The following is a 57671-nucleotide window of genomic DNA, read 5'->3' as shown; positions in this document are numbered from 1 at the left end:
TCGGGCGCAGGCGAGGCGGCGGGTGGGGGCGCGGCCGAGGTCTCGTCCGCGCCCGAACCGCAGGCCGTCGCCAGCAGAGCCGCCACGACAGCAGCGCCGGCGACGGTCCGGAGTCGGGCTCGTATCCGTGGCTTCGTGTCGAGCTGTTGCATGATCTTCCCTCCTTGCTCTGCGCGCGCTCTGCGCGTTCGATTGCTACTCAGACGTCGCGGTGAGGAAGAAAGTTCCCGACCCGCCATCGGAGAGAGATAGCCGCAGAGAACCGAGGGAGGGGACGCCGGGGGGACGGCCGGCGGAGCGATTTCGCCAGACGCTCCCGCCGACGCCCACCGGCTGCTCCCACCGGACAGACCGACAACCGGGGAGGGGAGGCCGGGGCAAGGCCGCGCCGGCCATCGTTAGGATTGGGGCATGGAACCCAAGGTGTCCCCGTTCAAGGTGCCCGAGCGCCACCGCAAGTGGGTGGACATCGCCGAGGAGCTGAGCCGCGACGCCTTCGGCCCCCGGGCCGCCATGGTCGACGGGGAGAACCGGTTCCCGTTCGAGAACTACGACGATCTACGCGCCAGCGGCCTGCTGGCGCTGATGGTGCCCGAGAGTTTCGGCGGCATCGGGGCGGACTCGTTCACCTACGCCACGGTCCTGTCGAAGATCGCCCAGGGCTGCGCCAGCACGGGTCTGACGTTCAACATGCACTCGGCGATCCTGTTCTTCCTCCGCCAGATCGCCACGCCGGCCCAGCAGGAGCGCTACTTCGGCGAGGTGGTGACCGACGGCGCCGTGTTCTCCTCCATCACCAGCGAGCCCGGCATCTCGTTCCGCCACAAGGGCCGGGTCCGCACCCACATCGAGCGCGACGGCGACGGCTACCGCCTGACCGGGCGGAAGATCTTCTGCTCGCTCTCCACCGGCGCCACCTACTACTTCACGTGGAGTTTCCTGGAGGGCGCCGAGAGCCTCGCCGACGGCCTGCTGACGGTGCTCATCCCCGCCGGGCGCGAGGGCATCACGATCCTCGATGACTGGGACACCCTGGGGATGCGCGGCACAGCCTCCAACTCGATCGATTTCCGGAACGTCCGCATCGAACCCGAGGACGTGGTCGGCGAGGTCGGGGGGATCCTGGGCCAGAACATGAGCATCTGGTCGGTGGGGTACACCGCCGTGTACATCGGCATCGCGGAGGCGGCGTTCGAGTACTGCGTCAACACCATGCGGGCGCCCCGCTCGGACGGCAGCCCGCCCCGGAGCGAGGATCCCTTCACGTGGCAGGAGATCGGCAAGCTGTCCATGCAGCTGGAGGCCGCTCGCCGTGCCCGCGACACTTTGGGGTACCTCAGCGGCGAGCTCGACACGGAGGCCCTGACCTACGTGCTGAACCAGGCCAAGTACCTCGCCACCGAGGCCGCGCACTCCATCACGACTTCGGGGATGCGCCTGCTGGGCGGCCGCGGCCTCGCCCGCTCCATCCCGATGGAGCGCTACCTCCGCGACGCCATGGCCGGCCTCGTCATGCCGCCGTCCAACGAGCGTTGCCTGGAGACGGTCGGCAAGCTCGCCCTCGGTCTCCCGGCGAAGACGATCGAGTTCGAGTAGACCGGCGGCCGCCGAGCGCCACGAGCCGGCAACGCCCGGCGGGACAATCACCACCGAGCAAACGCACAGCACGAACGGCACGATCCGAACAAGCACGATCCGAACAAGGAGGTCATCATGGCGAAGCTGACGAAGTTGGATCACGGCAGCCTCTGCGTGGGCGACATCGAAAAGGCAGTGTGGTTCTACGGTGACCTGCTGGGATTGGAGCCATTGCCCCGACCCGACTTCGGGTTCCCGGGCGCCTGGTTCGACGCCGGTGGCACACCGGTCCATCTCACGACCGGCGGCTTCACGCGGAACGACGCTGCCGAGTTGCGACCCAACGATGGGCACTTGGCGTTCCTCGTCGACGACCTCGAGGAGATGACCGACGAACTCACCGAGGCGGACGTGGAGTGGTGGGAGTTGCCCAACTCGCCGGCCGCCGACCGGCAGATCTTCTTCCGCGACCCGTGGGGCAACATGATCGAGATCACCCGCTACTGAGAGGCGCCCGCGCCCCGATGGCGCGCTCCACCAGCGGACGACGGATCAAGAGTTGAGCGGCAGACCCTTGATTCCCCTCCGCTCGATTGCGGCGTGAGGGTGCGGCTATGTGTCGAAGACGGTGCTAACGGGGCAGGAGAAGCCAGGGAGTACGTCCATGCCGTCCAAGGCGTCGCCGGCGGCGAGCGCTACGACCGGGTTGCCTGGGCGGTGCACATCCACCGTGCGGTTGTCGGGATCCACCACCCACACCAGGCGCACGCCGTGGCTCAGCCACATCCGCGCCTTGTCACGGACTTCCCGGCGACTGTCACCCGGCGAGGCGACCTCCACGACGAGGTCGGGCGAGATCTCGGAATAGCCGGTCACACGGACCCCCGGCGGCATCCGCTCCGCGGAGAAGTAGGCGATGTCCGGCTCGCGCACGGTGTCGGGGTCCCGCTCCAACCAGACGCCGGCATCGGAGGCCGTCAACCGGCCCAGCCTGCGGGGCTTGACGAAATTGAACAGCGCCGCAACGAGATTCGTGACGATCTCGCCGTGTTCCTGCCCTGCCGGCGTCATCTCGGTAAGCACCCCCCTGATCAACTCACCGCGCACACCCTGGCTGTCGAGAACTGAAAGTTCGGCCACTGTCAGCAAGTTCGTTGTATTTGTAGTCATGTTGTGTCCGGATGGGGGATCCTAGCCAATTACATGGCTAACCGCGTATCAGAGGTACCTTGATTGGTTGCAGGGTACCGCACCCGAGCCGGGTCGCGCCGGTCGGCACGTTCAGGAGATCTTGATCTTGGACGAGAATCGGCCGATGGCGGCGATCGTTCGTCAAGATTGTCAGGTCTTGACGGAATAGAGTCTCGCCTCGGTCCGACGGCGTAGGGAGCGGGCGATGAACTCCGAGATTGAACGACTCAAGGCCGAGGTGTCGGCGACGGCGCGGATGATGGCGGCCGCCCGGTTGGTGGAGGGGTTCGGCCACGCCTCGGCGCGGCTCGATGGCGGCGGCTTCCTGATGACATCCACGTCACCCCTGCTCGCGCACACCGCCGAGGAGATCCTCACCGTCGACGATGAGGGCGAGGCGATCGACGCGCCTGCGGGCAAGCCGCTGGAGATCGTCATCCACGCTGGGATCTACCGGGCGCGCCCCGACGTCGGCGCCGTCTGCCGCGGCCACGGCGCGGCCATGGCGGCCTGGGGCGTGCGCGGCGAACCGGTCCCGCTCCTGCACGGCATGGGCGGCCTGGCCGGCGAGACAGTGCCCGTCCACCACGACCTGGCCCTCATCACCACGCTCGAGTCGGGCGACCGCATGGCGGCCACGCTGGGCGGGAACAAGTCGATGCTGCTTCTGGCCAACGGCGGCGTGGCCACCGGAGCGGACCTGCTGGAGGCCGCCACGCGCCTGTGGTACCTGGAGGAGCGCTGCCGCGTGGCCGTGGAGGCCGGGCCGGTGGAGCGGCCGGAGGGGGCCTGGCCGGAGCGCCTCGGCAGCAGCGCCCCCGAGCTGGTGCGGGCCAAGGCCTGGTTCGCAGCCCGTTTCGGCGACGGCTGAGGAGCCGGGACGGCTCGGCCGGAGAGAGCCCGCAACCGGACGCCGCCGGACGACGGCCGCGCGGGCGCGGCGGACCGCACGACCGGCCGGGATTCCGCGCCGACACGCGCCGGCGCCCCGAGACCGGTTACAGCATGCTGGTGACGCTCAGGCCTCCGATGGCCACGAGACCCATCGAGTTCACTCCCCCGATGGCGACGAGGCCGATCGAGTTCACCCCGCCGATGGAGACGAGGCCGATCGAGTTCACGCCGCCGATCGCGACGAGGCCCATCGAGTTCACGGCACCGAAGGTCACAACGCCCATCGCGTTGATCCAACTCAGTGCGCCGACCGCGAGGGCATTGAACCGGGCCATCGCCGCGACGCCGATCGCGTTGGTGCGACTGATCACCGCGATGCCGACGTCGCACCATTCCGGGCCGCTTTCGTCCGACATGTTCGCTCCTCCTCGGAATGGACGCCTGCCGTCGTCCCCGGGCGGCCGCAGGCACGTTGTGCGTGCGGGCCACGGTGTGGAGGTTCCACAGCCCCCAGAGCCGGCCGAGCGGCATCTTCGCGCCACACTACTGCCTTGTCCGCGCGCGCCAACGATCTCTTTGACGGCCGGCTGGCGATGGGTCCCGCGATCACTACGATCTGTCAATGGGCAGAGACAGTCAGGCTCGACGGTTCGAGGATCGGGTCGTCATCATCACCGGGGCGGCCGGCGGCATCGGTCGGGCGGCGGCGCGGCGCTTCGCTTCCGAGGGCGCCAGCGTCGTGGCGGTGGACTTGGCAAGCAGCGACCTCCAGGCCACGGCTGCCGCGGTAGCCGCCGAAGGCGGGGAGGTCACGACGGTCACCGCCGACGTCCGCTCCGACGGCGACGTGGCCGCCTACGTGGCGGCGACGCTCGATACTCACGGAAGAGTGGACGCCCTGTTCAACAACGCGGGCGTCGAGGGTCCGATCGCTTCGCTGGTCGACTGCCCCGCCGACGGCTTCGACCACGTGATGGACGTCAACGTCCGCGGCGTCTGGCTGGGCATCAAGCACGCGGGTCCGGCGATCGCGACCTCAGGCGGCGGGGCGATCGTCAACACGGCGTCACGGCTGGGCACGGTCGGGCTTGCGACAATGGGCGCCTACGTCGCCAGCAAGCACGCCGTCATCGGTCTCACGAGGACGGCGGCGCTCGAGTTCGCCCCACTCGACGTGCGCGTCAACGCGGTGGCACCGGCGCCCGTGGACACTCGCATGATCCGAAGCATCGAGCAGGGTATGAACCCCGATGATCCAGTCGCAGTACGGGAGATCATCGCCTCCCAGGTACCGCTGGCGCGCTACTGCAGACCGGACGAGGTGGCCGCGGTGGCGGCGTTCCTCTGCAGCGACGACGCCGCCTACATGACCGGCACCGTGGTGCCCATCGACGGCGGCTCCCAAGCAGCCGGCTGAGCGGAGCGGCGCCCGCAAGACCCCGCTCGAGGGTGACGATCCCGGGGGCCAGCGCAGGCGGCCATTCCTAGGCCGCCGGAGCGCCACCGGCAGCGACGCCCGGACTTTCCCAGACTCGCGCGAGGGTGGGGACGCCGGGGGCGAAGTCCGAATCGATGACGCAGGCGAGAGCCGGGCTCGCCACCGGTGGCCCCGTCCGGACCCGCTCACGCGGGCGGGATGACCGGGACCAGGACGTGGTTGCGGTGCTCGGGGCTGAAGTGCAGGGTCACCTCGTTCTCGAAGATCTCCGGCGGGCGGTCGCGGGGGTCGTTGTGCAGGAACGGCCCGCAGCCTCGTAGCTCGTTCTTGAAGTTGGACAGCATGAGGCCCGAGGTGTCGCCGCCGTACTCGTAGTCCCGGCCGCGCACGCTGAAGCCGATCCGGTAGCCTGGCGGCACGACGATGCACGTGGGCCAGATCTCGATGTCCAGCTCGTAGATCTCACCGGGGACCAGCGGCTGGTGATCCGCCTCGGCGTGGGTGTGGTAGGGCCGCCACGGCAGCGAGAGTTCGGGATCGAGTTTGCGGTGACTCGCCCGCAGCCATCCCTGGGCGATCGGCGTGTGCGGATCGACCGCCCCCATGAAGGTCACCTCGTCACCGTCGGGGTCGAATACCCGGAACACGACGAACAGGTCGGCATCGACCGTCGACGACGAGACGAACAGCTTCGCCGCCAGCGGGCCGGTGATCTCCGTCTCCTCGGTCGTCGGCGCGGTCAGGAAGGTCAGCCCGTCGCCCGTCGCCTCGTAGGAGAGCGTCTCGGTCTTGGCGCAGGGATTGACGCGCAGTTGCCCGTTGGCGTGCAGGTACATCCGGCGCCAGTCGGTGCGCGGGATCGGCCAGTCCTCCTCGGCCCGCTCGACGAAGCGATCCATGTGGCGCACCTGCAGGAGCACCCGCGGCTGGCTCTCCCAGCCCGTGTCGGTTCCCTTCAGGAAGTGCCCGAAGAACCGCTTCTGCAACCTCACCCCGTAGTCGGTGTAGTACTCGGTCCAGTGCTCGATGCCGTGCACCTCCAGCCAGCGTTGGGGTGATGCCGACCGGGTGTAGGCCTCGAAGTTGCCTCGCGGGTGCAGACCCTGGCCACCCCAGTTGGCCGAGGAGAGGAACGGCACCACCACTTTGTCCCACACCGGTGAGCGGTCGGCGTGGTAATCGTCGTCGAAGGCGTGCTCGATGATGTCGCCGCCGAAGGCGCAGCGATTGGCGGCGAGTTCCTCCTCGCTGAGCGTGGGCGGACCCGATACCAGCTCCCCCGTGTTGGGATTGGTCGAACCACGGGTGCCGAGGCCGTGTTGCACGGTCTTGACCTGCATGTCGTACCAGTTGTCCCAGAACGTGCTGACGATGCCGCCGTGGTGGGTGGAGTCCCGGTACCACTCCGCGGCGCCCTCCCAGGGGATCATGGCCACGAGGTGCGGCGGCTGCCGGGAAGCCACAGACCACTGGTTCATGGCGTAGTACGACACCCCCGAGAGCCCGATCTTTCCGTCGCTCCAGGGTTGCACCGCGGCCCACTCGATGCAGTCGTAGAGGTCCTGGGTCTCACGCGGCGAGAAGTGGTCGATGTAGCCGGGCGAACGGCCGCAGCCCCTGGCGTCTATGCGCAGGCACACGTAGCCGTCGGGCACCCACTTCTCGGGGTCGCAGACCTCCCAGTTCTGGTACTTGTTCGTGGAGCCGGCCACCACGTCGGGATGCTCTTCGGCCATCCGGTTCCAGGCGCTGGGATAACCCTCCTGGAACGCCAGTCCCTTGGCGTAGGGGCCGTAGGACGCCAGCACCGGGTAGCGCCCGTCGTCGTCGGGCCGGTACACGTCGGCGCGCAGCACCAGGCCGTCGTCCATCGGGATGGGCACGTCCCAGTCGACGCGCATCCCGTCGCGCACCTCGCTGAAGGTCTGTTCGTCAGCAGGCAGAGCACTCTCGGTCATCGGTCCGCTCCCTCCGGTCAGCCGGCGGCGAGTGTAGATCCCCGCCTCGCAGCAGGTGACATCCCGGCCGCAGGCACGTGACCGAGGGATGCCGGGGTGGCGTCCGACCGCCGGATCAGTCCGCAGCGGGGCCGATCCGGGGGCGCCGGTCACTAGCGTGAGAGCCATGGCCGGCTGGCTCATCGCCATCGGAGGGTCGTGTACCGGCCTCGCGGCGGGGCAGGAAGCGGCTGTTGCGGTTCCGTGACTCTTGCGCTCGCGGCTCGCGAGTGTTCGCCGTCGCCGGGCTGCTGGCAGGCGCCGGCTGTGCGGCAGCCTCAGGGGCTCCCGGCACCGGCGAGCGGGGGGCGGGCGGACCCCTATTGTCCGCCTGGCTCGTTCCCGCCGAGGCCCTGCCCGCAGCGAGCGTCGAGGCGCCCGAACGGTGGTGGCGGCGGAACCACCACTTCGACCTGCTGGAGGACCACGAACCCGCGGACACAAGCGACTTCATAGCGCTGGAAGGCACACCCGAGCCACCGGCGCCGACCGAGGTGGCGGTACGAGCCACCGCCGTGGAAGTGCTGCGGGCGGGAGACGGTCCCCTCGTAGCCGTGAAGGTGGCGGACGAGGCGGGCGGAAGAGACGTCGTCGCGGGCCTGTTCCCCCTCGAACCGTCCCCCGCGTCGGCGCCGGTGGCCACCGGTCCGGCGCCGATCGGCCTGTGGGTGACCGGCGCCCCCATCCTCGGTTGGAGCGGCGGCGGGTCCTACCGCGGCGAGGGCGCCTGGCACAACGTGGCGCCCGGTGCGGTGAGCGACGACGGGTTCTCCTGTGCCGGACCCGCCGCCGACGAGTCGGCGCCGCACGTCTACCCGGAGTGCCTGGCGCTGCACCTCGGCGACGACAGCGCCCGCCACTCCCCCGTCTACGGCTTCGCCGCCGACGGCTACCCGGTGCACGGCCCCTGGGCCGACCTGGAACTCCTGGCGCGCAGCTCCTGGAGGCTCCGGGACTACGACACGGTGGGATCGGCAACAGGGTGCGCTGACGCCGGGCGCCGGACGTGCCTGTTGTCCCATCCGCTGGACCCCGGCGCGGGCACGGTGCCGGCGCCCGCCCCGGGACCCGACACCGCTGATGTGCCCGCAGGCGCGTTCTTCGAGGACTACTGGTTCGACATCAGCCTCGACGACGGGGCGCCGCACGCCCTCGACGCCTTCAACGGCCATTCCCACGACGACTTGGGCTACCACTACCACATCACCCGCATCCAGAACGGCGACGGCAGCTTCACCGACGTATTCCCCTACATCGTCGGCCCCTGGTTCCGCGGCGAGCTGCGCCCCGGAGACCCCCACGCCGGCGGCCCCCGCCTCCCCGAAGGTGCCGCCACGTCCGCTTCGCCGGCCATCGACGAGCCTGCTGAGCCACCGAGCCCAACGCCCGGGCCGCCCGCTCTCTGCGTCCCCCGCGTCACCGTCTGCGATTGACCGCCCCCACGCCGACTCCCCCACCCCGCTACCGCCGGCGCCCGCACCCGACGTCATTCCGGCGCAGGCCGGAATCCAACGACCAGCACACCGACCAGCATCTCCAACCGACGCCGGCGCCCGCACCCGACGTCATTCCGGCGCAGGCCGGAATCCAACGACCAGCACACCGACCAGCATCTCCAACCGACGCCGGCGCCCGCACCCGACGTCATTCCGGCGCAGGCCGGAATCCAACGATCAGCACACCGACCAGCATCTGCGACCGACGCCGGCGCCTACTCGAACTCGCTTGCCTCTGCTCCGAGGTTGGTGGCGTTCTCCGAGACGATTCGTTGGGTGGCGTCGTCGTATCCGTCGGGCTTGTTGGCTCGGAGTTCGAGGGAGAGTTCGAGGTCGGACCCGAGGCGAGCGCTGACGTGCTCGAGGATCTGGCCTAGCTGCTTGATTCCGCGGACTGGGTCGAGGTCGAACTGGGCGTAGAACTGCGTGGCTCTGGGCGTAGCCGGACCTGGTTCCTCTGGTCGGGTTGCATCGGCGCCGCCCAGCTCACCTGCGTCGCCGTTTTCGCCCTCGGCGCTGGGCTCATCCTCGTCCGCCGGTGGCGCCGGCGTCGGCACGAAGTCCGGGTAGATGAGCAGCCCGCCGGGACTCGCCGCGACATGCTGCGCCTTCTGGATGCCCACCCACTTCTCACCGTCGTGGTCTTCGGCGTAGGCGAAGGTGTCCTGCGTCCAGTTCATGTTGGCGGTGCCATCGCTGATGGCGTGGGTAAGGACATCGAAGGAACTCAGGCGGGCCATGTACGGGTAGCGGGCGTAGGTCTGCCACAGCTCCCGCACGGAGATGTCGCCCCGACCGGACCAGAGGTCGTAGCGGTCGACGTCCATGCGTACTCGGACGCCGCCGAGGCGGGCGATCAGTTCTTCGCTGCTGGCGAGCTTGCGGCTCACGCGGGCGCCGATGTCGCCGTCGGTGCTCGCTCTGGCGGTCTGCCAGTCCACGCCGGGGGTGCCCGGCTTCTGCGTGGGGATCAGCACCTGGGTGAACGTCTCGGCGATCAGGGCGTCGACCTGCTGGGAGGTGTCGGACTGCTTGGTCCGGGCCTGGCTCGCCTGGTGTGCTGTCAGATCGAGCGATGCGGAGTCGTCGACGATCGAGCACCACGCCAGGTGCGACCTGGCAGCCGCCCGCAGTTCCCCGAGCCGGTTCGCCGCCGCCGCCGTGAACACCAGCATGTTGCGGTTCAACCGCGGGCCGCCTTCGCGCTGCGCCAGGATCCGCTCCGCCAGCGCCACCGCCGGCGAGTTCTCGTCACCGGTCGAGTGGGTGGCATCCGGCGCCAGGACCACCAGTCGCACGCCGTCGTCGTTGTCGGGCACGTCGCCGGGCGCATCGGCGAACACCTGCACCGCGGCGAAGCTCCCCCGGTCGCGCTGGCGATTGAGCCTCCGTTTGGCTTCGTCGTCGGCGTCGCGGTCGGTGTAGTTGGACGCGGCCCGGTCGGCGGCCATCCGGGTGACGTTGGGCTGCAGGGAGTACCAGTACTGGTTGCCGTCCACGTACAGGTGCGTCGCCTCGCCCGACAGCCGCTTCAGTGCGTCGGCGAACTGGCCGGGCGGCTCGCCGGGCTGGGTGCACCCCAGCACCACCGAGCGCAGGTCCACGCCCCGCTTGGCGTCGGGCCGGGGCGCCGAGCCCATGTAGACCGTGCGGGCGGCGCGCCGGGCGGCCGACAGGCGCCCGAAGTGCGGCGTGTCGTTGTCGATCCGCAGCGGCAGGGAGTTCGGGCCGTCCACGTCGGACTTGATGACCGGGTCCCAGCCCTCCTCCAGGTATTTCTTCATCTCACTCACGAGCGTGCCGGAGTCCATCGGCAGGTTGGCGGGCATGATCAGCAATGACTGGTCGCCGCGCTGCCAGAGCTGCGAGATGGCCAGGGCCATCAGCCGCAGCACGCCCCTGGTGCGCTGGAACTTGTCCAGCGCCGACCAGTCGCCGAAGAGCCGGTCGAACAACACTGGATGGATCGGGTACGACAACTCCATCCGTTTGCGGTAGTCGACTTCGCCCACGCCCGACGGGAATTCGCCGGACCCGTCCCGGTACATCCCGCTGAACGCCCGGACCACGCCGTCACGCACCTTCGCCCGCTCCGGCGGGACCGGATCGAACAGCCGCCGCCGCACGATCTCGAACGACTCATCCGGCGACGCCGGCTGCCACTGCGCCGCCGTGCGCGTCACCACGTTCTTCAGCCGCTCCAACGCCGTGCGCCCCCGGTCGCCCCCCACCTCGATGTCCGACGCGGGCACCGTGATCAGCACCACCACGTTCGGCACCGCCGCGGCCGCCTCGGTCAGCGCCTGCGCGAACGTGAACTGCGTGTCGAAATCGCCGCCGGGCAGGCGCCGCCCACCGCTGCCGCCGTCTCGATCGCCGCCGGCAGTGTCCGCTCCGTCGATGTGCCCGTCGCGCAGTTGGCGGGCGTAGGCCACCCACTCGTCGATCAGCACCACCGCCGGGCCGAACCGCTCGAACAACTCCCGCAGCGCCGCACCCGGGTTGGTTCCGGCCTCGTCGTCGGCGCGCACCATCTCGTAGCCGTCCCGGCCCCCGAGTTGGTAGGCCAAGTGGCCCCACATGGTGCGCAGTTCGATGCCGTCCTCGGCGGGCAGCGGCGCGCCCGGGGATATCACGTGGCCCACCAGCACTGCCCGCGCAACCTGCTCCGGGAGTGACACGCCCGCCTCGCTGAGCAGTTCGCCAACCCCGGGCAGGTCGCTGGCCGCCGCCGGTGACGCCAGGTGGTACAGGGCGATCATGCTGTGGGTCTTGCCGCCCCCGAAGTTGGTCTGCAACTCGATCACGGGGTCGCCACCCTCGCCCGATAGCCGCCGCGCCGCCCCCAACAGGAGGTCGCGCAACCCCTGCGTGAGGTAGGTGCGGGCGAAGAACTCCCGCGGGTCGCCGTACTCTGCGTCGGCGCTGCCCTGCACCACCTCATACAGGTCGGCGGCGAACTCCGCCTGCTCCAGACGACCCTCCCGCACGTCAGCGTGAGGCGCGACGATCTCCCGCCACGGCACCAGACCCGCCTGAGGTTGACCCTCCGTGGGCTTCGCCGCCGTCCTACGACGCTCCGCGCGGGACTCCTCCTCGAACATCTGCCGCATCAGCCCGCGGCGCAGCTCCCGGATCCTGTGACGCTCTGCGGTGTCGCCGAACGCTTCGAGCACCCGCTCCATGGAATCCAGCGCGCGGGCGGTGTCGTCGCTGCTGAACGGCTCCTGATGCGCCCAACGGTTGCGCACCTCGGCCAACTCGAAGACCAGCGACCGGACTGCCGGGCCGAAGCCGTGGCCGAACACCTCGCCCCACGTGGCCTTCACACCCTTGAACACGAACGACACATCACCGGCGCTGGGGTTGCCCGCCGGGCTGTGCAGCCGCCTGTTCACCTCGCCGGGCCAGTCGGGGCCGTAGAACCCCTCCCAGGCAGCCGCGCAGGCCGGGCCCAGCCCGTCGCGCACCAGGTCGAGCGCCCGACCGATGCGCTCGCTGTTGCTCATCACCATGCGGGAGACCTCCTGCGGCGCGGGCGAGACCGCGCCGCGGACATTATGACCGCCCCCTACGACAGCACCCGCTCAGAGCGCCAAGTGAAGCCGGAGAGCCTCGTTGAGCGAATCCAATAGGTCAACGGGCAGGACACCGAGCCGCCGACCGACCCGTTCGGTCGCCACCGAGCGCACCAGTTCAGCCTGAGCCTTGGAATCGGAACGCAGACCTGTCTCCGACGCACCAAGGAACACCTGATAGGGATAGACACGTCGGACGTTCGATGTCAGTGGTACGACGGTCACGACGCCTCGCCCCAAGTGCTCAACCGCTCGGTTGGAGTCGTCGTTGCTGACCACGATCGCCGGGCGAAGCTTGCTCGCCTCGGACCCGAGGGCGGGGTTGAAGTCGACGATCCGGATTTCGCCGCGACGCATCAGGAGATTCCGTCTCCGACTGCCGCGTCCCACAAGACCTCCTCGCCCGAGTCGGTCCATTCCTGCCACGATTCCTTGTACGCCGACACCAGGTCGGAGGAACGGAGCAGGCCGACCGCCTCGCGCACCGCAGCAGAGCGGGATCCGGCCCCCTGCGTTCGCGCGTAGTCGTCGAGGAACTCGACGTCATCTGGGGGAAGGCTCACACATATCCGCATGTGAGCATCGTAACCACGCTCTGCCCACCCTCCGACTGGGACTGGTCAGAGCAGGGTGAGGGCCTCGGCTGCCGGGTGGGCGGCCCGCAGGGTGGGCCATGCGGCGATGAGGGTGTTGTAGGCGGCGGCCTCGGCGGCCCAGCCCTGTTCGTCGGACTTGGCGTACAGCAAGTAGGCGAGTTGCCGGGCGCGGTCGCCGTAGCCGCCGAGTTGGCGCAGCAGCGCCGACGCCTCGCCCTCGGAACGCCCGAGGGCCGCCACCAGGTACTGGGTGGCCTCCCACACCGTGAGGCGGGCGTCGCCGGCGGGGGTCCAGTCCGGGGCCAACTCCGACCGCTCGAACAGTCGGAACTCGCCCGCTCGGGCCTCCCCGATGCCGGACTCGGCGATCCCGCCGAGCGACGTGCCCTTGGCCCGCGCCAGGTTGTCGGCGTCGCCCGACGAGGCGGGGTTCCAGCCGAACGAACCGAACCACGCCAGCGCGAAGCGCGACGGGGCGTCGAGCTCGGCCTCGGCGCCGTGGAGGATCTCCCCGAGCACCTCGTTGACGAGCGCCAGCGCCGCCGGCACCCTCATGGCCGACCCGTCGGCCTCCAGCACCTTGGCGTAGCGGGAGAACACCCGCATCCCCGGCCCGATGGCCGACTGCGCCAGATCCACCGGCGAGACGTTCCCCGACTGCAACACGCGCACCGCCTCAGGCAACTCCGCCCGCAGAGCCCCGGAGAACTCCCGCCGCGTGGCCAACGGGGCAGAAGCGTCCCGAGGCCGACAGGCCAACACCACCGAGGAGGCGAGGGCGTTTGAACCGAGACCACGCATGCGGTTGGCCAGCTCTGTGCGCATCGGCCACGTGGCGTTCACCTGCAGGCCAGCATCCAATACAGCCTGCAGGAACGTCTCCCAGCCCGTGGTGCGAACCTCGCCTTGCTTGGTCTCGGTGGCCTTGTAGGCGTAGTAGACGGTGGCAGGTGCGCCGGCTGGCTGATGCTGGGCAACCGCGGCCATGAACGCCGCCATCCCCGACTCGAAATGAACTTCAGCGCCGGTCTGCCCAACATGGCGATCCGGATCTGCGATGATCTCTTCTGCTTTGGGCGTTTTGAGCGTGGCGCACTCGTCGGGCCAGACACCGGCCACGTTGCGCCGCAGCCACACATAGAAGAAGTCCGACAGATCCGCATACCCAACGTTGTCGTAGTAGGGCGGGTCGGTGGAGACGACGGCGCCGCGGGACTCCCCCACCCGGGCCCGGGCATCGCGCTGAGACACCTCACCGGACACCGAGGCAGGCAGATGCTCTAGCGCCTTGCGGATCCACTCGACCGCTCCCATCCAGTTCCCCGTCGAATCGGAGAACGGGTTGCACTCAGCAAAGTCCCAGGTCATCGGAATCGCCTGGCGACTGAACGTGTTGCGGATCTTGACATAGCCCGAATCCCACGTACATATCGTCGAATTGCGGTCTGCAAGGCGGTCCACGGCGAACGCCAGGTAGGTCACCACCGCGTCCGCATAGGCGGCGGCGCCCGAGCCGCCCTCGCGCAGCCGCCGGCCGGCTCCCGCCGCTCCGCCGCTCGGCCCGGCGGCGCGGTCGGGGGAAGACGAAACGGCCGATGCTCCCGCCGATTCCGGATTCCGGCCCCCGCCGGAATGACGATCGGGGGGATGACGATCAGCCGGGCCGACGACATGACGATCGGTGGGATCGGGGGAAAACGAAACGGCCGATGCTCCCGCCGATTCTGGATTCCGGCCTCCGCCGGAATGACGATCGGGGGGATAACGATCGGGGGGATGACGATCATCTGGGCCGACATGCGGACCGCCGGACCGATCCCCGAGCGCGGCACCGGTCCCGCCCGAATCGTTCCCGACAGGCCGGTCGGCGAACCCGCAGGCCAGCGCATCGGCCACGACCTGCTCCCGGACCTCGCCCAGCAGGTCCGAGAACGTCGTCAAAGCCACGAGCTGCCGCGGGGAGAACAACTTCCACCACTCGTCGAGGCCGTAAGGCTGGACTCGGAAGCCAAGCCCCCTGTCCGGAAGAGACGCCTGCGGTTGCCATTGAGCTTTGACGCCCGGATCGGTCCTCGAATCCGCGTCGGTGGGTGCGCAGTACTCCCGGCCAGCTTCGCCCTCGGCCACGACCGCCATGAGTTGGTGCCCCATCCGCCCGGCCCGCCCCTCGGACTTGATGTAGTCGCCGGGGATCGCCGCGCCGGTGGCGATGCAGCGGCCGTTGCCCCGCACGACTGTCCGTTCATGGGTCGGCTCACCGCCCTCACGAATCTCGTCCGAGCCAGCAAGGCCGTGCTGAGCGTCGTCCCCGAGTTCATGGGTCGGCTCGGCACCCTCACGAATCTCGTAGCTGATGGTCTGCGTCTCCCGGTCGATGACCGGCTCGATCCACACCTTCGGCTTGTTGGGCTTGTTCGCCAGCACCCACGACGCCACGAGCGGCACGTGTCCCGACCAAGCCGGGTCCGGCGACTCCACGGTCCGCGCCCATATCCAGGCGATGGGGGTGAGCTTCTCGCCGTTCGGGCCTGCGGCGTCGGGGTAGAAGTGGCCGATACGCCGCTGCGCCTCGTCGCGCATCCACTGCCCGTACGCCTCCACGTCGGCGGCCAGCCCCTGCGCCCGCACCCACGCCCCGCCGCTCGAGCCCGCCGAAGGCGAGCGCGCGGTCGGGGGACGCGTGGGGCCGGCCGGCGGTGCGATTCCGCCAGGCGCTCCCGCCGACGGCCCCCCGACCGGGCCGGCCACCGACTCCTCCGAGCCCTCCGACGGCCGGTAGCCGCCGAGGGTGCCCTGCAGATCGGGGTGTACCGGCGGCCGCCCGGCGAAGCGGGGCGGCACCTCGATCATCGCCTTGTTGATGAGGGTCGCCACCGGGTTCAGATCCCCGGCCAGCGCCCGCAGCCCCAGCCGCTGCGCCTCCAGCGGGATCGCCCCACCCCCGGCGAACGGGTCCAGGATCGCCGGCGGCCCGTCCGGGAAGCACCGATCGATCTCCGCCCGGGCCTTCGCCAGCACATCCGGATTGTTCGAGTTCTCCCACTTCACAAGCTGCTCGAGGATCCCGAACAGCCGAGCCCGCGCAACCTCCTGCTCGACGGCGGTCAGCGACTCGTCCCCCGACGGGTCGTCCACCAGCGAAGCCCAGATCACCGCCCGAGCCGCCGCCAACGGCCGCCGGGCCCACCACAGGTGCAGCGTCGACGGATGCCCATGGCGAATCGACTTCTCCCGAGCCGCCTCCGCATTGATCGCCGCCAAAGGCAGCGCCACCTCAATCAGCTTCGGCTTGTACCCCACCACAGCGGCCAAAGGTACAACCCCGAACAGCGCCCCAGCCGAATCGCCCTAGCCTCGCGGTTCTGGCGTTCCCTGAGGATCACACGCCCGTCAGTCGGGCTCGTCCAGCGGTCGAACCTCCCCGGCAAGAATGAGGAGACAGTCGTAGTCCGCGAGCTTTCGACGCAGGGACGGCGCGTTGCGCAGGATGCGCTGCTTGGCCTCGATTGGGTCGTCGGCATCGACCGCCACGAGAGCGACGCCGACCTCCTCGGCCGTTGTCCGCAGTCCCGGCTGGTCGAGCGAGCTTCGGTCGAGGAAAATCACAGCCCGGTAGCCACTGCCAGCGGCCGAGCGGACCAACTCGGTGTCCGCCGCGTCGGCGCCATCCCACCGGCGGAGGTCAAGCGTCCCGCGGGCCTCAACGGACAGGCTCGGAGGAAGGACTGCGTCGTAGAGCAGCTTCACTATCGGGTGCCCTCAAGGAGTTGCAGCCCGATCGACACCGTGCCTTCGATGGCGACGTTGCTCAGTTCCGGGTACGTCTCGGTGATGGCGGCGTACCCACCATTCCGGTACACGGCGGCAAGAGCCTTGGCGCTGAACCGGTGGCCGTTCAGATAAGGCGTCCCGTGAAGGATCGTCGGATTCAGCCGCGTGTTGGGAGTCGCGCGCAGCAGATCGACCGTTGTTCCACCTCCGTACTTGAACGGTCGGAAAACTTGGTCGAGTTCGGTTAGCGGAACATCCAGCGTGCTCTGACCTGACTCAACGTCATACCAACCACTCCCTCGGTCCACTAGCACTCTTCCTGTGGAGGTAGCGCCAATTTGCATGAACTTTGAGCTGGACCGCAGCTTGCCAATGCGTTCTGTTGAGACGTCATCGCGCATGTGCCCAGCACGGTCCGCTTCCGAGTCGTATTGCGGTTCTGCCAGCACCTCCAGTCCACTGCTGCTGGATTCGATGCTCAGGCCGACCGCGCCCGCCTCGGCGTCGCCCGCGAACCGCATCAGCGACTCGATGACGTCGCTGGAAATCCTGCTCCCTGACATTGCCCTCAGGTAGGTCCACGTCCGCACGGCCACAACATCACGGAACGTCAGGAGCGCCGGACCGCGCCGCGCGGAGAGGGGTCTGAGAACGCCCTTCCGCAGCAGGGTGTACAAGGACGAACGCGTGGCGCCGGCGAGGAACGCAGCATCACGGATCGAGTAGGCCCCCGCCGTGAAGACTGCGGGATCCCAGACCTGGATATCGAGTTGCGGTTCGAGCGCGGTCAGGCGCAGCCTCTGGCGGCCGGGCAGCACACCACTGACCCGGCGCAGGAGGCGACTGGTGTCGCGCTCGTCGGGGGGGATCTCGTGTTCGACGAGAATCCGCGCCGCGGGGAAGGTCGGATAGGCGCTCAGGACGCGGGTACGGGCATGAGGCCGGCACACCAGCACGGTCTGGGCGCCGAACCAGTGCGGAACCTCCACACCGGCTGCCAAGCGCCGTACCGTTGCGCCGGCCTCGACGAGGTGCAGAGCGAACCGCAGGGCGGCATCGGCCCGGAACTCCCCGTCGATCACGACGACCGGTGCCAGCGGAAACTCGGCCGGTGCGGTGCGGGCGCCGGGCCAGCACTGGTGGTACAGGCGTTCCTCGTCGGCCGTCGCCGGAGCGGCGCGGCGGTCCAGCCTGATCCGACCCACCGGATCGTCGCCCAAGGCGTCGGCGACCCGCGCTCGGAGCGGCGGCTCGACCGCCGGATTCCCGCAGAGCGCGGCGGCGGCCAACAGAAGTTCGCGGTCACCCGCGCCCGTCGCGAGGTCGGCCACCACACGGGCGACTTCGAAGAGGTCGAGATGGACCGCGATCTCCGCCGCGAACCGCAACCGCTCGGGATCGGTCCGGAACGCCGGCAGCACGCCAGCAATGGCCTCGGGCAGGGACTCGGCCTCGTCGACATTGAGATGCTCGGTCAGACCGGACATCGCAGTGAACAACGACTGCGACCACGGATCTGTGCTGAGCAGCGCGCGCAGCGCCGCGGCGTGCAGGCCGGGCGACGGCTGTGCTACGGCCGCCACTCGAGCGCCTCGAGCGCCGCCACCGGAATGTCCTGGTCGATGCGCTCCCCGGGAACATCACCGGGCGACCATGTGGAGAACCTCCCCGGAATGACATCGACCCCCCGAGGTTCCCGCACCGCGACACCGGCAGCCTTCATCTTCTCGGCCGACAGCACCATCACAATGTACGGGGGCGCACCATCGAGCTTCAATCGCGATTTCAGATTGGCACCGTCCAATCCAGAGATCCGGTCCGCGGGCACCAGCCAGGAGTTCTTCGCCGGCACGAGTCGCCCGTCCGCCAGATCGCGGCACGCCGTTGCAGCAGGGTCGGTGCCGGACTCGAGATGGATCCGGTAGTGCTCAGGACTGGTGAACAACGCACGCCGTTCGGGCCGGATGTGGTGCCTCCAGAAAGTCGCCACCGGCACGCAGCGGGCGTAGTCGCAGGTCGGGGGCTCCAGCGGGAGACGAGGCACGATCTGACGACGCAGGCCTTCGAGCTTGTCGAGAACGAGGTCGGGCTGGGAGCCAGCCAGCGCGACCAACTCGTTCGCCTGCCGCCGCGCGAATCGCGGCAGACCCGCATCTTGGGCCACGATCCGAACAAGACCGCGCGTTTGGGCAACGACGTCGACCATCCCACAAGTTTCGCAGCAGCACCATGGATCGAGCAATAGACCACTGTGCCAACGAAGCCCAAATCGCCGCCCGGGCCGCCGCCAGCGGCCGCCGGGCCCACCACAGGTGCAGCGTCGACGACGGATGCCCGTGCCGGATCGACTTCTCCCGAGCCGCCTCCGCATTGATCGCCGCCAAAGGCAGCGCCACCTCAATCAGCTTCGGCTTGTACCCCACCACAGCAGCTCACCGTACCAATCCCTTCGGCTCCAACACCTCCATCAGCCAGAGGCAACACGGGTCCCGCGACCGTGCGTTCGACGCCGCCGCACCCTCCGCGACAGGCCCACCCAGTTCGTCCCGCATGCCACACGCAGAACCGAACCTGACGAAGCGCCCTGTACTGACCGACCTACCTACCTGGAGAGTCGTCCATCCTGATTCGGCGCCTCATCTCCTGTCGAAGTCCAGCACGTCGTTGCGGTTCCCCCGCTAAACGAGGCGGACGCCGGGAAGGCCGTCGGGGCCGGTGAAGACTTCAACCGAGGACCTGTAGCGGTTGCGCCAGTCGGGCTCGAACTCGTCCAGCACGATTTCGGGGTCCTGCCCGTGCGTGCTGGCCAGCCGGAGGGCGAGGTCCCACTGGTCGTTCGCGATCATGTCCAGCGGCGTGATCGGCGCGTCGGGATGGATCGGCGTCTCCAGCCAGCTGGCGACCTCGCGAATCAGATACTGGTCGCGCGCGATTCCGCAGAACGCGACCATCGTGGCCACCCGCCGGCGGTTCTCGCCGGTCGCGGGCGCGCCCTGCCGCCACTTGCGAAGAGCGGGAACCGACACTCGCGACGTCCGAGCGATGTCCCGCCACGAGAAGCCAAGGTCTCTCAACTCACCCAGAAGCACTGACAGTTCCTCTCGTACTCGCTGATTTGCCAATGTTCGGAGATACGCGTCGAGAGCGTCCGAGTGGAGTTGCTCCGTCGAACGATGCAGATCCAGCGAGTAGTCGCGCAGGAGCCCTGTCTGGCTGCGCAGGTACCCGGTGCCTTCGACAGCCTCACTGATGGTCCGGGTGGGTGCCTCCACGCCCTGGTAGGAGCGAATTGACGCCCCGGTCGGCGCATCGAGCGCGTCGGTTGCCCTCATGGCTGGCCCCTCTCCTGTTTGTTGAACACCTCGTCACGGAGCTTGTCGGTCACGACGATTCCGAAGAACTCGCTGACCGGCTGATGCAACAGGATCGGTGCCGGATTCGAGAGGGAAGCGGTAGTCCTCGGGACTGGTGAACAACGCACGCCGTTCGGGCCGGATGTGGTACCTCCAGAAAGTCGCCACCGGCACCCCAGCGGCGGCTCATCAAACTCCGGCGGGATGCTCGGTGGCTCCTCGGCGCTCCGGCTCACGCCCAGAGGGTGCAGATCGGCGCGGCTGTGATGCGGGGGGCTAGCGGGTAGACGGCGGTGCCGGTGTGCAGCACCACGCCGGCCGCGAAGCGCTCGCCGAGCTGGTCGCGCAGCCAGACGAGGTGACGGGCGGCGTCGGCGGTGGGGGCGCCGGAGGCCTTGACCTCGACGCCCACTATCCGGTTGGCGCCGACCTCGGCTACCACATCCACCTCGTGGCGCCCCTGCTCGGTGCGGAGGTGGAACAGCTTGTGCGGGTTGGCGGCGACGACCGCTTCTGCACGCAGCTGGGCGGTCACGAACGACTCGAGTGACCGGCCGAGCAGGTCGCCGTCGCGCAGCACTGCCAGGGCGTCAACGCCCATGATCGCAGCCCACAGCCCAGTGTCCACCAGATGTCGCTTGGGCGAGCGCGTCAGGCGCTTGAGCCTGTTGGTGGTCCATGCCGGCAGCGCGTCGACGACCATCAGATCGGTCAGCAAGGCCTCGTAGGCGACCGCAGTGGCACGGTTGATTCCCGCAGCCGTGAAGATAGTGGCGTCCGCGGCCGCGCCGGCCGAGTTGACGGCGTAGGCGAGCAGGAACCGGCCGAGACGCTCGGAGTCGCGTCCGCGCCCGTTGTCGTTCGGTGATACGTCCTGAGTGAGAATCTGCTCGACATAACTCTGCAGCCAGAGTCTCCGGGAGCGGGGCGGCACTCGCAGGGTGGCCTCCGGGAATCCGCCGGCGATCGCCGACTCGACGTAGCCGCGCAGGTCGGGCGGGTCGGCTGCGGGCGCCAAGGGCGCCCCGGCCAGCAACCGGTCGACCAGCGGAGGCGGACTGCGGTGGAGTTGTTCTGCCACCGTCAACGGGTACATCCGCAGGCGGATCACCCGTCCCGTGCCGGGCCAGGTAGCCGGGTGCGTCTCCGCCCGAACCGATCCGGCGAGAAGGAAACTCCCCGGAGGGGCGCCGGCGTCCACCGCCCGCTTCACCGCCCCCAGCACTGCGGGAACATCCTGCCACTCGTCCAGCAAGACCGGGGTCGCCAGCGCGGCCAGCGCCGAGTCGGGATCGGCCCAGAACCCCGCCGCCTCCACCTCCCGATCGAGATGGACCACAGTCGAGGCCAACCGGGCTGCGGTGGTGGACTTCCCCACGCCTCGCGGCCCCACCAGCATGACCGCCGGCACGTCGGCCATCAGCTCTGTCAGGAGCCCTTCAACCTGCCGTGGCCAGTATCTGTCCGCTGCCGCTCCCACCGGCTCGGTCATACTGTCAGCCTACCGCCCCACGTAGCGACTAACGGTTTCCCGCGCCTCTAACTGTCGGTTCCCCACGCCTTATACTGTCGCTTTCCCGCGCCTCTGATTGACGGTTTCACGCGCCTCAGAGGACGGGCCGAGCCGACCTTCAGCGAGGCGGGCTGGCGGCGGTGAGGAGGTCGGCGACTTTGAGGGTGATCTTGCTCTCGGCGAAGTGGAGGGTGTAGTCCCCGAACGGGTCGACGAGGTAGTGGACGGCGGGTTCGGCTGTGGGGTCGTCGGGGACCGAGACGACGGCGAGGCGCCAGCGGTCGGGGTTCGAGCGGGCCTTCTGCACCTGTTGGGCGCTGACGCTGATCTCGGTGGTGCGGGGCAGGTGGCCCTTGACCTCGATGAAGTAGTGGGTGCCGGTGGCCGGGTCGACCGAGAGGACGTCGAAGCCGGGGTTGCTGTGGGCCTGCGCTTCGGGGGTGCGGCCGAGTGCGTGCTCGGCGGCGAGGACGGCGGCGACGGCGCGGCGGTCGGTTTCCATCGCCTCCGCGGTCTCTTGGGGGTCGGGCGGGGTGCCGGCGAGTCGGTCGAGGAGGCCACCGGGGATGATGAGGGCGGCGGCGACGATGTTGGGGGGGCTGCTGTGGAGGTCGGCCTCCATGTCGAGCTCAAAGCGGCGGCGCGCCAGGCGGGCCTCGAGGTCGTCGGCGCGGGCGCGGGCCCGCCCGGAGCTGATCTTCGGTCTCCCGCCGGAGAGTTCGGTGGCCTTGATCTGTTCGGTGCGTTCGTCCCAGTGGCGGATCTCGGACTCGAGGCGTTCCCGGACGGCCTCGCGGACCCGCTCGACTCTGGCCTTGGTGATGGCGGCGATCTCTTCGAGGTGCGGCCCGGCGAGGTGTTCGATGGCCCAGTCGCGGGCGGCCGCTTCGGCGGTGTGGTCGACCCAGTCGAGGGTGAGGCCGGCGTCGATGAGCGCGCGCTGCTCGTCGGTGAGGGGCTGGTAGCCGATGTAGGGCTCGCCGCCGGGGTCGCGGACGGTGCCGTGCTGGTCGATTTCCACGTATTGGAAGCGGCGGGAGACGACTTGGCGGCGGCCGCCGACGTGGCGCCCGTCGGTGACGGCGTGGTCGAGGTACACGAGCAGGCGCGGCTCGGTGGACAGGTCGTCGGGGTCGATGAGGGTGGCACCGCGGTCGAGGGTGTGGCCGTGGTCGGCGAGGACCTTGTTGACCACGGCGGTCAGCAGCGGACTGCCCGGCGATATCAGCTCGGCCCGGTCCGCGCCGTCGAGGCGGACGTGGTCCTTGTCGAAGGTGACCCGTGCGTAGCGGTCGTACACCGGACCCTTGGCGACCTCGGCGTGGGCGCGCACCGCCGCGGGCACGCGGGTGATCTCGAAGCGGCCGCGCTCGCGGCCGACGATGCGCCCGCCATAGCTCTTCAGCGCCTCGGAGAAGAACGCTTCCACGAACCAGGGCTGCAGCTTGCGGGCCTTGGAGTGCTCCATGAGGTCGCGGATCTTCTCATTCGCCGCGGGGTCGGCGAGGCTCGCCACCAGCGCCCGCTCCTCCAGGACGGCCTTGAGTTGCTCGCCGATCTGGCCCTCGATGATCTCGTCCATGTAGACCGCCTGCGCCGGGTCGGCGTCGGCGCGGATGGCGTCGAGCAGCAACTCCTGCAGCGACGTACCGATGTGCGAGTCCCCCAACACGTCGTAGACCTGATCGCCGTAGACGCCCTTCTGCTGCTCGATCTTCTCGAAGAGGCGGGTGAAGACCTTGCCCTCCCTGGTCTCGTGCGCGACGAGGTTCCACAGGTGGCAGGGCCGCTGCTGGCCGATGCGGTGGATGCGCCCGAACCGCTGCTCGATGCGGTTGGGGTTCCACGGCAGGTCGTAGTTGACCATCATGTTGGCGACCTGCAGGTTCACGCCCTCACCCGCGGCGTCGGTGGCCACCAGCACCCGCACCGTGGAATCCACCCGGAACCGCTCCTGCAGCTCGCGGCGGTCGTGGCGCTTGACGCCGCCGTGGATGGTGATCACCGCCTCGGGGCGGCCCAGCTCGGCCCGAATGCGGTCGGCGACGTAGTCGAGGGTGTCTTTGTGCTCGGAGAATACGATGAGCTTGCGGGGGCCTGCCGCGACCGCGGCGATGTCGGTTGGGCCACCGGCGCCGCTGCCATTGGAGCCGCCGGCCGCGGCGGCCCGGCCGAAGTCGCCTTCGCGCAGCAACTCCCGGAGTTCGGTCCACTTCGTGTCGGTGCCGCTGGACCGCACCTCGTCGGCCAACGCCACCAACCCGCGAAGCTCCTGCACCTCGGCCTCGAGCTCTCCGGCAGTCGCCGATGCGGTCGCGGAATCGATGAAGACGTTCTCCAGTTCCTCGAACTCGGCGTCGTCGTACTCGTCGGAGTCGAAGTCCTCCAGGTCAGAGAGCCGCACGCCCGGAGGCAGGCCGACGACCGGCACCGGTTCGCCGGTGGCGGCAAGACGGCGCAACTCCTTGGCCTGGGCGTCAAGACGCTCGGAGCGGCGGCGCAACGAGTGATAGACAGCCGCCGGGGACGAGGCCAGGCGGCGCTGCAGGCCGGCGAGGGCGAAGCCGATGATGATCCCCCGCCGACGGTCGGCGGCGTCGGAATCCGCCATGTCGGCCGCCTTTGCCATGCCCGTGCGCACATAGTTCGTGACCGCCCCGTACAGCTCGGTCTCCGGTTCGGACAACTCGAACTTGGCGCTGTGGGCGAACCGCTTCGGGAACAGACGCTTCCCCTCGAAGGTGCGGAGGTTCTCCTTCACCAGCCGGCGCATCACGTCACTCACGTCCGGCATCGGGCGGCCACGGAGTCGCCCGGCGAACCGATCCGGGTGCACGAGCGACAGGAACGCCAAGAAATCCTCGTTCTTGCCGTTGTGCGGCGTCGCCGTCAGTAACAGCAGATGCCGAGTGCGGTCGCGCAGCAACTCGCCGAGGGCGAACCGCTTGGTGCGCTTCAGTTCGGCGCCGTAGCTGTGGGCGGCCATCTTGTGGGCCTCGTCCACGATCACCAGATCCCACTCCACCGCGCGCAGGCGGGCCTGCAGATCCTCAGCCCGGGCCAACTGATCCAACCGGGCGATGAGCAGGTTCTTCTCCACGAACGGGTTGCCCGTGTACGACGCCTCCACCGTCGCCCGAGACAGCACCTCGAAACGCAGCCCGAACCGGTCGGCCAGTTCGTCCTGCCACTGCTCCACCAGGCTGCCCGGCGCCACCACCAGACACCGCTCCACATCGCCGCGCAGCATCAGCTCCCGGACCAGCAGACCCGACATGATCGTCTTGCCCGCCCCGGGATCGTCAGCCAGCACGAACCGCACCGGGCGCTGAGGCAGCAGCCGGTTGTACACAGCATCGATCTGATGCGGATACGGCTCAATGCTCGACGTGTCCACCGCCGCGAACGGATCGGCCAGATGGGCGTAGCGCATCCGGCGCGCCTCAGACGCCAGACGGAACAACTCCCCGTCGGCATCGAACGTCCAGCGCGAGGTTGGGGCCGCGGCGAGGGCCGAGAGGTCCGCGGCTGAGATCAGGCGCTCGCTCAGCCCGCCCTCGGCGGTCCGATACGTGAGCGTCGCCGAGTCCGGCCCGTGAACCTCCAGCGCCACAACCGTCACGGCAGCACTCGGTACTACCCCGGCCAACCGGTCGCCAGCAGCGATGGCGGCGAACGTCGGTGGGCTGTCGGTCGCGGCGGCATCCGGCAACGAACTCACCTCGCACACACCTCCAGCCAATCCGACCGCGTCTCAGCCATGGATGGAGAGTAGGTGGCGCACGAGCAACTCATCGCCACCACGCCCGCGAATTCCCGCCCGCGCGCCATAAGCGGCTCCGACAGCGTGCGAAGCTCGGGGCCGAGATCTCCCACGACGGCCTCAACGACGCCAAGCGACAGATCGGGAAGGAGGTCGAGGCACCTGTCGATGTCGTGGCCTGCCCAGCGCAGGGCGTCCTCAGAGGGGACCGAGAGATCGTGCAGCATGCCCAAGGCCTTGAGCGCCAACTCGACGGCCACAGCAGAGTTCTCACACAGGCGGACCATCCACCACGATCGATGCTCCACCGCTCTCCTCATTCGTGGCGGGCAGATTGACTACGGGAATCTGCGAGGCCCTCGGCGACTCCGATCCGGTAGGTACTCGGCTGGTCGCTCCCGGGTAGACTTCATGCGTTGTGGACCGCCGGTCCCGAGCCGTCGAACCGCTGGTTTGAGATTCTCTCACTCCCCGAACTCGCCTTCTTGATGATCGCGCTGAGCAACCTGGATGCGTTCCCGCTGCCTGCTGAGCGAGGGCCGGATTACTACCGCGTGTCCGCTGACACCCTCCTGCGCGGGCAAAGAGGACTGAGAGAACGAGGACTGCTGAAGGTGGAACGAAATATCATCAAAGCTCCCCTCGCGCCCGAGGGCGTCACGGCAGAGAACCTATCCACCCTCCAGCCGCCGTTCGGCCCGCACGGCAAGAAGAGCAAGGCCGCGAGTCGCCCGCGATGAGTCTGCACGCCTTCGTCGACGAGTCGATTCGAGGTCGACGGTACGTCATTTGCGCAGTCTTGATTCCGATCGGCAGCCTCGGACCCGCACGCCGGGCTCTCCGTCACCTCCGAGCGCCGGGACAGAGGCGTATCCACTCACCTACGTCCATCGGCGCGCCACAGACGAGCCTCTGCTGTGGATCGCGGATGCGATCGCATGGGCTTGGGGCCGAGGCGGTACGTGGCGGACTCGACTCGACCACCTTGGCATACTCCCGCGAGTCGCGGAGGTGAAGACCTGTTAGACAGCGCAAGGCCCGACTGCTCACCGTCCGGAGAGGAGTCGGGCCCACTTCCTCGAGCTACTGCTCTCGGCATCTCTATTCTCGCCCAGCAGGGCACGTTCTGCAAGCCCCTACGCGACTCCACGCCGAGGGAATTGTCGACGGAGCGCCGATGGTGCGGCATTCCTGCTCGAGCGCGGCGGGGGCGGCGGTGCACGACAGCCGGCCGTCGGTCGGCGCGGCCTGACGCTCGCACACGAGTTGGGGCACTACATGTTCGCCGACAAGAACCTCACAGATTGGAGCGTGGTCAACAGTCCGGCCCGGCACTCATGCTCTGAATCAAGGCCGCTCGGCCGCGGCGATCACAGGGGCGATCACATATCGTGGTGCCCGGTGTGCAGGCGAGAGGTCTGCAGAGGACGGAACGGCCCACACGACGAGACGGCGCACTCAGGCGGAGCGGCACACGAGATGGAGCCATGAGCGATCCCGGCAAGGTGTTGGCGGAGTTGGAGGCGCTGGGCACCGCCCAGAACCGGAAGGTGTACGCCCGACACGGCGTCGGTGAGCCGATGTTCGGCGTCAGTTTCGCCCACCTGCGCAAGTTGGGGAAGAAGCTCCGGCCCGATCACGATCTGGCACAGGCGCTGTGGGCGAGCGGGAACCACGACGCCCGCGTGCTGGCTCTCGCCGTCGCCGACCCGTCGGAGGCGGCGATCGAGGAGATCGAGGCGTGGGCGTCCGAAGTGGACAACTACGTCCTGATCGACGAGTTCGCGGTCTTCATCGCCGCCACGCCCCACTTCGGCGCTTGCGCCGACGACTGGACCGAACGCACCGGGGAATGGGTGGCCTCCGCCGGTTGGAGTCTGGTTGCCCAGCAGGCTCTCCAGGACGACGATCTACCCGACGAGTACTTCGACGCGCGCCTGCGCGCCATCGAGGCCCACATCGGCGGTGCCGCAAACCGGGTCCGTCACTGCATGAACGGCGCCCTCATCGCCATCGGCGGCCGCAACGAGTCACTGCGGGAGATCGCGACCGCCGCCGCCCGGCGCATCGGCCCGGTGGTCGTGGACCACGGCGAGACCTCCTGCAAGACCCCCGAGGCGGTCGCCTACATCGACCGCATGTGGGCGCGGCGGGACAAGCGATCGGCGTAAGCCTCTCAGCGCGGCGGGCGGCTCCGGTCTCGGCGCGTGGAGGAAAAGGCCCAGCCGCCAACAGGCATGGATCCGGCCTTCGCCGGGATGACGGGGCCGGATCCGAGCTTGGCTCAGACGTCCATCAGCGCCTTGCGCTGGCCTCCGTCGAGGAGGATGTGGGCGCCGTTGATGTAGCCGCCGCGGTCCGATGCCAGGAAGACGACCACGTCGGCCACCTGCTGGGCCGTGCAGATCGTCCCCAGCGGAAGGCTGTCGATGGTGATCTCGTGGGCGCGCTCCCTGCTGATCTTCTTGTCGCGGGCCATGGCCTCCTCGAGGTAGTCCCAACGGGTGGTGGCCACCGGGCCCGGGTTCACGGTGTTGCAGCGGATGCCGATGCGGCCGTACTGCTCGGCCACCGAAGAGGCGAAGTTGATGTCGGCGGCGTTGGCGACGCCGGCGGTCATCTCCCAGTACGAGGGCTTGAGGCCGTCGTTGCCGACCACCATGACGATGGAACCGCCGCCCCGAGCCCGCAGGTGCGGCACCGCGGCGCGCACCGTCCGGACGTGGCCCATGAACTTGAGCTGCAGGCTGGCGTTCCACTGGTCGTCGGTCAGCTCCTCGAGGAGCCCGCCGGGCGAGCTGCCGGCGTTGGGCACGCAGATGTCCAGCCCGCCGAACGCCTCAGCGGCGGCGTCCACCACCCGGTCAACGTCGTCGGTGCTGCTCATGTCGCCCACCAGCGGGACGCAGCGCCTGCCGCTGGCCGCGGCGATATCCGCCGCCACCTCCTCCAGCAACTCCCGCCCACGAGCCACGATGGCCACATCGCAGCCCTCGGCGGCAAGGCCCTCCGCCACCGCCTTGCCGATGCCCATGCTCCCGCCGGTGACGATGGCGGCCTTGTCGGTCAATTGCAGGTCCACGGACTCTCCCCTCGCTCAGACGTTCAACCAGCTAGTACATGATGAGGTGCGTGGGGACCAAGCGCCCCTCGACGGGGTCCACCGCCAGAGCCAGGCCCTCGAGCGTGTAGGCACCCAGGAGCGCCGGCGCGTCGTCGGGGCCGAAGACCACCAAGGTCACCTCGGTCTCGCCGTCCACCGTCGCCCAGGCCCGCCCGTAGTCCATCTCCACTCGCCGCCCGTCGGCCAGCAGGAATCTGCGGCTGCCCAACGGCTCGACCCCCAGATCGCGCAACAGGCGGGCGGGCACGGTCGTGTAGGCGGCGCCGGTGTCCACGGTCGCCTCGATGTCGGCCGAGTGCTGACCGTCCATGGCGGAGATACGCAGCGGCCAGTCGAACGTTCCCACGTTGCGATGCTACCTGGCGACGCCGAGGCGGGCCCCGTGGACTACGAGAAGCCGGTGATGGCGCCGGAGACGGCGCGGGGGTCGCGCGGCCCCCAGGCGCCGGCGGCGACCCGGCTCAGGAAGTCGGCGATGAGCGTGTTCACCCGGTCCGGCTCCTCGATGTTCAGGGTGTGGCCCGAGCGGGCCAGAACCGCCAGGCCGGCGCTCGGGACGACCCGCTTCAGCCACACGCTCGTGTCCAGGCAGCCGTCGTCCTCGTCGCCCGCCAGGACGAGGACGGGCACCGCGATCGCCGATAGTTCCTCCTCCAGGGCGTACAGCGACGGCCGCTCGCGCTGCACGCCGCGCATCGTGTGGGCGGATCCCTCAGCCGAATGCTCGCCCAGCCACCCGGTGTACTCCTGCCAGGCGCGCGGGTCCTTGTTCTGCAGCTGCACCCGCGACGGCCCGCACATGTACTGCCGGGCGAACGCGGCCATTCCCGAGCCCTCGATCACCTCGGCGATGGCGTCGCACTCGCTGCGGAATCGCTCTGCCTCGTGCGGGCGCGCGCCGTAACCGGTGCCCGCCGCCACGAGCGACCGGACGCGCTCGGGGTGCGCCATGGCAAGGTGCAGACCGCAGAAACCCCCCATGGAGATCCCGACGACGTGGGCGGCCCCGACGGAATGGGCAGCGAGGACGGCCACGGCGTCGTCGACGGCGTGCCGCTGGGAGTACGCGGCGGGATCGGCGGGGACCTGCGACGGCGGGTAGCCGCGGGCGGCGTAGGTGATGCAGCGATGGCTCCGCGAGAACCGCCTGATCTGCGGCTCCCAGGTGCGGTGGTCGCCGGCGAACTCGTGGACGAAAAGGATCGGCTCGCCGCTGCCGACCGCCTCGCTGTGCAATGTCACCCCGTCGGCGGTGGTGACCGTCAGCGTGGACGTCTCGAACTCAGCCGCCACTTCCATCACCCCCAAGCGTCGGGCACCACCGGCAGGTCATCTATCGTGAACCACATGACCGGCGGGCGCAACCGATCGGGAGAAAGACTGGGCCGGCACTCCGAGGTTGCCGAGTTCCTGATGTCGTCGGAGCCGCGCCGCAACGCGGTCGACCATGCCTTTCTCGACGAGTTGGGCCGGGCGATCGACGATGCCGAGGATCGGGACTGCACCGCGCTCGTCCTGCGCTCGGCGCTCCCGCGCGTGTTCTGTTCCGGCGCCGACCTGACGCTGCCCGACGCCGAGCGGGCCGATGTGTCCGATCGCCTCTACGCCACCTACCAGCGGATGCTCGGCTCCCCGGTCATCTTCGTGGCCGATGTCGCCGGCGCCGCCGTGGGCGGGGGCGCCCAGCTCTGCCTCGCCGCCGACATCTGCATGGTCACGCCGGACGCCTGGTTCCGCTTCGCCGGCGCCGGTCACGGATTGGCGGTCGCCGCCTGGGGACTGGTGAACGCCGTCGGGCGCCACGCCGCGGCCGACATGTGCCTGACGATGCGGAAGGTGGATGCCACCGAGGCCATCCGGCTGGGGCTGGCGACACCCCGGCGCGACGAACTCGTGGCGGAGATCGCGCGGACCGACCCGGCGGCTCGCCGGCGCCTGAAACAGCTTCTGAACGCCGCAGTGCGCGAGCCGCTGGAGCGCGAACGGACGGGGAATCGTGAGAACTGGACGGGCAGCATCGAAGGTCTGCACCGCTGGGGCCGTGCTGAGTGATCCACCGGCAGTCCGTGTCGGATCGCCGGGTCCTGGATTCCGGCCTTCGCCGGAATGACGAGCCGGAGAGCCCGATGGCACCGACCGATCCTTCGCCGGAATGACGAGCCGGAGAGCGCCGATGGCGCGGACCCATCCTGTCGAGGGGGCCACGGTGGCGGCCTGGCGCCAGCACGACCCGTCAATCCCCGCGGACCTCGATCTGGGGAAGTTGCGCCGGCGGCTGCGCGGCGGCTCCCTTCCCCGGGCGCTGCGACGGCGCGCCTCCGCCAGCGGCCGGCGAACCACGATCAGCGTCGACGGCGAGGAGGTCGACCTGCGCCGACTCCACGTACAGGCGGAGGCCCTGGCCGTGCGGTTCGGGGAGACCGGCGTCGGCCCTGAGCGCCCGGCGCTGCTGGCCGCCCCGCCGTCGCTGGACTTCATCCGGTGCTACCTGGCGCTGCTGGCCGTGCGCTCCCCTGTCGTGCTTGCCAACCCTTCCGCCACATCACGGGAGTTCGAGGCGCAGATCGCCGCCGCCTCGGTGTCGGTGGCGATCACCGGCGGCGAGGCCACCGACACGCTGGCGAGCCTCGCTGCCGGAGAACCGTTGACGCACTGGCCGATCGCGGGACTGGACCGCGGGGGCGGCGGCGCCCTGCCGCACGCCGCACTTCCCCGCTCGAGCGACGTCGCGGTCTGCGGCTTCACCTCCGGCACCACCGGCGCGCCGAAGCTCGCCCCGTTGCGCCACGGAGACGTCCAGGCGTCCATCCGCTCGGCCATGCGGGCCTGGCGCTGGCGCCGCGGCGACGTCCTCGTCCACGCCCTGCCGATGTTCCACCAGCACGGTCTCAGCGCCGTCCACGCGTCGATCCTCGCCGGCTCGTCGCTGCACTGCCTATCCAGGTTCGACCCCGAGCGGCTCATCGCTGAGGCGCGGCGTCGGCGGGCTTCGGTCATCTTCGCCGTGCCCGCCATGTGGGAACGCGTCGTCGCCACGCACACGGCTGTGGACGCGCCCGGGCTCCGCCTGGCGATCTCGGGCTCGGCACCGCTGCCGGCCACGCTGTTCGAGCGGATCGAGGACGTCCTGGGCATGCCCCCGCTGGAGCGCTACGGGACCACCGAGTCGGGGCTGAACATCTCGAACCTCTACGACGGTCCCCGACAGCCCGGCGGCGTGGGGTTTCCCCTGCCCGGCGTCGAGATCTCGATCCACGACGAGACCGGCGAGCTCTCGGTGCGCGGCCCGCAGGTCTTCGGCGGCTACGCGGGCCAGACCCCCCTCGCCGGCGGCGAGTGGTTCGCCACCGGCGATCAGGCCGAAGCGGATCCGGCGAGTGGCGCGGTCACCATCACGGGGCGCCTGAAGGACATCATCATCACCGGCGGAATCAACGTCCACCCCCGAGAAGTGGAGGACAGCCTGGCGTCTCATCCCGCCGTCGACACCGTGGCGGTGGTGGGTGTGCCGTCGAGACGCTGGGGCGAGGAGGTCACCGCGTTCGTCGTCAGCGAGGCGGGTTTCAGCGAGGACGAGCTGCGCCGCTGGTGCCGCCGGCAGTTGAGCGCCCACAAGGTTCCCAAGCGGTTCCACCCCGTCGAGGAGATTCCCCGCAACCCCACCGGGAAGGTCATGCGCGGCGAACTCACCGAACTTGGCGCAGCCCTCGCCGGCCGCCCGGGCGCGCGGGTGCCACGGAGACTTGACCGTTGACCGGGGCGCGTCGGGCGGCTGCGACGTCTCCGGCAAGCTGCGACGTCTCCGGCAAGCGGCAGGCACCGGAGCCGATCGGTAGCATTCGGCGCACCGCGGCGCGCCGGGAGCCACGGCGCCATCGGTCCGGTCGCACGGACTCGCCGCGGTCGAACCGACAGGGGGACCATGCCCGCCAGCCTGCTGCGAACCATTCTCCACCGGCGCACGGGGCGCCTGCTCGCCGCGGCGACAGCCGTCCTCCTGCTCGCAGGCGCCTGCGGCAGCGACGGCGGCGGCGAGGCCTCGAGTCCGGCCGCCCCCGCCGAGCCGCCCGCGACGGGGGACCCGCCGGCGCCGCCGACACCCGCACCCGGGGACCCGCCGCCGCCGACACCCGAGGACCCGCCCGCACCCGGCGACCCGCCCCCGCAGCCCGCACCCGGGGACCCGCCGCCGACACCCGAGGACTCACCTGCACCCGGCGACCCGCCGCCGACACCCGGCGACCCGCCCGCACCACCACCTGCAGCAGACGACCCACCCCCACCGCCACCCGCACCCGTGGCGGCGCCCGAGCCCACAGCCGAGCCGGTCTACGGCGGGACGCTGACCTTCGGCCTCGAGGCCGAGACCAACCAGGGCTGGAACCCGGCGACCACCCAGTGCGCCGTGGCCTGCCACACCGTGATGCGCGCCATCTTCGACCCGCTCACGATCGAAGGCCCGTCCGGCGCCCCCGAGCCCTACCTGCTGGAGTCCTTCACGGCCAACGACGACTTCACCGCGTGGAGGTTGAGGATGCGGCCGGGCGTCACCTTCCACGACGGCACGCCCGCCGACGCCGCCGCGCTCGCCACCCACTTCGACAACCTGAGGGCGGGATCGCTCACGAGCCTGCTGATGCGCCGCTGGGAGAGTTGGACGGTCATCGACGACTTGACCGTGGAAGTGCGGGCCACCGGCCCCCTCGCCGGCCTGCCCGGGCTCCTCGCCGGGCAGATGGGCTACCTGGCCGCGCCGAGCCAGTACGCCGACCCCGACGGCGCCGTCAGGCCGGTCGGCACCGGCCCGTTCGTCTTCACGTCATGGACCCTCGACAGAGAGCTGGTGGCGGACCGCAACCCCGACTACTGGAAGACCGACGCCGAGGGACGCCGACTCCCCTACCTGGACCGGGTCGTGTTCCGCCCCATCGCCGACTCCGACGCCCGCGACCTGGCCCTGCGGGCCGGCGACTTGGACACCCATCACCTCAACTCCCCTCTCGACGCCCCGCAGAACAGGGAGCGCTACAAGGTCGTGGAGGAGGGCAGCTTCTTCCAGACCACCTACATGATGCTCAACGCCGGGGCGCCGCCCTTCGACGACATCGACGCCCGCCGGGCGGTGGCGCACTGCACCGACTACGACACCTACAACCTGCTGCGGGTCGGTGGAAACGTTCCCATCGCCAACGGTCCCTTCGGGCCGAACACGCCCGGCTTCCTGGCCGAGAGCGGGTTCCCTGCCTACGACCCCGAGGCGGGGCGCGCCCTGTGGGGCCGGCTGGACGACCCGGGCACCGTTGAGCTCGGCACCACGAACGACCCCTTCAACAGGACCACCACCGAGCTGATCTCCCAGATGTGGAACGACTGCGGCATCGACACCCAGATCACCCAGGTGGACCAGGGAACCCTCATCACCAACGCCGTCTTCGGACTCTTCCAGACGTTCCTGTGGCGGAACCACAACGGCGCCGACCTCGAGGTCGAGCGCACCTGGTGGCACTCCGAGTACGCAACCGGGCTGGCGGTCAACTTCGGGCGCATCGTCGACCAGCGGATCGACGCCGCCCTCGACGCCGCCGCCCGGACCGTCGACCTCGACGAACGGCGAGCCTTGGCCGAGGAGATAAACCGAGCGTTCGCCGAGGGCGCCTACAACATCTGGCTGAACTGGTCGCTGTGGATGCTCCCGCACCACGACCGCGTCCACAACCTGGCGAGACTGACACTTCCCGACGGGCGCGAGATCATCAACCTCATCGAAGGGCGGGCCTTCCTCACCGAGACCTGGATCGAGTAGCGATCGCGGGCGGCTCCGCGGCACGGGCCGCCGGGTGGACATGAGATACTGAGCACGACCGACGGACGGTCGTTCATCACCGGCACCCGGTTGGAGTCAAGCATTGGGATCACCTTCGGCGAAACAAGCACGCCGCCGCCTGCCTGCCGCGGTGGTCATGGTCCTGCTGCTCGCCGCCGCCTGCGGGGGCGAGGACACTCCGCCGGACTCGACAGCCCCCGCTGACCGGCAGGCCGCCGCTGCTGACGCGCCCCCGACGCCCGCGGCGCCCCCGCTAGAACCCGACGCACCACCGACGCCACCTACGCCACCGGCCGAACCTGACGCACCACCGGCGCCCGCGGCACCCCCGGCCGAAGCCGACGCGCCGGAGGTGTCCCCCGCCGCCGAGCCGTCGCCGCCGAGTGAGCCGCCGCCCGCCCCGGTGGCGGCCTCCGAGCCGACCTCCGAGCCGACCTACCGGGGGACGCTGTTCTTCGGACTCGAGGCGGAGACTCCCGACGGCTGGAACCCAGCGACGCAGTCCTGTGCGGTCTCGTGCCACACCGTGATGCGAGCCGTCTTCGATCCGCTGACGGTGACCGACGCCGACGGGGAGCCGCGGCCGTACCTGCTGGAGTCCTTCGAGGCCGACGAGGACTTCACCATATGGACGTTCAAGATGCGCCCCGGCGTCAAGTTCCATGACGGCACGCCCGCCGACGCCCACGCCCTGGCCACCCATTTCCGCAACCTCCTGGGAGGCGCCCTGCCGGGCCAGACCCTGCAGCGGCTCACGGGCTGGGAAGTGATCGACGATCTGACGCTGGAGATCTACTCCGAGGTTCCCTTCGCCGGCCTGCCCGGCGGCCTGACCGGCCAACTGGGCTACCTCGCCGCCCCGAGCCAGTACGCCGACCCCGACGGCGCGGCCAATCCGGTCGGCACAGGCCCGTTCGTCTTCAAGTCATGGATTCCCGACCAGGAACTGGTCGTGGAACGCAACGCCGACTACTGGCGGACCGATGCCGCGGGACGCGCCCTGCCCTACCTGGACCGGATCGTCTTCCGCCCCATCCACGAGGCCGACTCCCGGAAGGTGGCACTCGGACTCGGCGACATCCACGTAACCCACTCCGACGTCGGCTTGGACTTCGACTACTACAGGCAGAACTACGAGACCACCGAGGAACGCAGCTTCCTGCAGACGCGTCACTTGCTGCTCAACAACGCCGTGGCGCCCTTCGACAGCGTCGAGGGCCGGCGGGCCCTCGCCCACTGCACCGACCACGAGACCTACAACCTGCTCCGCACCGGGGGCAACTTCGACGTCGCCAACGGCCCGTTCGCGCCGAACACGCCCGGCCACCTGTCCGACACGGGTTTCCCCGGCTACGACCTCGAGGCCGGCCGCGCCCTATGGGAGCGGCTCGGAGACCCTGGGCCGATCGTGCTCGGAACCAGCAACGAGCCGTTCGACCGGACCTCCGCCGAACTGCTCGTCCAGATGTGGGAGGCCTGCGGCCTGGAAGTCCGGATCAGCCAACTCGACCAGGGCGCCTTGATTCGCAACGCCGTGCTGGGGAACTTCCAGGTGAACCTGTGGCGCAACCACGACGGCACCAGCCTGGCGACCGAGCGGGTCTGGTGGCACTCCAACTTCACCACCGGTCTGGCCCTGAACCTGGGGCGCATCAGGAACGAAGCGCTCGACGATGCCCTGAACCGAGCCACCGTGACCACCGATCGCGCCGAGCTCCGCCAGATCGCCGAGGAGGTCAACCGGATCCTCGCCGAGGGCGTTCACAACGTGTGGCTGCACTGGGTGGAATGGATCCTGCCCCACCGCGACGAGGTCCGGAACCTGGCCCGGATCACGATGCCCGACGGCAGCGAACTGCTGAACATCCTGCGCGGCCGGGCGTTCCTCACCGAGACCTGGCTCGACTAGAGGGAGAGAGCGATGCGACGCGCCGAGAAGCAAGGTCCCCACCGACTCCTGGCCGCGGCCGCGGCCGCGATGCTGCTCGCCGCCGCCTGCGGAGGAGGCGGCGGCGAGCAGCAGACCGCGACGCCCCCGCCCGCCGGCGACGGAGCGGAGACCGCGGTACCCGACGCGGCCCCTGCGGTCCCTGACACGCCCGCCGCGCCCGACGAACCACCCGCGGCGCCGGCACCGCCTCCCGACAGTCCGGCCGCCGCACCCGAGGCACCGCCCGCGGCGCCCGACGCTCCACCGGCCACGACCGACGCGGCCCCCGCGGCACCCGACGCTCCACCGGCGGCGCCGGCCGCACCGCCGCCACCGAGCGACCCGCCTCCGCCGCCCGCCCCGATCGCGGCACCCGAGCCCAGCTCCGGGCCCGCCTACGGCGGCACGATCGTCTTCGGTGTGGAGGCCGAGACCCCCGACGGCTGGAACCCGACGACGACGACGTGCGCCGTGTCGTGCCATGCCGTCATGCGGGCGATCTTCGATCCGCTGGTCATCGAGGACGAGACCGGGACACCCCAGCCGTACCTGCTGGAATCCTTCGAGGCCAACGAGGACTACACCACCTGGACGTTCAGGATGCGCCCCGGCATCTCGTTCCACGATGGCACACCCGCGGACGCCCACGCTCTGGCCCGACACTTCCAGGGCGTCATGTCGAATCCTCTCGCCCAGCAGCTGTTCGACCGCGTGGAGGGTTGGGATGTGATCGACGACCTCACCCTGGACTTCCACAGCAACGCCCCGTTCGCCGGCCTGCCGGCCGGCATGACCGGCCAGATGGGCTATCTGGCGGCCCCGAGCCAGCACGACGATCCCGCCGGGGCGACCAATCCCGTCGGCACCGGTCCCTTCGTGTTCAAGTCGTGGATTCCCGACGACGAACTCGTCGTGGAACGCAACCCGAACTACTGGCGGACCGACGCCGAGGGCCGCGCCCTGCCCTACCTGGATCGCATCGTGTACCGCCCGTACGTGGAGCCGGACGCCCGCAGGCTGGCGCTGGGCACCGGTGACATCACGGTGACGCACTACGACCTCGGGCTGGACTTCGAGCACTACCGGGAGAACTTCAAGACCATCGAGGAGCAGAGCCTCCTCCAGACCCTCTACGTGCTGCTCAACAACGCCAGGGCGCCGTTCGACGACATCCGCGCCCGGCGAGCGCTGGCGCACTGCACCGACCACGGGACCTACAACCTGCTGCGCACCGCCGGCGAGTTCGACATCGCCAACGGTCCGTTCGCCCCCAGCACCCCCGGTTACCTCCCCGACACCGGGTTCCCGGGCTACGACCTCGAGGCGGGTCGGGCACTGTGGGCCGAGATTCCCGACCCGGGCACGATCACCCTCGGCACGACTCCCGACGCCCACTACCGGACCGGGGCGGAACTGCTCGCCCGGATGTGGGGCGACTGCGGCATCGACGTGAAGATCCAGCAACTCGACCAGGGAGCGCTGATCCTGAATGCCGTCATGGGGAACTTCCAGGCGGCCGTCTGGCGGAACCACAACGGCGCCACCGTGCAGAACGAGCGCATCTGGTGGGACTCCGCGTACACAGGATTCATCGCCATCAACATGGGGCGCATCAACAACCCGGAAGTCGACGCCGCCCTCGCCCGCGCCACGCAAACCGACGACCGCGACGAGTTGCGACAGATCGCCGAGGAGGTCAACCGCGCCCTCGCCGGCGGCGTGCACAACATCTGGCTGCACTGGGTGCGCTGGCTCATCCCCCACCAACACGAGGTCGAGAACCTGGGCCGGATCACGCTGCCGCCACCGGACGGCCGCCCGGTGCTGAACATCCTGGAAGGGCGGACGTTCCTCACCGAGACCTGGCTGTCCGAGTGACCCGCACCGAGACGCCGCCGCGGGTTTCGGGCCTCAGCGGCATGGCGGCGCTGCCGGCGGTCCTGCGGCGACTGGCCGGCAGGCTCGTGCAGACGGCGGTGGTGGTGGTCGTCGTCACCTTCGTCACCTACTGGATGCTCAGCCTGCTGCCCAGCGATCCGTGCTTCCTGTCGGTGGGCACGGGCGCCACGGAGGAACTCCTGGCGGAGTGCCGCGAGCGACTGGAACTCGACCGCGGCCTGTTCGCGCAGTACGGCGCCTGGCTTCAGAACATGCTCACCGGCGACCTCGGCGAGTCCTACCGCAACGGCATCGAGGTGACCGAGAGCCTGCGCGACAAGGCCCCGGTGACCCTCTGGCTGGTGCTGTACACCACCGTGCTGAGCATCGTCATCTCCGTCCCGCTGGGGATGCTGAGCGCGGTCCGGCGAGACACCTGGGTGGACCGCCTCCTCACCGGCGGGGCCTTCTCGCTGCTGGCGCTGCCGTCGTTCGTGCTGGGCGTGGTGCTGGCGCTGATCTTCGCCGCCAAGCTGGGGTGGTTCGACCTGGGCGGCTACGTCAGCCCCACGGCCGGCCTCCTGGCGCACTGGAAGTCCCTCGTGCTGCCGGTGGCCACTCTCACCGCGGGCATCATGCCGTTCTTCCTGCGCCTGCTGCGCAGCGACGTGATCACGACGCTGCAGGAAGACTTCGTGGAGGCGGCCCGGGCCAAGGGGCTGCCGCGCTGGTGGATCCTGCTGCGCCACGTGCTGCGCCCGTCGAGCTTCACGGTGGTGACCGTCGCCGGGCTCAACGCCGCCCAACTCATCAACGGCGCTCTGGTTGTGGAGATCATCTTCGACCTGGACGGCATGGGCACGTACCTCATCTCGGCGGTGTTCAACCAGGACTTCCTGGTCGTCCAGACTCTGGTCGCATTGATCGCGGCGGGCTTCGTGGCCACGAACATGCTGGTCGACGCCATGTATCCGTTGCTGGATCCGCGAGTGCGGGTGCGGAACCGATGAGGGCCCCGGCCATTCCCGGCCGCGACGGCCTCGCCGTCCTGCGGGGGCGGAAGGCCCGCGGCAGGGGCGCCGGCCGCCCGCGCCCGGCCGAGCAGCCGCTGGGCTTCTGGCTGGCGGTGATCTGGCTGGCGGCGCTGGCCTTCTTCGTGTTGTTCGCTCCGGTGCTGGGGTTCCTGGCCGACCCCGACGGCTACTCCCGGGACGTGCTGCAGGGAGTCGGGCGGTCGCACTGGTTCGGCACCGACGAGTTGGGCCGCGACATGTTCGCCCGGGTCGTCTGGGGGGGGCGCCTCTCGTTGCTGATCGCGGCGGTCGCCGTCGCGGTCGGGATCCTCATCGGCGGGCTGATGGGGCTGCTGGCCGGCTTCTTCGGCGGATGGGTCGACACGGCCCTCAGTGCCGTGATCAACATCCTGCTGTCGCTGCCGGCGCTGATCCTGGCGCTGTTCATCGTCACGGTGCTCGAGCAGAACACTCGCAACGTCATCATTGCGGTCACGATCCTGGCGGCGCGCGCCGTGGCGCGCATCGTCAGGGCGCAGACACTGCGCTTCCGCGAGCGGGAGTTCGTGACCGCGGCGCGGTGCATGGGGGCGCGCACGTCCCGGCTGCTGTTCCGCGAAGTGCTGCCCAACCTGATCCCCATCGTGGTGGCGTTCACCTTCCTGGGCCTGGGCCTGGTGATCGTGGGCGAGGGCGGGCTCAGCTTCATCGGCAAGAGCGTGCCTTCGCCTGCCATCACCTGGGGCGGCATCCTGGCGGTCGCCAAGGGCAAGCTCGCAGACGCTCCGCACCTGACGATCTACCCGGCCATCGTGATGTTCTGCACCCTGATGTCGGTCAACTACATCGGCGACACGCTGATGCGCCGCTTCGATGTCCGTCAGTCGCTGATCTGAGGGCGACCGGGAGGGTCTACGACAGCGCCGCCGGCTGCTCGCCCACGGTTCCGAGCCGGGGGTCGCCGCGCCGTCCCGGCGCTGCCTACCGCCGGTGCTACCGTTTGCACTGGAGCGGCGCGGCCCACCCCAGCTGAAGGGAGCATGACATGAAGAGTTACGTCAAGTCGTTGGACTCGTACAAGCTGTGCGGGCTGCTGCTGTTCGGGGGGATGCTCCTGACGTTCCTGTCGGGGGTCTTGGCACCAGGTCAGGGCATCGTCGCCCCCGTGACGCCCAGCAGCGACTTGGAGTCGTTCATGCAGGGCAGGCTCGATGCGAAGGTCGACAACGATGAATGGGCCCATATCACCGCAATCGGCTACGTCGCCGGACATCTCGCCATGCTGGGAGGAATCGCCGCGCTCTGGCCCAGCCGCCTGCGCCGCTCGCCGGCCACGGCACTGACGAGAGCCGGGCTGCTGGCCATCTCGGTCGGCGCTGCCGCGGGCGTCGCCGGAGCATTGGGTGACATGACGATGGTCGAGGTCATCAAGTACGGACGAACGCCAGGGATCGCCGATCAGGACTACTTCGGTTACGCCCAGGTCGTCAACATCTTCGACGTTGCGTTCGACTACGTGATCCTCCTGACGGTCTTCGCCGGATACCTCATGCTGGCGTGCGGTCTCGCACTGAGGTTCGGGGCGGGGAGACGCCGGAAAGCGCACCTCGGGATAGCGCTGATCTCCGGACTCGGACTCCTTCTCGCCTTCTTGGGCTACCACTTCCCGGACTCGTCGATGGTGCAGACCGCTGCCGGACTCCTCGTCGTGACGACCGGATGGCTCATGGTCCTCGGTGTGTGGATCTACAAGGAGGACGAGCAACTGCTGGGGGACTCGAAGGCCGACTAGCGGCACTCGCTTCGCGCCGACGGGTCCGCGGACCCGTCCCGAGCAGGCGGCGAGGCCACGTCAGAACGGACGGATCAGCCTCACAAGGTGCGCAGCCCGGCCTGCTGGCCGCCGTCACCGCTACAGCAGCGGCAGCACCTCCTCGCCGATGCGCAGGACGTGCTCGGCCGCCTCGTCGTAGGTCTCACCGGGGAAGTTCGGGAACAGCGTCAGGTGCTCCAGGCCACCGAGTCGCTCGCCGTAGTCGGCGATCCCCGCGGCCACGTCCTCCGCCGTTCCGACGATCCAGACCTTCTGGTCGAGGGATTCCTCGAGAGTGGGGATCAGGCCGGGTGCGGCCGGTCGGCCGTCCGCGGCCATGTAGCCCCGGCTCCAGCCGTAGGGGCCGAGGAACTTCCAGAACTCGTCGTGGCCGTCGCGGGCGTCCCGCAACGCCTGCTCGTGGGTGTCGGCCACGCGCACGTTCAGCACAAGCATGCGGTTCTCGCCCGGTGCCAGGGTCCGGCCGTGCTCCTTCTCGTAGAACTCGCCGAAGCGGCCCCACCAGTCGACCATGAAGTTGTGGTTGCGCAGCCAGAAGACGCCGCCCCAGCCGCGGCGGGGCACGTACTCCAGCGTGGGCGGCGACGTCACGGCCTGCCAGACGTCGTAGGGATACAGCGGGCGCGGCACCAGTGTGAGGTGCTGCACCGTGCCGCCCCGGTCGGGAATGCCCTCGGGCGGCAGGTCGTAGTACTTGCCGTGGTAGGCGAACGTCTCGTTCTCGAAGGCCGCCAGGATCACGTCGAGCGCCTCGTCGAACATCTCCCGGTTGATGCGGTCGGCATCGGCCTTGTCGGGGTTGTCGAAACTGCCGACGAACGTGCCGAGCGGTTCGGCCTCGCGGGGCACCGTGCCCCGCCCGACGCCCAGCACCCCCCGACCGCCGGAGAGATTGTGCATCGTGGCGAAGTCCTCGGCGAGGCGCAGCGGGTGCCACTGCGGCACGATGTTGAACAGCGCCCCGATCTTGATGCGCTCGGTGCGCTCGGCCAGCACGGCCCCGAAGAGCAGCGCGTTGGGCAGCACCTCGTAGCCCTCGTACTGGAAGTGGTGCTCGGTGAGCCAGAAGACATCGAATCCGGCCTGCTCGGCGGCCACACCCATGTCGAGCATGCGCTCGGACGCGTACCACATCTCCTGGGAGGTGTAGCGACGATCGGTGGGCACCGGAGGGCCGGCCCCCGCGTCGTCCATCTCCACCGCTCCGAAGAAGAAGACGCCCGTCTCCATTCCTGCCTCCTGCTTGGGTGATCGTCGCTTGCAGCGCCGCCGCCGGGTCCGCTCCCGGCGGTGGGGGACCGCGGCTGTCAGCCGTGGCCGAAAGACCCGCGCAGCGCCGCCGAGACGGCTCCGGTCAACTCCGCGAACTTGGCCTCGTAGCGCAACTGGGACGCACGGGGATACTCGAAGGGAATGTCGAAGCTCGCCACGATGCGCCCCGGCCGGGGCGACATCACCAGCACCCGCGTCGAGAGGTACACGGCCTCATAGATGGAGTGCGTGATGAACAGCGCGGCGAACTGCTCGCGCATGAACAGGGAGATCGTCTCCTCGTTCAGCCTCTCGCGGGTGATCTCGTCGAGCGCCCCGAAGGGCTCGTCGAACAGGAACACCGGGGGATTGAGAGTCAGCGTGCGCGCGATCGAGGCGCGCATGCGCATGCCGCCGGAGAGAGCCTTGGGGTAGTGCCCCTCGAACCCGTCGAGGCCGACGGTGTCGATGGCAGCCCTGGCGAGACGACGCCGTTGGTCGCGGGAATAGCCGTGCAACTCGCCCAGCAGTTCCACGTTCCCCAGGACGGTGCGCCACGGCATGAGCGTGGCATCCTGGAAGATGTACCCGATGCGGTCGCGGTCCACCTGCACGGACCCGCCCGTGGCACCGTCCAGATCCGAGGCGATTCGCAACAGTGTGGACTTTCCGCAGCCCGACGGCCCGACCAGCGTCACGAACTCACCTCGGCTCACCGAGAAGCTGACGCCCTCGAGTGCGTGCGTTCCGTCGGGAAAGACCTTGGAGACCCCGTCGAAGGTCAGGACCGCTGCACCGTTGGCGCCTCCGCGAGCGCTGCTGGTAGGTATTTCTCTCTCTTCCGGAGCCATGGCGGCGATCAGCCTACCGCTCCCCGCCCGGCGCGGCTGACGGCCTCCCCCACGGCGCGAGGACCCTCAACACGTCGTTCCGGCGGAGGCTGGAAACCGGCGACCGGCAAGCCGGCTCGCAGGGGACTCCGGCCCGAGGACGATCAGTCCAGACTCCGATCGCGCCAGGCGACGGTGGCCGCGACCTGGTTGAAAGTGAAGATGTGCAGCGCCCGGATGTCCAACGCGACCATGTGGGCGCTCAGCTGCACGAGCAGGTCATTGGGGTCGTAGTGGGGCGCGATCATCAGCCGGGTCACGGCCCGGCGGTTCTTGCGCAGGTAGCGCAGCGACTGGCCGATTCCCAGCCGTACCCCGATGCCGAGGAGCTTCGCTCGCTCGACGACGCCGGCCACGCCGAGATGGACCGGCAGGGTCATGCCCCCCCGGCGCTCGCGCTTCAGCCAACTCACGATCCGCGCCGGGTCGAAGCACATCTGGGTGCTGCAGTAGCCCTCCAACCCGGCCTCGGCAAGCACATCCTGCTTCCCGTTCAGCGCCTCGTGGAGGGTGGCGGGATCGATGAGGGGATGCCCGTCGGGATAGGCCGTCACTCCGACACGCCGCAGCCCGTGGTCCGTCTCGAGCAGGTCGGTGAGGAAGCTCAGCGCGTCGTGGTAGCGGCCCGGCTCGGTGACGTCTCCGCCGACGAGGAAGATCTCGTCGATCCCCATGGTGCGCAACCACGCGGCCAGGGCGCGTGTGTGCGTGCGGTCGCGAACCAGCCGGGCGGAGATGTGGGGGACGGCAGCGTGGCCGCCTGCGATCAGCCGCTCGGTGATCTCCTGCGTCGCCGCCATCCCCTTGACGGGGGAAGCGGTCACCGACACACGCGAACCGGGAGGCAGGGACTCGATCGCGGCGTCCAGACTGCGCAGCGGGATGACCTCGAAGCCGCTCGCCTCGATGACCGCCAGACGGGCGAGCCGATGCTCCGGTGCCTCACCGGCGAGCCGCCGGCGACGCGCGCTACCGGTCACTGTTCGTGCCCATCAGCTCAGACCCACGATGATGCGGGCCGTCGGAGTCGGAATCGATGCCCTTGGCCGCCCCGGACGACCCCCCAGGCCGAACGACCTGGCGCCTGGTGCCCATTGCGTCCATCAGCTCAGACCCACGATGATGCGGGCCGTCGGAGTCGATGTCGCCCCGCCGCCCATCAGCTCAGACCCACGATGTTCCCGTCGGCGTCGATGTCGATGCCCTTGGCCGCCGGGGCCCGTCCCAGGCCCGGCATCGTGCGCATCTCACCGCAGATGGGGTACACGAATCCCGCACCCACCGAGGCCCGCGCCTCGCGCACCGGCAGCGTCCAGCCCGTCGGCGCCCCCTTCAAGGAGGCATCGGAGGAGATCGACAGGTGGGTCTTGGCGATGCACACCGGCAGGTGCCCGAAGCCTGCTTCTGTGTAGGTCGCGAGCTGTTTGGCGGCCTGCGCCGAGTACTCCACGCCGTCCGCTCCGTAGACCTTGGTGGCGACGGCATGGATCTTGTCGGTGAGGGACGCCTCGTCGGGGTACAGCACCGCGAAGCAGCTCTCCTCCTCGGCCGCCTCGGCGGTGGCTTCGGCCAACTCGGCCGCGCCGCGGCCCCCGTCGGCGAAGTGCGTGGTCACCGTGGCGCGGACGCCGTACTCGGCCGCGATCTCGGCCACGGCGGCCAGGTCGGCGGGGTGGTCGTCGGGGAAGGCGTTGATGGCCACCACCGGCGTGCAGCCGTGCAGCTGGATGTTCTGGATCTGCTTGCGCAGGTTGTCGCCGCCGAGATGCACTTCGTCGGGGTTCTCGGCCAGCAGCGCCTCCGGCAGCGGCCGCCCCGCCACGATGCGATGGCGGCCCGAGTGTGCCTTCAGGCCGCGCACGGTGGCCACCAGCACCGCCGCGTCGGGCGCCAGCCCCGAGTAGCGGCACTTGATGTTGAAGAACCGCTCGGCGCCCATGTCGGCGCCGAACCCCGCCTCGGTCAGCAGGAAGTCGCTCATGGCGATGCCCACCTGGTCGGCCACGATCGAGGAGTTGCCGGTGGCGATGTTGCCGAAGGGCCCGGTGTGCACGAGTGCAGGCGTGTTCTCCAGGGTCTGCATCAGGTTGGGCTTGATCGCCTCGCGCAGGATGACCGCCATGGACCCGGCCACGCCGATCTCCTCGGCGGTCACCGGCGTCCCGGCGGACGTGTAGCCCACGACGGTGCGCCCCAGCCGGGCGCGCAGGTCCGCCAGGGAGTTGCACAACGCCAGGGTCGCCATGACCTCCGAGGCGGCGGTGATGTCGAAACCGCTCTCGCGGGGGACGCCGTCGAGCCGCCCGCCGAGCCCGATGGTCACGTTCCGCAGTGCCCGGTCGTTCACGTCCAGAACCCTGCGCCAGGTGATGTTGTGGATGTCCAGGCCTGCTTCGTTGCCGTGGTAGAGGTGCGCGTCCACCATGGCCGAGCACAGGTTGTGAGCCGCCGTGACGGCGTGCATGTCACCGGTGAGGTGGAGGTTGAACAACTCCATCGGCACGACCTGGCTGTAGCCGCCCCCCGCGGCGCCGCCCTTGATGCCGAAGGTGGGACCCATCGACGGCTGGCGGATGGCGATGGTGGCCGTGCGGCCGATGTGCTGGAACGCCTGTCCCAGCCCGACCGTCGTGGTGGTCTTGCCCTCCCCGAGCGGCGTGGGCGTGATCGCCGAGACCACGACGTAGCGCGCCCGCGGCCGGTCCACCATGGCCTCGACGGCGCTGAGGTCGACCTTGGCGGCGCCCTTGCCGTAGAACTCGAGGCTCTCGGTTGGAATACCGGCGCCCGCGGCGATCTCCTCCAGCGGCCGCAATCGGGCCTGCGACGCGATCTCCAGATCTGACGGAAATGCCATGGAGTCCCCTCCGGTATCCGGCCGTCGTTGGCTCGATCGTAGGTCCCCCAACCACCGGTCAGGGCGTCAGCACGCTAGGGTGCCTTGACCAGCGTTCCGTATTCTGGAACGATTCCATATTACAGAACGCAGCGGATCGCGGCAGCAGGGATTTCGGCCCTATGACCCATGGCTGGATCGGAGCGGCGTCCGCTCGGAAGGCACACGGAAGGGGCACTCGCTCCAGTGCCCTGCGGATCGCGGAGGCATGACGTGAGCGAAGTACCCGCCAAGGCGCGCTGCGTCGTCATCGGCGCCGGGATCGTGGGGAACTGCCTGGTGGGGCACCTGGCGAAGCTCGGGTGGGGTGACCTGGTGCTGCTCGACAAGGGTCCGCTGCCGAACCCGGGCGGCAGTACGGGCCATGCCTCCAACTTCATCTTCCCCGTGGATCACAACAAGGAGATGTGCCTGCTCGGCGAGCAGAGCGCGAACCAGTACCGGGACCTGGGTCTGTCGGTCGATTCCGGCGGGATCGAGGTGGCGCGCACGACTGAGCGCATGGATGAGTTCCAGCGTCGCATGACCTCGGCAACCGCCTGGGGAATCGAGGCGCACCTGCTCACGCCCGACGAGGTCAGCGAACTGGTGCCGTTCATCAACACCGACGTGATCCTGGGCGGGTTCTATTGCCCCACGGTCTCGGTCGTGGACTCCCTCGAGACCGGCACGCGCATGCGCCAACTGGCGGTCGACGCCGGTTGCCAGGTCTTCGCCAACACCGAAGTGCTCGACATCGGCACCGTCGACGGCCCCCTGTCCGGCACGCGCACGGTCTCATCGGTGGTCACCGACAAGGGCACGATCGAGACCGACTACGTCGTGATCGCCTGCGGCGTCTGGTCGAACAGGGTGGCCAACATGGCCGGCGCCTACATCCCGCTCGTACCCGCCGTGCATCAGATGGCCGACGTGGGCCCGATCGACGTGCTCGCCGAGACCAACAACGAGATCGGCTACCCCATAGTCCGCGACATGGACACCTTCTGCTACGAGCGCCAGTCGGCCGGCTCGATGGAGGTCGGATCGTACGCTCACCGGCCGATCCTGCACCATCCCGACGAAATCCCCTCCAACGACGAGGCGGCCCTGTCACCCACGGAGATGCCGTTCACGCCCGACGACTTCGACCCGCAGATGGAGGAGGCCATCGAGTTGATGGACATGCTCGGCGACGCCGAGATCCGCTACGCCATCAACGGACTGCTCTCGCTGACGCCCGACGCCATGCCGTGCCTCGGAGAGGTTCCCGAGGTGCGCAATCTCTGGTCGGCGGCGGCCATCTGGGTCAAGGAGGGACCGGGAATGGCCCAGGTGGTGGCCGAGTGGATGACCTTCGGCTACCCGCGGGTCATCGACACCCACGGCGCCGACGTGGCCCGCTTCTACCCCGAGGAGCGCAGCGACACCCACATCCGGGCACGGGCATCGGAGCACTTCAACAAGACCTACGGCATCGTGCACCCCTCCGAGCAGTGGGAGAGCCGGCGCAACCTGCGCGTCAGCCCGTACTTCTCACGCCAGCAGTCCCTGGGAGCGGAGTTCTTCCAGGCGCGCACCTGGGAGCGGCCCCAGTGGTTCGCATCCAACGCCGACCTCACCGAGCGCTACGGCCTCGAGGACCGGGAGGTGGAGTGGGACGACCGCTGGTGGAGCCCCATCACCATGGGCGAGCACCTCAACCTGCGGGAGAAATGCGGGCTGGTCGACCTCAGCGCCTTCCAGATCCTCGAGCTGTCCGGCCCGGGAGCCGTGACCTACGCCGACCGGCTGGCCGTGAACCGGATCGACGTGCCGGTGGGCCGCGCCGTCTACACGCCCTGGCTGACCCCCGACGGCGGCTTCCACTCCGACCTCACCATGATGCGCACGGGCGACGAGAAGGTGCGCATCGTGACCGGCGTCTTCGACGGCGGTCGCGATGAGTTCTGGGCGCGGCGACACATGCCCACCGACGGCTCGGTCACCCTCTCCAACCGCACCGAGGAGATCACCGCGCTCGGCCTGTGGGGGCCGAACGCGCCGGCCGTGCTGAGCGCCCTGTGTGACCATGGGTGGGGGGACGCTCCCTACGGTTCGGTCGTGAGCGTCGAGTTGGACTGCGGCAACCGGCGAATCGCCGCCGAACTGTTCCGCATCTCCTACGTGGGCGACACCGGCTGGGAGGTCTACACGGCGTGGGACGACGGGCCGGACCTCTGGGACGCGCTCATGGTTGCCGGCGCCGATCTGGGGATCCGGCCGACCGGCGGCGGCGTCTACGGCACGTCGGGTCGTCTGGAGAAGGGCTACCGCCTCATGGGCGCCGAACTGGAGAGCGAGTACAACCCCCAAGAGGCCGGCCTGGCACGGCCGCGGGTCAAGGCGGCCGACTTCATCGGCAAGGAGCCCTACGTCGCGGCCCGCGAGGCCGGTCCGCCCGAGGTGCGGATGTGCGTGCTGACCGTCGAGGACCACACCGACCGGCAGGGCCGCGAGCGTTACATGCAGGGGGGCAACGAGCCCATCCTGACCGCCGCCGGCGAGCGGATCACCGACAGTCACGGGCGGGTCTCAAGGGTCACCAGTGCCGGCCCCGGGCCCTCGGTGGGCAAGTACCTGCTGATGGGATACCTGCCGACCGAACTGGCCCAGGCGGGCACCGAACTCCAGGTCATGTACATGAACGAGTTGTTCCCGGTGCGCGTGGCCGGCACCGGCGCCGTCTTCGACCCCGACGACACCCGCCTCAGGGCCTGACGGTCCGGGTCGGCTAGGCAGAAGGGGAGTCGGAGGAGGGATCGATGCGGATCCTCTGCTGCGTGAAACGGGTGCCGGCGCCCGGCGCCCGGATCAATGTGACCGCCGACGGCTCGGCGGTGGAGGTCGCCCATCTGGGCTTCACGACCAGCCCGCACGAGGAGTGCGGCGTGGAGGAGGCCGTTCGCCTCAGCGAGAACCACGGCGGCGAGGTGACGGTGCTCACGCTGGGACCACCCGAGGCCGCTGAACAGTTGCGCTACGCCGCCTCGGTGGGGGCGCACCACGGGGTCCTGGTCCCCACCGACGGCGCGCCATGGGATCCGCAGCGCACCGCGGCGGCCATCGGTGACGCCATCGGGACCCTCGAGGAGTCGGGAGGCGCTTTCGACCTGGTGATCTTCGGCAACGAGTCGGCCGACTCGGGCGGCTTCCAGGTCGGCATCAGGGTGGCCTTCGCTCTAGGGCGTCCGATCGTGGGCGGTATCAAGGGCATCGAGATCGACGGCACGACGGTGCGGGCACACCGGCAGACCGACGAGGGCTTCGAGGTGTACGAGCTGGCCATGCCCGCCGCCTTGGGCGTCAAGGAGGGAATCAACCTCCCCCGCTACCCCACCATGCGGGGACGTCTGGCCTCGAAACGGCTGGAGGTCACCGAGCTTCCCGTCGAGGCCCCGCAGGGGGGCCAGAGCATGCGCCTGCTGCATCGTCCCCCCGATGTGACCTCCGAGACGGTGATCCTCGGCGAGGGCCAGGGGGCCGCGCCGGCCGTGGTCGACGTCCTGGCGGAGCTGGGGGTGCTCTGATGCTGCTCCACGTCATTCCGGCGGAGGCCGGAATCCACACCCGCAGAGGCACCGGACACGCCGCAGGCGGGCCGCTCGACGATTCCCCCGAGGTCTTGTAGATGCTGCTGGTCATTCTGGAGCACGACCAGGGCGCCATGGCCGAGGCCGCCCGCGAGGCGCTCACCTTCGGGCGCACGCTGGCGGGACGGATGGGCGTCCCGATGCACGCCGCCCTCATCGGCAGCGAGGATGCCGCGCTGGTGGCCGAGGCCGCCGGCCACGGCGCCGCACGGGTCCGCACCGTGCTGCATCCGGTGCTGGAGGATTTCGGGCCCGAGGCATGGGGCGAGGTGATCGCCGCCATGGTCGGGCGCTTGGAGCCGGCTGCGGTGCTGGCCGGCGGCAGCGACCGCGGCAACGAGGTGCTGGCGCAGGCCGCGGCCCGGCTCGACGTCCCCTTCGTGGCCAACTGTCTCGACGTCGATCCCGCCGGCTGGTCCATCACCCGCATCCAGTGGGGCGGATCGCTGCTGGAGGACGTCGCCCTGGAAGCCGACGTGCCGTTGCTGAGCTGCGGGCTGCATGCCGTGGCGTCCGAAGCGGCCGAGACACCGAGCCAACCCGCGGTCGATGCCTTCGAGGTGGATCTCGACCCGGCGCTGTCGCGCACGGTGGTGCGCGACCGGGTCGTGCTCTCCGCCGGCGTGACCCTGTCGACCGCGCCGGTCGTCGTCGGCGGCGGGCGCGGCGTCGGCTCGGCCGAGGGATTCGCGCCCCTCGAGGAACTGGCGGAACTCCTCGGCGGCAAGGTGGGCTGCAGCCGGGCGGTCACCAACAACGGCTGGCGGCCGCACGCCGACCAGGTCGGTCAGACCGGCACCCGCATCGCCCCGGAGGTCTACATCGCCTCGGGTATCTCCGGCGCCATCCAGCACTGGGTGGGCGCCATGGGCTCGAAGCACATCCTGGCCATCAACCTCGACGCCGAGGCCAACATCGTGCAGAAGGCCGACTGGGCGGTGATCGGCGACCTGCACGAGGTCATTCCCGCAATCAGCGAGGAGATCCGCTCCCGCCGCTAGTGTCCTGAGCCGGAAGTTCGTCGGCGGTATCTGGTGAGGTTAGCAAGCCTCTCAACAGCGGTTTCGCGCCAAGGCGAACGGTTGAGGCCACGCCATATCCTCATGAACTTGGAACTCAGGACACTAGCCGCCCTCCCGGATCGGCGCCACTCCGGCCCCGCCCCCCGTCATTCCGGCGAAGGCCGGAATCCAGTATCCAGCAGTTCGGCTTGAGACTCCGACCGTCAGGCGTTCAGCTGCGCCGCGAGGCTGTCCGCCGCCCGCGCCACGGCCAGGCCGAAGTCGTGTGCCCGGTCGGGGTCGGGGAAGCGGTACGCGGGCCCGTGGACGTGCAGCGCCGCCAGCGGCTGCCCGTCGGACCGCAGGACCGCGGCGGCGACCGAGTGGAGGTCCTCCACGAACTCCCCGTAGACCCAGACGTAGCCGATGCTGCGGATCTGCTCGAGCCGCGTCCTGATGGCATCGGGGTCGGTCATCGTGCGCGCCGTGTAGGGCTCCAGCGGACCCGCCAGGTACTCCTCGCGCTCCGCCGATGGCATGTGGGCCAGGATGGCCAGCCCCGAGGACACGACGTGCAGCGGGATCCGCTCGCCTGTCCAGTCCCGCACCTGCACCTCCGACTGCGACTCGGTCTGGTCGAGGTAGAACACCTCGCCCCGGTCGGGGATCGACAGCCCGGATATCTCACCGAGTGCATCGCCCAACTCCAGGAGATGAGGCCGGGCGGCCGAGACGAGGTTGCGCCCGGGTGTGACGGTTCCGGCGATGTCGATCAGCCCCGGACCGAGCCGGTAGAGCCCGCTCGCTGCCTCCTGCTCCACGGCGCGCTCGGTCTCGAGAGCCGACAGAAGGCGGGCGACGGTGCTCTTGGGCAGCTGGGCCCGGTCCGCCAGATCGGTCACCCCCAGCGGCCCGAGGGCCAGGAAGCGCAGCAGCAGGAAGGCACGTTCGATCGACTGGACGACCATGTCCGCAGACTACGACAGCACGCCGCGCGGTTCGTCGCGCCCCGGCCGTCGCGCCGGCAGGTCGGCTACTCCCATTCCCGGTTCTCGACGTTCGGGTCCAGCGTGTGGTAATCGCTGGCGTGGCCGCAGAAGATGGCCCGCTCGGTCCGCAACCTGGTCGGGGGATCCAGCGTCCCAGCGCAGATCCACATGCACCGGGTCTGGGCATACGGTCCCTCCGGTGGCGGCTCCACCACCCGCCAGAACAGCGAGCTACCGCACGCCCGGCAGGACCCGTACGCCACGTTCGGATCGTCGGCGGGGTGGTGCCAATGGAGGGTTCCGTCCTCGATCAACGTGAGATCGTCGTATTCGCAGTTGGTGGCGGCCATGAAGTGGCCGGTCCAGCGCCGGCACCGGTGGCAGTGGCAGTTCCAGACCGGCCGCGCCGGTCCGCCGATCTCGTAGCGCACACCCCCGCAGACGCAGCGACCACTCAGTCTCCTGCTCACGATCTGCTCCTTCGACGCCCCGCCTCGGCTGGGACCTGTGACCGATGACCGGTGTGACATCTGACCCGCATCGTGGAACGGTACCACGATCCGGAATCGCGGGCCGGTAGTTTGTGTTGATTCGAGCGTTGTAGCCGGGGTGGAGGCGATCGCTCCGGCCGGAGAGTCGGGACGGGCAAACGTGAACGGTCCAACGATTCGCAGCGGCAAGGCCGTCCGGACCCTGCTGGTCGGCATGGCGTTCCTCATGGTCGGCAACGGCTTGCAGGCCTCGGTCCTGGGCGTCCGGGCCGAGATCGAGGGGTTCGGCTTCGCCGTCGCCGGCGCCGTCATGGCCGCCTACTTCGTGGGCTTCCTCTTCGGCACCGCGGTCGCCGAGCGGTTCCTGGCGGCGGTCGGCCACATCAGGGTGTTCGCCGCGCTGGCCTCGACAGCGTCGAGTGCTGCAATCCTGCACGCCGTGTGGGTCAACCCTGCCACGTGGGCGCTGTTGCGCTTGGTGTTCGGGCTGTGCCTCGCCGGCCTCTACGTGGTGGTGGAGTCCTGGCTCAACGACATGGCCACCAACGCCGACCGGGGGCGGATCCTGGGCGGCTACATGGTCGTCATGATGGGCGGCCTGGCGGGAGGGCAACTCCTCTTGGCCGGCGGCGACCCGGCCGGGTTCGAACTGTTCGTGCTGGCCTCGGTGCTGGTCTCCCTCGCCCTGGTGCCCATCACCCTGTCGGCCACCACCGCTCCCCCGGTGTCCGTGCCCGAGCCCCTGTCGCTGCGCCGGCTGGTGTCGGTGATCCCGACCGGCGCGGTCACCGCCTTCTGGACCGGCGCCGGGCACGGCACCCTGCTGGGCCTCGCCGCCATCTACGCCTCCTCCGAGGGACTCTCCGACGGCCGGATCGCGGTCTTCACCGCCGCGGCGCCCCTGGGATGTGTGGTGTTCCAGTGGCCCATCGGCTGGCTCTCCGACCGGGTCTCCAGACGGGCCGTGATCGGCGCGACCGCCGTGGCGGCGGCACTGGCGGCTGCGGGTGCGTTGCTGACCGAACCCGGCTCGGCTCCGTCCCTGGTGCTCATGTTCCTGTTCGGCGGCTTCACCTTCCCACTGCACTCCCTGGCCGTGGCCATCACCGCCGACCGGGTCGCACCGGCGCAGATCACCTCCGCCACCGCCACCCTGGTCCGCCTCACCGGCGTGGGCGCGGCGATCTTTCCGGCAGTTGCGGGAGCGATCATGGGCGCCACCGGGCCCAGCACCTTCTTCGTGGTGCTGGCCGCCGTCCACGCCATCATCGCCGTCTACGTGCTCTACCGGGTCGTGACCCACCCCGCCATCCCGGTGGACGAGCAGAGCGACTACGTCGCCCTACCCGCCCGCGGCACCGCGGTCACCGCCAACCTCCACCCCGACGCCGTCGAGGCGGCCCCGCTGCCCCCCGCCGCCCCCGACCCCGACGCACCCGCCGGCCCGATCGGCGCCGCCCCGCAACCGGGAACGCCGCAGACCCGCTGAACCTCGCCGGCCCCGCGCCTCACCGTCTACGCGTCCGTGGATGGCTGGCGGGCCGACGATCTGGGGCCGCTCGTCGACGCCGCCGGACGCTTGACGGCCGTCGCGAGAATCAACCCGTCTGCGGCCGGTGACGTTCTCCCGCAGCTCCCAAGCTCACCGCAGCAGAGGCCCCGTGTTGGCGGCGGTGATGGCAGTCGGAGCGACCCATATCGACCACGTGGGGGGCTGCGGGCGGGCTCTGCCTCTGCGGTGCTGGGGTTCGGTCCGGCGGCGCCGTCGCGGTGGGGACGTTCCTGCCTCGTTCACCTGGAGCCACCTCCACCAGTCGGAACGGGCCACCGGCGAGGTCCTCAGTCGGGCGTGGCAGGGCGGCGGGGCCCCGGCGGCGGGCCGATGACCATCGACGTGGACTCCATGGTCTGCGGGGTGTCCTGCACGGACAAGGCGGGCACCGCCTACGGCCACACCAAACAACTCGGCTATCACCCGCTCGTGGCGACCCGCGCCGAAACAGCCGCCCCACTGCCCCGAAATGACCACCGACCCCCCAAAACCACCCACCCGACAATCCCCACTGATCCCAAACGGTAGATTCAGCGCTCAGAAATCATCAAAGAGCTTTGGGGCTTCGTTGACCGCAGCTTCCACGTTTGTTCTGTTGTCGGCTGGTTTGGCCTGTTCCAGGAGCCGTATGACTTCCGCTCGTTCATCGTGGCTTGAGAGCGCTAGGGAGAATGTGTCTCTGCTCGGCCTCTGGAAGCAGCTGAGACTCTGCAGGTTCGTGGTCACCACACTCGTCGCCGCCACAGCGAATTGTTGTCGATCAGCATCCAGCCATCGGTCGAATACGCCATAGGTTGCCCGGCTCGGCAGCATTGTCCCTGTGATGTTGAGGGTCGTCGGCACGATAGCTTGACCTACGATGGCCATCGCTTCAACGACTATGCGGGCCGTCAACTCCCTGTAGCCATCCGCTTGAAGTTCTGGATCCTGGGTTCCCTGTATGCCGGGAATCCACGGAATCACGTAGAGAGGTCGGATGTCGTCTTCGCCGTGACGACGCACCACAGTCACAGGGGTCTCAAGCGCTCGTTGGGCGCGCGCAGGCAGATCGGAGAGGTGGGAGGTTGAGAGCCTCACCCCCTCGTCATCGATGGAGATGCCTACTGTGCCGGTTGGGGCCGCGGGTACGCCCCGGGAGGCCAGGGACTCGTTCAACCCCTGAAGCGTCTCCGCGAGGAGGGCGGCGTCGCTCTCGACAGTTCCGTACACCACATGGCCCGGTCGGGGCTGTTTCTCGGCGTACGACTCCGACAAGTCATGGGAAGCAACGATCAGCTTCGCGGCTTGCCGCACGTTCGAGGAGTCCTGGGAGAACCCGTGGGACTTGAGTTCAACGACCAGCGTCACCGGGTCGTCCTGATTGTCAATGCACAAGTCCGGATGGCATGGCGATCGGTCGGCAGAGCCCGCGATGTCGCGAAGGGCTGCGATGGTCGGCTCGTCGGCCGGGACGAGCAGTCGTCTGCCAAGCGACTCCAACTCGTATCCGGCCGTGCGCAGGACCGGCCGCACGGAGGTGACCTCGGGGAGATCCTCGAGCGCCCACAGCAGGACGTTGAGTTGGAATACGGGATCGGAGACGAGAATGGCGTCGGAGGTCATGCGACGACGCCGGCGGCATCGGCCACCGCCTTCTCATAGGGCTCGCTGCCGAGCCAGGCTGTTGCGGTCGGAGCCAGCTCCCGCTGCACGTTGGCGACAAGTCGGTGGACTGTGTTCCCGCAGGTGCCATGGGGCAGCACAGCGAGAAGATGCCGGCTGGTGACCTCCAGCAAGAAGGGTTGCCACAGATGCCGATCCACGGCAACGACATGTGCCTTGGTGGGCCCGCGACGCGTGACGAAGCCACCGATACGGAAGCGGCTAGTCCGTCGTTCGAGAGCAAGCTCCACAAAGCGGTTGAACAGCGGCTCGCTCAGGGGCTCGTCGAAATCGATGACGAGAGGGCTGCCGCGGATCTTGAACCCGTCTTCGCCGACGTCGGTGGTGTCGATCCAGAGGCGCTCTTCGGCATACTCGGTTACGCGGCGGTAGAGCGCGAGCACGCGCCGTACCGTCGCCCGGTGGTCGGCGAACGAGTCGCTCCGATTCGTGGCGCGACCGTCGTAGTTGAGGCGGTGGCCACCACGGCCGGCCGCTGGCATCTGTAGGTGCACCAGCGAGCGCAGCGGATCATAGGAATCAATGAGCCGCTGCAGCTTCTTCCCCAGCACCGACAGGCTCTCGGTGAGCGTCACCACCGAACGTCGGCGCTCTACAAGGGCGTGCGGCGTCTCGTAGTCGGCATCGTCGGCGCCGTCGTCCTCGGTGCCCGCATCAAGGCCGTCGATCGGCTCATAGCGTGCCTCGTGCTCGAAGCCGAGCCGCGCGTAGCGCTGGGGCGGCGTCGTGGCCTTCACCTGACGCCACAACTCGAACAGGATCGGCGACGACAGCCAGAGCCGGTCGAGCCACGGGCTTGTCTCGACCGTCTGGCGGACCCACCGGTCGCTGTGCTCCACGGCCATCTTCGTGTAGAAGACGGGATGCCTGTCGTCGAGTTCCTCGATCAGGCCGACCACTTGGCCCCCGTGGTCGGCGTCCTCGACGCGGAACAGCGTGTCGTCGAGACGGTGAAGATGAACACGCCCGGCGAACCTGCTGGCCAGGTCGGGCATGTGCCGGTCGCGGCCCGCGGTCTCGAGCATGTAGGTCTTGACCAGCTTGCGGCCCGCGTCGGGATGTTCGATGTCCGCCGCGGCCAGCACGGGATGGCCCTCCAGATAGTCGACGAACTCGCTGCGTTTCGCCAGCCGTGGCAGGTATCCGACATCGTCGGTCATGGCCGACATCGTAGGCCGTGCCTCGCCCCCACCCCCTCGGCATGGTGTTCCTCATGGTCGGCAACGGCCTGCAGGGCTCGGTGCTGGGCGTCCGGGCCGAACTCGAGGGGTTCGGCTTCGCCGTCACCGGCGCGGTCATGGCGACCTACTTCCTGGGCTTCCTGTTCGGCACCGCGATCGCGGTGCGGTTCGTGGCGGCGGTCGGCCACATCAGGGGGTTCGCCGCGCTGGCCTCGACAGCCTCGAGTGCCGCGATCCTGCACGCCGTGTGGGTCAACCCCGCCGTCTGGGCGCTGCTGCTGCTCATGTTCCTCTTCGGCGGGCTCACGTTCCCGCTTCACTCCCTCGCGGTGGCTCTCACCGTCGACCGCGTCCTCGAGCCAGATCACCTCCGCGAGCGCGACCCTGGCGCGCATCACCAGCACCGGCGCGGCGATCTTTCCGGCAGTTGCGGGAGCGATCATGGGCGCCACCGGGCCCAGCACCTTCTTCGTGGTGCTGGCCGCCGTCCACGCCATCATCGCCGTCTACGTGCTCTACCGGGTCGTGACCCACCCCGCCATCCCGGTGGACGAGCAGAGCGACTACGTCGCCCTACCCGCCCGCGGCACCGCGGTCACCGCCAACCTCCACCCCGACGCCGTCGAGGCGGCCCCGCTGCCCCCCGCCGCCCCCGACCCCGACGCACCCGCCGGCCCGATCGGCGCCGCCCCGCAACCGGGAACGCCGCAGACCCGCTGAACCTCGCCGGCCCCGCGCCTCATCGTCTACGCGTCCGTGGATGGCTGGCGGGCCGACGATCTGGGGCGGCTCGTCGACGCCGCCGGACGCTTGACGGCACCCGAGGGCCGTCGCTGCTGGTTCATCGACGAGATCACCTCGGTCCGCAACGGCTGGCCCCACCGCGTCAAGTGGTTACGGGACAACGACACCAGGTTCAGCACAGACACGGTGATCCTCACCGGCTCGTCGGCGAGCGACCTGACCGAGGCCGTCGGCATCCTGGCCGGACGACGAGCCGGCCGCGGCAGCTCGGATCGCGTGCTCCTTCCGATGGGATTCCGCAGCTTCGCCGGTCTGACGGCGCGCGAGCCGCTTCCGAGCCAGATCGGTTCGCTCCGGATCGCCGACCTGAACCCGAACTCCCTGGCCGAATCGACGTACGAACTCGCTCCCTGGCTGAACCTCCTCGTGTCCGCCTGGGACGACTACCTCCGGGTGGGCGGCTTCCCGCAGGCGGTGACGGCCCATCTGACGATCCGAGACTCCGATCCCGACCTGCAGCAGAGCCTGCTCGAGGTCGTCGAACACGACATCTTCGACCGGGGGGACTGGTCACGCCCGCAGACCTTCGCGCTGCTGCGGCGGCTGAGCCGCAACCTGGGTTCGCAGACCAA

Annotated in this window: 48 protein-coding genes and 1 pseudogene (2 of these 49 cut by a window edge); 21 read left to right on the top strand and 28 right to left on the bottom strand. The window is 69.5% G+C overall.

From position 1 onward, the window contains the following. On the bottom strand, positions 1–152 hold the 5' end (the start) of the coding sequence (locus OXG55_09445; protein MCY4103469.1) for a von Willebrand factor type A domain-containing protein. It extends 1786 nt beyond the left edge of the window; only the first 152 of its 1938 coding nucleotides appear in the window; it begins with the start codon at positions 150–152; its stop codon lies off the left edge, out of view. 259 nt (positions 153–411) lie between these two features. On the opposite strand from OXG55_09445, the gene OXG55_09440 reads away from it, so the two are divergent. Then, on the top strand, positions 412–1596 hold the full coding sequence (locus tag OXG55_09440) for an acyl-CoA/acyl-ACP dehydrogenase (GenBank protein MCY4103468.1): 1185 nt from the start codon (positions 412–414) through the stop codon (positions 1594–1596). A gap of 117 nt (positions 1597–1713) precedes the next feature. Next, positions 1714–2085: a VOC family protein gene (locus OXG55_09435; GenBank protein MCY4103467.1), complete on the top strand. Its 372-nt coding sequence runs from the start codon at positions 1714–1716 to the stop codon at positions 2083–2085. A gap of 105 nt (positions 2086–2190) precedes the next feature. Here the strand turns inward: OXG55_09435 and OXG55_09430 are convergent, their stop codons facing one another. Further along, positions 2191–2718, bottom strand: a complete 528-nt coding sequence (locus OXG55_09430) for a Uma2 family endonuclease (GenBank protein ID MCY4103466.1) — start codon at positions 2716–2718, stop codon at positions 2191–2193. Between the two features lie 256 nt (positions 2719–2974). Between OXG55_09430 and OXG55_09425 the strand changes: the two genes are divergently transcribed. Next, the gene (locus tag OXG55_09425; protein ID MCY4103465.1) at positions 2975–3640 is read left to right on the top strand and encodes a class II aldolase/adducin family protein; all 666 of its coding nucleotides are present in this window, start codon (positions 2975–2977) and stop codon (positions 3638–3640) included. Between the two features lie 127 nt (positions 3641–3767). Here the strand turns inward: OXG55_09425 and OXG55_09420 are convergent, their stop codons facing one another. Beyond that, entirely contained in the window at positions 3768–4079 is a 312-nt protein-coding gene (locus OXG55_09420) for a hypothetical protein (GenBank protein MCY4103464.1), read from the bottom strand. A 206-nt stretch (positions 4080–4285) separates the two neighbouring features. Between OXG55_09420 and OXG55_09415 the strand changes: the two genes are divergently transcribed. Next, a complete protein-coding gene (locus OXG55_09415) occupies positions 4286–5080 on the top strand; it encodes a glucose 1-dehydrogenase (protein MCY4103463.1) in 795 nt (264 codons plus the stop codon). 206 nt (positions 5081–5286) lie between these two features. Here the strand turns inward: OXG55_09415 and OXG55_09410 are convergent, their stop codons facing one another. After that, positions 5287–7059: a CocE/NonD family hydrolase gene (locus OXG55_09410; GenBank protein MCY4103462.1), complete on the bottom strand. Its 1773-nt coding sequence runs from the start codon at positions 7057–7059 to the stop codon at positions 5287–5289. 269 nt (positions 7060–7328) lie between these two features. Between OXG55_09410 and OXG55_09405 the strand changes: the two genes are divergently transcribed. Continuing rightward, positions 7329–8531, top strand: a complete 1203-nt coding sequence (locus OXG55_09405) for a YHYH protein (protein ID MCY4103461.1) — start codon at positions 7329–7331, stop codon at positions 8529–8531. 278 nt (positions 8532–8809) lie between these two features. Here the strand turns inward: OXG55_09405 and OXG55_09400 are convergent, their stop codons facing one another. The 12 genes and pseudogenes from OXG55_09400 to OXG55_09345 form a co-directional block, all read right to left on the bottom strand. Continuing rightward, positions 8810–12109, bottom strand: coding sequence for a DUF499 domain-containing protein (locus tag OXG55_09400; GenBank protein ID MCY4103460.1), 3300 nt, complete (start codon positions 12107–12109; stop codon positions 8810–8812). Positions 12110–12181: 72 nt separating this feature from the next. Next, complete coding sequence (locus tag OXG55_09395) at positions 12182–12532, bottom strand: type II toxin-antitoxin system PemK/MazF family toxin (protein ID MCY4103459.1); 351 nt, start codon at positions 12530–12532, stop codon at positions 12182–12184. Further along, positions 12529–12735: a ribbon-helix-helix domain-containing protein gene (locus OXG55_09390; protein MCY4103458.1), complete on the bottom strand. Its 207-nt coding sequence runs from the start codon at positions 12733–12735 to the stop codon at positions 12529–12531. The genes OXG55_09395 and OXG55_09390 overlap by 4 nt, the downstream gene beginning before the upstream one ends. Before the next feature lie 57 nt (positions 12736–12792). Further along, on the bottom strand, positions 12793–16068 hold the full coding sequence (locus tag OXG55_09385) for a DUF1156 domain-containing protein (protein ID MCY4103457.1): 3276 nt from the start codon (positions 16066–16068) through the stop codon (positions 12793–12795). A gap of 90 nt (positions 16069–16158) precedes the next feature. Continuing rightward, on the bottom strand, positions 16159–16515 hold the full coding sequence (locus OXG55_09380; protein ID MCY4103456.1) for a hypothetical protein: 357 nt from the start codon (positions 16513–16515) through the stop codon (positions 16159–16161). Beyond that, complete coding sequence (locus tag OXG55_09375) at positions 16515–17870, bottom strand: hypothetical protein (protein ID MCY4103455.1); 1356 nt, start codon at positions 17868–17870, stop codon at positions 16515–16517. Before OXG55_09375 ends, OXG55_09380 begins: the two co-directional genes overlap by 1 nt. Positions 17871–18109: 239 nt before the next feature. Then, positions 18110–18745 carry a hypothetical protein gene (locus OXG55_09370; protein MCY4103454.1) on the bottom strand — a complete coding sequence of 212 codons (636 nt, stop codon included), beginning with the start codon at positions 18743–18745 and terminating at the stop codon, positions 18110–18112. Positions 18746–18794: 49 nt separating this feature from the next. Further along, positions 18795–18962: pseudogene (locus OXG55_09365) on the bottom strand (DUF1156 domain-containing protein). Between the two features lie 255 nt (positions 18963–19217). Continuing rightward, positions 19218–19871, bottom strand: a complete 654-nt coding sequence (locus tag OXG55_09360; GenBank protein MCY4103453.1) for a transcriptional regulator — start codon at positions 19869–19871, stop codon at positions 19218–19220. Positions 19872–20124: 253 nt separating this feature from the next. Continuing rightward, complete coding sequence (locus OXG55_09355; protein ID MCY4103452.1) at positions 20125–21384, bottom strand: DUF4143 domain-containing protein; 1260 nt, start codon at positions 21382–21384, stop codon at positions 20125–20127. Between the two features lie 139 nt (positions 21385–21523). Continuing rightward, on the bottom strand, positions 21524–25126 hold the full coding sequence (locus OXG55_09350) for a helicase-related protein (protein MCY4103451.1): 3603 nt from the start codon (positions 25124–25126) through the stop codon (positions 21524–21526). Beyond that, positions 25123–25476: a hypothetical protein gene (locus tag OXG55_09345; protein MCY4103450.1), complete on the bottom strand. Its 354-nt coding sequence runs from the start codon at positions 25474–25476 to the stop codon at positions 25123–25125. The genes OXG55_09350 and OXG55_09345 overlap by 4 nt, the downstream gene beginning before the upstream one ends. Before the next feature lie 108 nt (positions 25477–25584). On the opposite strand from OXG55_09345, the gene OXG55_09340 reads away from it, so the two are divergent. Then, entirely contained in the window at positions 25585–25908 is a 324-nt protein-coding gene (locus OXG55_09340) for a hypothetical protein (GenBank protein MCY4103449.1), read from the top strand. A gap of 747 nt (positions 25909–26655) precedes the next feature. Further along, a complete protein-coding gene (locus OXG55_09335) occupies positions 26656–27339 on the top strand; it encodes a DNA alkylation repair protein (GenBank protein ID MCY4103448.1) in 684 nt (227 codons plus the stop codon). A gap of 113 nt (positions 27340–27452) precedes the next feature. Here OXG55_09335 and OXG55_09330 read toward each other — a convergent pair whose 3' ends face one another. The 3 genes from OXG55_09330 to OXG55_09320 are packed head-to-tail and all read right to left on the bottom strand — an operon-like array spanning position 27453 to position 29591. Beyond that, a complete protein-coding gene (locus tag OXG55_09330; GenBank protein MCY4103447.1) occupies positions 27453–28250 on the bottom strand; it encodes an SDR family oxidoreductase in 798 nt (265 codons plus the stop codon). A 31-nt stretch (positions 28251–28281) separates the two neighbouring features. Next, complete coding sequence (locus OXG55_09325; GenBank protein ID MCY4103446.1) at positions 28282–28638, bottom strand: hypothetical protein; 357 nt, start codon at positions 28636–28638, stop codon at positions 28282–28284. A 41-nt stretch (positions 28639–28679) separates the two neighbouring features. Further along, positions 28680–29591 (bottom strand): alpha/beta hydrolase, encoded by a 912-nt coding sequence (locus OXG55_09320; GenBank protein MCY4103445.1) that lies wholly within the window; start codon positions 29589–29591, stop codon positions 28680–28682. A gap of 48 nt (positions 29592–29639) precedes the next feature. Here OXG55_09320 and OXG55_09315 point away from each other — a divergent pair, with 48 nt between their 5' ends. The 8 genes from OXG55_09315 to OXG55_09280 all read left to right on the top strand — a co-directional run bounded on the left by OXG55_09315 (position 29640) and on the right by OXG55_09280 (position 40729). Beyond that, positions 29640–30344, top strand: a complete 705-nt coding sequence (locus OXG55_09315) for an enoyl-CoA hydratase/isomerase family protein (protein MCY4103444.1) — start codon at positions 29640–29642, stop codon at positions 30342–30344. Between the two features lie 121 nt (positions 30345–30465). Beyond that, positions 30466–32046: an AMP-binding protein gene (locus tag OXG55_09310; GenBank protein ID MCY4103443.1), complete on the top strand. Its 1581-nt coding sequence runs from the start codon at positions 30466–30468 to the stop codon at positions 32044–32046. Between the two features lie 168 nt (positions 32047–32214). Next, the gene (locus OXG55_09305; GenBank protein MCY4103442.1) at positions 32215–34095 is read left to right on the top strand and encodes an ABC transporter substrate-binding protein; all 1881 of its coding nucleotides are present in this window, start codon (positions 32215–32217) and stop codon (positions 34093–34095) included. Positions 34096–34252: 157 nt separating this feature from the next. Next, positions 34253–36025, top strand: coding sequence for an ABC transporter substrate-binding protein (locus OXG55_09300; GenBank protein MCY4103441.1), 1773 nt, complete (start codon positions 34253–34255; stop codon positions 36023–36025). 12 nt (positions 36026–36037) lie between these two features. Beyond that, a complete protein-coding gene (locus OXG55_09295) occupies positions 36038–37924 on the top strand; it encodes an ABC transporter substrate-binding protein (protein MCY4103440.1) in 1887 nt (628 codons plus the stop codon). Further along, positions 37921–38934, top strand: a complete 1014-nt coding sequence (locus tag OXG55_09290) for an ABC transporter permease (GenBank protein ID MCY4103439.1) — start codon at positions 37921–37923, stop codon at positions 38932–38934. Before OXG55_09295 ends, OXG55_09290 begins: the two co-directional genes overlap by 4 nt. Further along, positions 38931–39833, top strand: coding sequence for an ABC transporter permease (locus tag OXG55_09285; GenBank protein ID MCY4103438.1), 903 nt, complete (start codon positions 38931–38933; stop codon positions 39831–39833). Before OXG55_09290 ends, OXG55_09285 begins: the two co-directional genes overlap by 4 nt. A 149-nt stretch (positions 39834–39982) precedes the next feature. Further along, the gene (locus OXG55_09280; protein ID MCY4103437.1) at positions 39983–40729 is read left to right on the top strand and encodes a hypothetical protein; all 747 of its coding nucleotides are present in this window, start codon (positions 39983–39985) and stop codon (positions 40727–40729) included. A gap of 120 nt (positions 40730–40849) precedes the next feature. On the opposite strand, the gene OXG55_09275 is transcribed toward OXG55_09280, so the two are convergent. The 4 genes from OXG55_09275 to OXG55_09260 all read right to left on the bottom strand — a co-directional run bounded on the left by OXG55_09275 (position 40850) and on the right by OXG55_09260 (position 45769). Then, positions 40850–42001, bottom strand: a complete 1152-nt coding sequence (locus OXG55_09275) for an LLM class flavin-dependent oxidoreductase (protein MCY4103436.1) — start codon at positions 41999–42001, stop codon at positions 40850–40852. 77 nt (positions 42002–42078) lie between these two features. Then, complete coding sequence (locus tag OXG55_09270; GenBank protein ID MCY4103435.1) at positions 42079–42873, bottom strand: ABC transporter ATP-binding protein; 795 nt, start codon at positions 42871–42873, stop codon at positions 42079–42081. Positions 42874–43016: 143 nt separating this feature from the next. Continuing rightward, the gene (locus tag OXG55_09265) at positions 43017–43892 is read right to left on the bottom strand and encodes a methylenetetrahydrofolate reductase (protein MCY4103434.1); all 876 of its coding nucleotides are present in this window, start codon (positions 43890–43892) and stop codon (positions 43017–43019) included. 179 nt (positions 43893–44071) lie between these two features. Next, positions 44072–45769, bottom strand: a complete 1698-nt coding sequence (locus tag OXG55_09260; GenBank protein ID MCY4103433.1) for a formate--tetrahydrofolate ligase — start codon at positions 45767–45769, stop codon at positions 44072–44074. 252 nt (positions 45770–46021) lie between these two features. On the opposite strand from OXG55_09260, the gene OXG55_09255 reads away from it, so the two are divergent. The 3 genes from OXG55_09255 to OXG55_09245 all read left to right on the top strand — a co-directional run bounded on the left by OXG55_09255 (position 46022) and on the right by OXG55_09245 (position 50420). Continuing rightward, the gene (locus tag OXG55_09255) at positions 46022–48547 is read left to right on the top strand and encodes an FAD-dependent oxidoreductase (protein ID MCY4103432.1); all 2526 of its coding nucleotides are present in this window, start codon (positions 46022–46024) and stop codon (positions 48545–48547) included. Between the two features lie 44 nt (positions 48548–48591). Then, positions 48592–49356: an electron transfer flavoprotein subunit beta/FixA family protein gene (locus OXG55_09250; GenBank protein ID MCY4103431.1), complete on the top strand. Its 765-nt coding sequence runs from the start codon at positions 48592–48594 to the stop codon at positions 49354–49356. A 101-nt stretch (positions 49357–49457) separates the two neighbouring features. Then, positions 49458–50420: an electron transfer flavoprotein subunit alpha/FixB family protein gene (locus tag OXG55_09245; protein ID MCY4103430.1), complete on the top strand. Its 963-nt coding sequence runs from the start codon at positions 49458–49460 to the stop codon at positions 50418–50420. A 224-nt stretch (positions 50421–50644) separates the two neighbouring features. On the opposite strand, the gene OXG55_09240 is transcribed toward OXG55_09245, so the two are convergent. Beyond that, positions 50645–51388 (bottom strand): IclR family transcriptional regulator, encoded by a 744-nt coding sequence (locus tag OXG55_09240; protein ID MCY4103429.1) that lies wholly within the window; start codon positions 51386–51388, stop codon positions 50645–50647. 65 nt (positions 51389–51453) lie between these two features. Next, positions 51454–51879, bottom strand: a complete 426-nt coding sequence (locus tag OXG55_09235) for a GFA family protein (protein MCY4103428.1) — start codon at positions 51877–51879, stop codon at positions 51454–51456. 181 nt (positions 51880–52060) lie between these two features. Between OXG55_09235 and OXG55_09230 the strand changes: the two genes are divergently transcribed. Beyond that, positions 52061–53389, top strand: a complete 1329-nt coding sequence (locus OXG55_09230) for an MFS transporter (GenBank protein ID MCY4103427.1) — start codon at positions 52061–52063, stop codon at positions 53387–53389. Positions 53390–53989: 600 nt separating this feature from the next. On the opposite strand, the gene OXG55_09225 is transcribed toward OXG55_09230, so the two are convergent. Genes OXG55_09225 through OXG55_09215 form a run of 3 tightly spaced genes read right to left on the bottom strand, consistent with a single transcriptional unit; the run spans position 53990 to position 56738 of the window. After that, complete coding sequence (locus OXG55_09225; GenBank protein ID MCY4103426.1) at positions 53990–55054, bottom strand: hypothetical protein; 1065 nt, start codon at positions 55052–55054, stop codon at positions 53990–53992. Continuing rightward, positions 55051–56274, bottom strand: a complete 1224-nt coding sequence (locus OXG55_09220; GenBank protein MCY4103425.1) for a hypothetical protein — start codon at positions 56272–56274, stop codon at positions 55051–55053. The genes OXG55_09225 and OXG55_09220 overlap by 4 nt, the downstream gene beginning before the upstream one ends. Beyond that, positions 56271–56738 (bottom strand): hypothetical protein, encoded by a 468-nt coding sequence (locus OXG55_09215; protein MCY4103424.1) that lies wholly within the window; start codon positions 56736–56738, stop codon positions 56271–56273. The genes OXG55_09220 and OXG55_09215 overlap by 4 nt, the downstream gene beginning before the upstream one ends. Here OXG55_09215 and OXG55_09210 point away from each other — a divergent pair. Together OXG55_09210 and OXG55_09205 are read left to right on the top strand one after the other, a co-directional pair. Beyond that, positions 56737–57015, top strand: a complete 279-nt coding sequence (locus OXG55_09210) for a hypothetical protein (GenBank protein ID MCY4103423.1) — start codon at positions 56737–56739, stop codon at positions 57013–57015. The genes OXG55_09215 and OXG55_09210 overlap by 2 nt on opposite strands. A 36-nt stretch (positions 57016–57051) precedes the next feature. Further along, positions 57052–57671, top strand: the 5' portion of a protein-coding gene (locus tag OXG55_09205; GenBank protein MCY4103422.1) for a hypothetical protein. The gene runs 514 nt beyond the window's last position; only the first 620 of its 1134 coding nucleotides appear in the window; its start codon is at positions 57052–57054; the stop codon falls past the right edge of the window.

This window comes from bacterium (genome assembly GCA_026708055.1).
In the GTDB taxonomy this organism is placed as follows: domain Bacteria; phylum Actinomycetota; class Acidimicrobiia; order Acidimicrobiales; family CATQHL01; genus VXNF01.
The sequence above is the reverse complement of the archived record's forward strand: the minus strand, read 5'-3'. Positions and strand labels throughout refer to the sequence as shown.

Coding starts and splice junctions, on each gene's coding strand:
- OXG55_09440 (MCY4103468.1), top strand. CDS start 412: ATGGAACCCAAGGTGTCCCCGTTCAAGGTGCCCGAGCGCCACCGCAAG.
- OXG55_09435 (MCY4103467.1), top strand. CDS start 1,714: ATGGCGAAGCTGACGAAGTTGGATCACGGCAGCCTCTGCGTGGGCGAC.
- OXG55_09425 (MCY4103465.1), top strand. CDS start 2,975: ATGAACTCCGAGATTGAACGACTCAAGGCCGAGGTGTCGGCGACGGCG.
- OXG55_09420 (MCY4103464.1), bottom strand. CDS start 4,079: ATGTCGGACGAAAGCGGCCCGGAATGGTGCGACGTCGGCATCGCGGTG.
- OXG55_09415 (MCY4103463.1), top strand. CDS start 4,286: ATGGGCAGAGACAGTCAGGCTCGACGGTTCGAGGATCGGGTCGTCATC.
- OXG55_09410 (MCY4103462.1), bottom strand. CDS start 7,059: ATGACCGAGAGTGCTCTGCCTGCTGACGAACAGACCTTCAGCGAGGTG.
- OXG55_09400 (MCY4103460.1), bottom strand. CDS start 12,109: ATGGTGATGAGCAACAGCGAGCGCATCGGTCGGGCGCTCGACCTGGTG.
- OXG55_09370 (MCY4103454.1), bottom strand. CDS start 18,745: ATGGTCGACGTCGTTGCCCAAACGCGCGGTCTTGTTCGGATCGTGGCC.
- OXG55_09360 (MCY4103453.1), bottom strand. CDS start 19,871: ATGAGGGCAACCGACGCGCTCGATGCGCCGACCGGGGCGTCAATTCGC.
- OXG55_09355 (MCY4103452.1), bottom strand. CDS start 21,384: ATGACCGAGCCGGTGGGAGCGGCAGCGGACAGATACTGGCCACGGCAG.
- OXG55_09335 (MCY4103448.1), top strand. CDS start 26,656: ATGAGCGATCCCGGCAAGGTGTTGGCGGAGTTGGAGGCGCTGGGCACC.
- OXG55_09320 (MCY4103445.1), bottom strand. CDS start 29,591: ATGGAAGTGGCGGCTGAGTTCGAGACGTCCACGCTGACGGTCACCACC.
- OXG55_09315 (MCY4103444.1), top strand. CDS start 29,640: ATGACCGGCGGGCGCAACCGATCGGGAGAAAGACTGGGCCGGCACTCC.
- OXG55_09310 (MCY4103443.1), top strand. CDS start 30,466: ATGGCGCGGACCCATCCTGTCGAGGGGGCCACGGTGGCGGCCTGGCGC.
- OXG55_09305 (MCY4103442.1), top strand. CDS start 32,215: ATGCCCGCCAGCCTGCTGCGAACCATTCTCCACCGGCGCACGGGGCGC.
- OXG55_09300 (MCY4103441.1), top strand. CDS start 34,253: ATGGTCCTGCTGCTCGCCGCCGCCTGCGGGGGCGAGGACACTCCGCCG.
- OXG55_09295 (MCY4103440.1), top strand. CDS start 36,038: ATGCGACGCGCCGAGAAGCAAGGTCCCCACCGACTCCTGGCCGCGGCC.
- OXG55_09285 (MCY4103438.1), top strand. CDS start 38,931: ATGAGGGCCCCGGCCATTCCCGGCCGCGACGGCCTCGCCGTCCTGCGG.
- OXG55_09280 (MCY4103437.1), top strand. CDS start 39,983: ATGAAGAGTTACGTCAAGTCGTTGGACTCGTACAAGCTGTGCGGGCTG.
- OXG55_09275 (MCY4103436.1), bottom strand. CDS start 42,001: ATGGAGACGGGCGTCTTCTTCTTCGGAGCGGTGGAGATGGACGACGCG.
- OXG55_09270 (MCY4103435.1), bottom strand. CDS start 42,873: ATGGCTCCGGAAGAGAGAGAAATACCTACCAGCAGCGCTCGCGGAGGC.
- OXG55_09260 (MCY4103433.1), bottom strand. CDS start 45,769: ATGGCATTTCCGTCAGATCTGGAGATCGCGTCGCAGGCCCGATTGCGG.
- OXG55_09250 (MCY4103431.1), top strand. CDS start 48,592: ATGCGGATCCTCTGCTGCGTGAAACGGGTGCCGGCGCCCGGCGCCCGG.
- OXG55_09245 (MCY4103430.1), top strand. CDS start 49,458: ATGCTGCTGGTCATTCTGGAGCACGACCAGGGCGCCATGGCCGAGGCC.
- OXG55_09240 (MCY4103429.1), bottom strand. CDS start 51,388: ATGGTCGTCCAGTCGATCGAACGTGCCTTCCTGCTGCTGCGCTTCCTG.
- OXG55_09225 (MCY4103426.1), bottom strand. CDS start 55,054: ATGACCTCCGACGCCATTCTCGTCTCCGATCCCGTATTCCAACTCAAC.
- OXG55_09220 (MCY4103425.1), bottom strand. CDS start 56,274: ATGACCGACGATGTCGGATACCTGCCACGGCTGGCGAAACGCAGCGAG.
- OXG55_09210 (MCY4103423.1), top strand. CDS start 56,737: ATGGGCGCCACCGGGCCCAGCACCTTCTTCGTGGTGCTGGCCGCCGTC.
- OXG55_09215 (MCY4103424.1), bottom strand. CDS start 56,738: ATGATCGCTCCCGCAACTGCCGGAAAGATCGCCGCGCCGGTGCTGGTG.